Annotated in this window: 53 protein-coding genes and 1 tRNA gene (1 of these 54 only partly in view); 22 read left to right on the top strand and 32 right to left on the bottom strand. The window is 69.5% G+C overall.

The features are described from left to right. A protein-coding gene (locus ACE3N6_RS04025) for a DUF805 domain-containing protein (RefSeq protein WP_374243890.1) crosses the window boundary here: on the top strand, positions 1–48 show its 3' portion. The gene continues 333 nt to the left of window position 1, outside the view; 48 of the gene's 381 nt are visible here — the last part of the coding sequence; its start codon lies beyond the left edge, outside the window; the stop codon is at positions 46–48. A gap of 7 nt (positions 49–55) precedes the next feature. Here ACE3N6_RS04025 and guaD read toward each other — a convergent pair whose 3' ends face one another. Next, the gene (gene guaD / locus ACE3N6_RS04020; RefSeq protein WP_374243889.1) at positions 56–1435 is read right to left on the bottom strand and encodes a guanine deaminase; all 1380 of its coding nucleotides are present in this window, start codon (positions 1433–1435) and stop codon (positions 56–58) included. Between the two features lie 164 nt (positions 1436–1599). Here guaD and ACE3N6_RS04015 point away from each other — a divergent pair. Further along, a tRNA-Leu gene (locus ACE3N6_RS04015) sits at positions 1600–1684 on the top strand. 528 nt (positions 1685–2212) lie between these two features. After that, positions 2213–2581: a hypothetical protein gene (locus ACE3N6_RS04010; protein WP_374243888.1), complete on the top strand. Its 369-nt coding sequence runs from the start codon at positions 2213–2215 to the stop codon at positions 2579–2581. A 74-nt stretch (positions 2582–2655) separates the two neighbouring features. On the opposite strand, the gene ACE3N6_RS04005 is transcribed toward ACE3N6_RS04010, so the two are convergent. Further along, entirely contained in the window at positions 2656–3873 is a 1218-nt protein-coding gene (locus tag ACE3N6_RS04005; protein ID WP_374243887.1) for a SpoIIE family protein phosphatase, read from the bottom strand. 132 nt (positions 3874–4005) lie between these two features. Here ACE3N6_RS04005 and ACE3N6_RS04000 point away from each other — a divergent pair, with 132 nt between their 5' ends. Next, on the top strand, positions 4006–5037 hold the full coding sequence (locus tag ACE3N6_RS04000) for an adenosine deaminase (protein ID WP_374243886.1): 1032 nt from the start codon (positions 4006–4008) through the stop codon (positions 5035–5037). 6 nt (positions 5038–5043) lie between these two features. Here the strand turns inward: ACE3N6_RS04000 and ACE3N6_RS03995 are convergent, their stop codons facing one another. The 5 genes from ACE3N6_RS03995 to ACE3N6_RS03975 all read right to left on the bottom strand — a co-directional run bounded on the left by ACE3N6_RS03995 (position 5044) and on the right by ACE3N6_RS03975 (position 8819). Beyond that, on the bottom strand, positions 5044–5568 hold the full coding sequence (locus ACE3N6_RS03995) for a glutathione peroxidase (protein WP_374243933.1): 525 nt from the start codon (positions 5566–5568) through the stop codon (positions 5044–5046). Positions 5569–5720: 152 nt separating this feature from the next. Continuing rightward, positions 5721–6668: a lipoyl synthase gene (lipA, locus tag ACE3N6_RS03990; RefSeq protein WP_374243885.1), complete on the bottom strand. Its 948-nt coding sequence runs from the start codon at positions 6666–6668 to the stop codon at positions 5721–5723. A gap of 18 nt (positions 6669–6686) precedes the next feature. Next, complete coding sequence (gene lipB / locus ACE3N6_RS03985; RefSeq protein ID WP_374243884.1) at positions 6687–7304, bottom strand: lipoyl(octanoyl) transferase LipB; 618 nt, start codon at positions 7302–7304, stop codon at positions 6687–6689. Beyond that, complete coding sequence (locus tag ACE3N6_RS03980; RefSeq protein WP_153162826.1) at positions 7301–7570, bottom strand: YbeD family protein; 270 nt, start codon at positions 7568–7570, stop codon at positions 7301–7303. Before ACE3N6_RS03980 ends, lipB begins: the two co-directional genes overlap by 4 nt. Positions 7571–7694: 124 nt before the next feature. Next, positions 7695–8819: a D-alanyl-D-alanine carboxypeptidase family protein gene (locus tag ACE3N6_RS03975; RefSeq protein ID WP_374243883.1), complete on the bottom strand. Its 1125-nt coding sequence runs from the start codon at positions 8817–8819 to the stop codon at positions 7695–7697. A 116-nt stretch (positions 8820–8935) separates the two neighbouring features. Between ACE3N6_RS03975 and ACE3N6_RS03970 the strand changes: the two genes are divergently transcribed. The 5 genes from ACE3N6_RS03970 to ACE3N6_RS03950 all read left to right on the top strand — a co-directional run bounded on the left by ACE3N6_RS03970 (position 8936) and on the right by ACE3N6_RS03950 (position 15273). Beyond that, a complete protein-coding gene (locus ACE3N6_RS03970) occupies positions 8936–9250 on the top strand; it encodes a hypothetical protein (protein ID WP_374243882.1) in 315 nt (104 codons plus the stop codon). A 112-nt stretch (positions 9251–9362) separates the two neighbouring features. After that, positions 9363–10682: a TolC family protein gene (locus ACE3N6_RS03965; RefSeq protein WP_374243881.1), complete on the top strand. Its 1320-nt coding sequence runs from the start codon at positions 9363–9365 to the stop codon at positions 10680–10682. Next, on the top strand, positions 10679–11830 hold the full coding sequence (locus ACE3N6_RS03960; protein ID WP_374243880.1) for an efflux RND transporter periplasmic adaptor subunit: 1152 nt from the start codon (positions 10679–10681) through the stop codon (positions 11828–11830). Before ACE3N6_RS03965 ends, ACE3N6_RS03960 begins: the two co-directional genes overlap by 4 nt. Positions 11831–11833: 3 nt before the next feature. Continuing rightward, a complete protein-coding gene (locus ACE3N6_RS03955; RefSeq protein WP_374243879.1) occupies positions 11834–14950 on the top strand; it encodes an efflux RND transporter permease subunit in 3117 nt (1038 codons plus the stop codon). Continuing rightward, positions 14947–15273, top strand: a complete 327-nt coding sequence (locus tag ACE3N6_RS03950; RefSeq protein WP_374243878.1) for a P-II family nitrogen regulator — start codon at positions 14947–14949, stop codon at positions 15271–15273. Before ACE3N6_RS03955 ends, ACE3N6_RS03950 begins: the two co-directional genes overlap by 4 nt. Before the next feature lie 13 nt (positions 15274–15286). Here the strand turns inward: ACE3N6_RS03950 and ACE3N6_RS03945 are convergent, their stop codons facing one another. Both ACE3N6_RS03945 and ACE3N6_RS03940 read right to left on the bottom strand, forming a co-directional pair. Continuing rightward, positions 15287–17275 carry a TonB-dependent receptor plug domain-containing protein gene (locus tag ACE3N6_RS03945; RefSeq protein ID WP_374243877.1) on the bottom strand — a complete coding sequence of 663 codons (1989 nt, stop codon included), beginning with the start codon at positions 17273–17275 and terminating at the stop codon, positions 15287–15289. 194 nt (positions 17276–17469) lie between these two features. Next, on the bottom strand, positions 17470–18984 hold the full coding sequence (locus tag ACE3N6_RS03940) for a DegQ family serine endoprotease (protein WP_374243876.1): 1515 nt from the start codon (positions 18982–18984) through the stop codon (positions 17470–17472). A 227-nt stretch (positions 18985–19211) separates the two neighbouring features. Between ACE3N6_RS03940 and ACE3N6_RS03935 the strand changes: the two genes are divergently transcribed. Continuing rightward, positions 19212–20132: a hydrogen peroxide-inducible genes activator gene (locus ACE3N6_RS03935; protein WP_374243875.1), complete on the top strand. Its 921-nt coding sequence runs from the start codon at positions 19212–19214 to the stop codon at positions 20130–20132. Here the strand turns inward: ACE3N6_RS03935 and ACE3N6_RS03930 are convergent. Beyond that, entirely contained in the window at positions 20119–20748 is a 630-nt protein-coding gene (locus tag ACE3N6_RS03930) for a 5-formyltetrahydrofolate cyclo-ligase (protein ID WP_374243874.1), read from the bottom strand. The genes ACE3N6_RS03935 and ACE3N6_RS03930 overlap by 14 nt on opposite strands. 82 nt (positions 20749–20830) lie before the next feature. On the opposite strand from ACE3N6_RS03930, the gene ACE3N6_RS03925 reads away from it, so the two are divergent. The 4 genes from ACE3N6_RS03925 to ACE3N6_RS03910 all read left to right on the top strand — a co-directional run bounded on the left by ACE3N6_RS03925 (position 20831) and on the right by ACE3N6_RS03910 (position 27200). After that, positions 20831–22780: a transglycosylase SLT domain-containing protein gene (locus ACE3N6_RS03925; protein ID WP_374243873.1), complete on the top strand. Its 1950-nt coding sequence runs from the start codon at positions 20831–20833 to the stop codon at positions 22778–22780. Between the two features lie 78 nt (positions 22781–22858). Beyond that, positions 22859–23815 carry a complex I NDUFA9 subunit family protein gene (locus ACE3N6_RS03920; protein WP_374243872.1) on the top strand — a complete coding sequence of 319 codons (957 nt, stop codon included), beginning with the start codon at positions 22859–22861 and terminating at the stop codon, positions 23813–23815. A 33-nt stretch (positions 23816–23848) separates the two neighbouring features. Next, positions 23849–25105 carry a multifunctional CCA addition/repair protein gene (locus ACE3N6_RS03915; protein ID WP_374243871.1) on the top strand — a complete coding sequence of 419 codons (1257 nt, stop codon included), beginning with the start codon at positions 23849–23851 and terminating at the stop codon, positions 25103–25105. A gap of 46 nt (positions 25106–25151) precedes the next feature. Then, positions 25152–27200: a transglycosylase domain-containing protein gene (locus tag ACE3N6_RS03910; RefSeq protein ID WP_374243870.1), complete on the top strand. Its 2049-nt coding sequence runs from the start codon at positions 25152–25154 to the stop codon at positions 27198–27200. Here the strand turns inward: ACE3N6_RS03910 and ACE3N6_RS03905 are convergent. Both ACE3N6_RS03905 and ACE3N6_RS03900 read right to left on the bottom strand, forming a co-directional pair. Continuing rightward, on the bottom strand, positions 27165–27362 hold the full coding sequence (locus ACE3N6_RS03905; protein WP_374243869.1) for a DUF2905 domain-containing protein: 198 nt from the start codon (positions 27360–27362) through the stop codon (positions 27165–27167). The two genes, ACE3N6_RS03910 and ACE3N6_RS03905, sit on opposite strands and share 36 nt — an antisense overlap. Positions 27363–27465: 103 nt before the next feature. Next, the gene (locus ACE3N6_RS03900) at positions 27466–28272 is read right to left on the bottom strand and encodes a hypothetical protein (RefSeq protein WP_374243868.1); all 807 of its coding nucleotides are present in this window, start codon (positions 28270–28272) and stop codon (positions 27466–27468) included. 270 nt (positions 28273–28542) lie between these two features. On the opposite strand from ACE3N6_RS03900, the gene ACE3N6_RS03895 reads away from it, so the two are divergent. After that, the gene (locus ACE3N6_RS03895) at positions 28543–29346 is read left to right on the top strand and encodes an alpha/beta hydrolase (protein WP_374243867.1); all 804 of its coding nucleotides are present in this window, start codon (positions 28543–28545) and stop codon (positions 29344–29346) included. Between the two features lie 207 nt (positions 29347–29553). Continuing rightward, positions 29554–29772, top strand: coding sequence for a hypothetical protein (locus ACE3N6_RS03890; RefSeq protein WP_374243866.1), 219 nt, complete (start codon positions 29554–29556; stop codon positions 29770–29772). A gap of 78 nt (positions 29773–29850) precedes the next feature. Here ACE3N6_RS03890 and ACE3N6_RS03885 read toward each other — a convergent pair whose 3' ends face one another. After that, positions 29851–31008 carry a class I SAM-dependent methyltransferase gene (locus tag ACE3N6_RS03885; RefSeq protein ID WP_374243865.1) on the bottom strand — a complete coding sequence of 386 codons (1158 nt, stop codon included), beginning with the start codon at positions 31006–31008 and terminating at the stop codon, positions 29851–29853. 146 nt (positions 31009–31154) lie between these two features. Here ACE3N6_RS03885 and ACE3N6_RS03880 point away from each other — a divergent pair, with 146 nt between their 5' ends. From ACE3N6_RS03880 to ACE3N6_RS03870, 3 genes are all read left to right on the top strand, one after another. Further along, on the top strand, positions 31155–31904 hold the full coding sequence (locus tag ACE3N6_RS03880; RefSeq protein WP_374243864.1) for a pteridine reductase: 750 nt from the start codon (positions 31155–31157) through the stop codon (positions 31902–31904). Between the two features lie 69 nt (positions 31905–31973). After that, the gene (gene ttcA / locus ACE3N6_RS03875) at positions 31974–32909 is read left to right on the top strand and encodes a tRNA 2-thiocytidine(32) synthetase TtcA (RefSeq protein ID WP_374243863.1); all 936 of its coding nucleotides are present in this window, start codon (positions 31974–31976) and stop codon (positions 32907–32909) included. A 96-nt stretch (positions 32910–33005) separates the two neighbouring features. Further along, a complete protein-coding gene (locus tag ACE3N6_RS03870) occupies positions 33006–33869 on the top strand; it encodes an FHA domain-containing protein (RefSeq protein ID WP_374243862.1) in 864 nt (287 codons plus the stop codon). 75 nt (positions 33870–33944) lie between these two features. Here ACE3N6_RS03870 and ACE3N6_RS03865 read toward each other — a convergent pair whose 3' ends face one another. From ACE3N6_RS03865 to ACE3N6_RS03785, 17 genes are all read right to left on the bottom strand, one after another. Further along, the gene (locus ACE3N6_RS03865) at positions 33945–34241 is read right to left on the bottom strand and encodes a PsiF family protein (protein ID WP_374243860.1); all 297 of its coding nucleotides are present in this window, start codon (positions 34239–34241) and stop codon (positions 33945–33947) included. Positions 34242–34356: 115 nt separating this feature from the next. Then, complete coding sequence (gene hprK, locus ACE3N6_RS03860; protein ID WP_374243859.1) at positions 34357–35292, bottom strand: HPr(Ser) kinase/phosphatase; 936 nt, start codon at positions 35290–35292, stop codon at positions 34357–34359. Next, entirely contained in the window at positions 35261–35746 is a 486-nt protein-coding gene (gene ptsN / locus ACE3N6_RS03855) for a PTS IIA-like nitrogen regulatory protein PtsN (RefSeq protein ID WP_374243858.1), read from the bottom strand. Before ptsN ends, hprK begins: the two co-directional genes overlap by 32 nt. 154 nt (positions 35747–35900) lie before the next feature. After that, on the bottom strand, positions 35901–36224 hold the full coding sequence (gene hpf, locus ACE3N6_RS03850) for a ribosome hibernation-promoting factor, HPF/YfiA family (protein WP_374243857.1): 324 nt from the start codon (positions 36222–36224) through the stop codon (positions 35901–35903). Between the two features lie 16 nt (positions 36225–36240). Next, positions 36241–37701, bottom strand: a complete 1461-nt coding sequence (locus ACE3N6_RS03845) for an RNA polymerase factor sigma-54 (RefSeq protein ID WP_374243856.1) — start codon at positions 37699–37701, stop codon at positions 36241–36243. A 15-nt stretch (positions 37702–37716) separates the two neighbouring features. Beyond that, the gene (gene lptB / locus ACE3N6_RS03840) at positions 37717–38439 is read right to left on the bottom strand and encodes an LPS export ABC transporter ATP-binding protein (RefSeq protein WP_374243855.1); all 723 of its coding nucleotides are present in this window, start codon (positions 38437–38439) and stop codon (positions 37717–37719) included. Beyond that, positions 38426–38875, bottom strand: a complete 450-nt coding sequence (gene recX, locus ACE3N6_RS03835) for a recombination regulator RecX (RefSeq protein WP_374243854.1) — start codon at positions 38873–38875, stop codon at positions 38426–38428. The genes lptB and recX overlap by 14 nt, the downstream gene beginning before the upstream one ends. 27 nt (positions 38876–38902) lie before the next feature. Then, a complete protein-coding gene (recA, locus tag ACE3N6_RS03830) occupies positions 38903–39937 on the bottom strand; it encodes a recombinase RecA (protein ID WP_374243853.1) in 1035 nt (344 codons plus the stop codon). A 172-nt stretch (positions 39938–40109) separates the two neighbouring features. After that, positions 40110–40595 (bottom strand): CinA family protein, encoded by a 486-nt coding sequence (locus tag ACE3N6_RS03825; protein WP_374243852.1) that lies wholly within the window; start codon positions 40593–40595, stop codon positions 40110–40112. After that, positions 40595–41074 (bottom strand): phosphatidylglycerophosphatase A, encoded by a 480-nt coding sequence (locus tag ACE3N6_RS03820; protein WP_374243851.1) that lies wholly within the window; start codon positions 41072–41074, stop codon positions 40595–40597. Before ACE3N6_RS03820 ends, ACE3N6_RS03825 begins: the two co-directional genes overlap by 1 nt. Then, a complete protein-coding gene (gene thiL / locus ACE3N6_RS03815) occupies positions 41071–42039 on the bottom strand; it encodes a thiamine-phosphate kinase (protein WP_374243850.1) in 969 nt (322 codons plus the stop codon). Before thiL ends, ACE3N6_RS03820 begins: the two co-directional genes overlap by 4 nt. Positions 42040–42068: 29 nt before the next feature. Further along, the gene (gene nusB, locus ACE3N6_RS03810) at positions 42069–42545 is read right to left on the bottom strand and encodes a transcription antitermination factor NusB (protein WP_374243849.1); all 477 of its coding nucleotides are present in this window, start codon (positions 42543–42545) and stop codon (positions 42069–42071) included. Beyond that, positions 42542–43012 carry a 6,7-dimethyl-8-ribityllumazine synthase gene (ribH, locus tag ACE3N6_RS03805; RefSeq protein ID WP_374243848.1) on the bottom strand — a complete coding sequence of 157 codons (471 nt, stop codon included), beginning with the start codon at positions 43010–43012 and terminating at the stop codon, positions 42542–42544. The genes nusB and ribH overlap by 4 nt, the downstream gene beginning before the upstream one ends. 31 nt (positions 43013–43043) lie before the next feature. Beyond that, positions 43044–44144: a bifunctional 3,4-dihydroxy-2-butanone-4-phosphate synthase/GTP cyclohydrolase II gene (ribBA, locus tag ACE3N6_RS03800; protein WP_374243847.1), complete on the bottom strand. Its 1101-nt coding sequence runs from the start codon at positions 44142–44144 to the stop codon at positions 43044–43046. Beyond that, a complete protein-coding gene (locus ACE3N6_RS03795) occupies positions 44141–44752 on the bottom strand; it encodes a riboflavin synthase (protein ID WP_374243846.1) in 612 nt (203 codons plus the stop codon). Before ACE3N6_RS03795 ends, ribBA begins: the two co-directional genes overlap by 4 nt. A 147-nt stretch (positions 44753–44899) precedes the next feature. Then, positions 44900–45334, bottom strand: coding sequence for a cyclic nucleotide-binding/CBS domain-containing protein (locus tag ACE3N6_RS03790; RefSeq protein ID WP_374243845.1), 435 nt, complete (start codon positions 45332–45334; stop codon positions 44900–44902). A gap of 88 nt (positions 45335–45422) precedes the next feature. Further along, complete coding sequence (locus ACE3N6_RS03785) at positions 45423–45557, bottom strand: hypothetical protein (protein ID WP_374243844.1); 135 nt, start codon at positions 45555–45557, stop codon at positions 45423–45425. Positions 45558–45752: 195 nt separating this feature from the next. Between ACE3N6_RS03785 and ACE3N6_RS03780 the strand changes: the two genes are divergently transcribed. Further along, on the top strand, positions 45753–50492 hold the full coding sequence (locus tag ACE3N6_RS03780) for a PAS domain S-box protein (protein WP_374243842.1): 4740 nt from the start codon (positions 45753–45755) through the stop codon (positions 50490–50492). On the opposite strand, the gene ACE3N6_RS03775 is transcribed toward ACE3N6_RS03780, so the two are convergent. After that, entirely contained in the window at positions 50489–51505 is a 1017-nt protein-coding gene (locus ACE3N6_RS03775; RefSeq protein WP_374243841.1) for a zinc-binding alcohol dehydrogenase family protein, read from the bottom strand. The two genes, ACE3N6_RS03780 and ACE3N6_RS03775, sit on opposite strands and share 4 nt — an antisense overlap. Beyond that, positions 51502–52620, bottom strand: a complete 1119-nt coding sequence (locus ACE3N6_RS03770; RefSeq protein ID WP_374243840.1) for an alkene reductase — start codon at positions 52618–52620, stop codon at positions 51502–51504. Before ACE3N6_RS03770 ends, ACE3N6_RS03775 begins: the two co-directional genes overlap by 4 nt. 102 nt (positions 52621–52722) lie before the next feature. Here ACE3N6_RS03770 and ACE3N6_RS03765 point away from each other — a divergent pair, with 102 nt between their 5' ends. Continuing rightward, a complete protein-coding gene (locus tag ACE3N6_RS03765) occupies positions 52723–53619 on the top strand; it encodes a LysR family transcriptional regulator (RefSeq protein ID WP_374243839.1) in 897 nt (298 codons plus the stop codon). A 140-nt stretch (positions 53620–53759) separates the two neighbouring features. After that, on the top strand, positions 53760–54227 hold the full coding sequence (locus ACE3N6_RS03760; RefSeq protein WP_374243838.1) for a hypothetical protein: 468 nt from the start codon (positions 53760–53762) through the stop codon (positions 54225–54227). Positions 54228–54537 lie beyond the last annotated feature (310 nt).

Here is a 54537-nt window from a genome sequence, read left to right as displayed (position 1 = left end):
AACCGCTACGGCCCCGACCCCAGGGGCGCGCCGCCGCTGCCCGCCTGATCGCCGGTCAGCCCCGCTGCCAGGCCACCTCGCCCAGTACGTGGGTGGCCACCACGCAGCGCGGATCGGCCAGGATCGTCAGCGCGAACAGGCGTTCGGGCAGGGACGCGGTGCGTTCCATCCGCCACGCCAGCTCCGGCGAGGCGGCCCAGTCGAGGACCACGAAATCCGCCTCGCGGCCCGGCGCGAAGCTGCCGACGAAGTCGTCCAGGTAAAGCGCCCGGGCCCCGCCCAGGGTGGCAAGGTAAAAGCCCCGCAGCGCGCCCAGCGGCGTGCCGCAGGCCTGGCTCACGCAATAGGCGTCGCGCAGGGTGGGCAGCAGCCCAAAGCCGGTGCCGGCCCCGATGTCGGTGGCAAGGCCCACCCGCAGGCCGGCCGCCAGACTGGCCGCGTGATCGAAGAAGCCGCTGCCCAGGAACAGGTTGGAGCTGGGGCAGAAGGCCGCCGCGCTGCCGCTGGCCGCCATCGTCCGGCGCTCCCCGTCGCTGAGGTGGATGCAGTGGGCGTGGATCGCCCGCGGGCCCAGCAGCCCGAAGTGGGCATACACATCCAGATAGCCGGCCCGCTCCGGAAAGAGTGCCGCCACCCAGGCCAGCTCGGCGCGGTTCTCGGCCAGATGGCTTTGCAGGTGCAGATCCGGCCGGCTGGCGAACAACTCGCCGGTGAGGCGCAGCTGCGTCGGCGTCGAGGTGGGCGCAAAGCGCGGCGTGAGGCTGTAGCGCAGCCGCCCCCGACCGTGCCAGCGCGCGATCAGGTCGAGGCTGTCGCGGATACCCGATTCGGCGGTGTCGCGAAGCGTGTCCGGGCAGTGGCGGTCCATCAGCACCTTGCCGCACAGCATGCGCAGCCGGCGGGCCTCGGCCACCGCCAGAAAGGCATCCACCGAATGCGCATGCACCGTGCCGAACACCGACGCGGTGGTGGTGCCGTGGGCCAGCAGGCGCTCCACCGCAAAGGCCGCCGCCCGCTCCGCCTCGGACAGATCGGCCAGCCGCGCCTCGGCCGGAAAGGTGTAATCCTTTAGCCAGTCGAGCAGCTGGCGGCCGAAGGCGCCCATGATGCCCGCCTGGGCGTAGTGCAGGTGGGTGTCCACAAAGCCCGGCAGCACCAGCCGCCCGCGGTAATCGTGCAACGTGGCGGCCTTGCGCGCCGCCGGCGGCAGCGCCGCGCTCACCTCGGCCCAGGGCCCCGCCACCACCACCCGGCCGTCTGCCACCCACAGGGCGCCGTCGTCGAAATACCGCCACGCGGCCGGGTCGTCGTGGGGCCCCGGATCGGCAAGAAAGTGGAGCACCTGCCCGCGCACCAGCACATGGCGCTGCCCCGCCGGCGGGGGCGCCTCGTCGGCAGCGGCGGGGTCGGGGGGCGGCAGGGGCCGGTCGATCATCGCAGGGCGTCTCCGAAAAAGCGCGGGCGGGGCGTGCCGCCACGGTAACACAGGCCCGCCACGCGGCTCCACGGCCCGCCTCCCACCCAAACCCCTTGACGCCGGCGGAAGATAGGCTATACTCCACGCCCTTCTGCGCTCCTCTTCAAACAGGTTGCCGCAGTGCCTTGGTGGTGAAATTGGTAGACACGCTATCTTGAGGGGGTAGTGGCGCAAGCCGTGCGAGTTCGAGTCTCGCCCAAGGCACCATAAGCTGTTCCAAAGTAGTCCGAATCAGGCCGGCAAGCCCCGCGAAATCAGGGTTCCGGCCTTTTTTGCGTCCACCGCCGCCTGCTCCCCCGCAGGCGCTCGGCCTACGCCCTCGCAAACGGCCATCGCACCCGGCGACACCCACATCCCGCGCGGTGAAACACCCATTCGCCAGCGCGCAACATCCATGCTCCGCCGCGCAATTGACTTGCGCTCCCGAAGAAGTCACTCAACGCATGCGGAGATTCACTTTTCCGGCGTGTTAAGTGTGTTGATGCGACGAAAAACTCAATCAACACGCGCGTTGAGTGACTTTTCGCCGCTGGAGAGTCACTCCATCGGCGCGTTGATCGACTCTTCTGGCGACGCGCCCGAACGCACCGCCGCGCGGCTGTGCTTATCCCGACGTCGTTCTCAAGAGCTGCCTGCCGCAAGCTCATGTGCGTACTCTTGCGTCATTGCGCGGCCCAGGAGTAGCATTGGTCTATGTAACAGCCCTGTCATTCTGAACAACAGGAAGGAGAAACCATGGACAACGTCAACCCGAAGACCCGCGTGAGCGCAGCCCAGACGCTGAAGAACATCGAGGCCTACCACGCCTTCAGCGCCATGACCGACTACCGGGCCAACAACCCCGACAACAGCCGCGAATCCGTCGACGCCGCCTACGCCGAACTGCGCGCCGCCGAACACAACGCCATCGTCACCCAGGCCGCGGCCGCCGCCGGCGTCGACCTCCTCATCGCCGCCCGCCGCAAGCTCCACAACTCCATGCTCGGCGTCAAATTCGAAGCCCGCGCCCTCTACGGCCCCAACTCCGACCAGGTCGCCGCCCTGGGGCTGAAGAAGAAATTGGAACAATCCAAGAAGCGGAAGACGAAGAAAGCGGAGGAGTAAGAGAATCCAGACCGCCGGCCAGGCCGGCGGTTGGAGGGTGGGGGGCCGCCTTTGTCTTTGCGAGGCGCGTGTCGTCAGGTTGGGCAGTCGATCACCAGGATCGAGATGTCGTCGTGGGCCGGGGTGCCGGCGAGGTGGGCGGTGAGGCAGGCGCGCAGGCGGGCGATCAGGTCTTCGCTGCGCGGGCTGGCGAGGCAGTGGGCGAGGCGGGCTTCGCCGAAGGCTTCGCCGTCGGGGGCGGTGGCTTCGACGACGCCGTCGGAGAGCATCACCAGCCGGGCGGGAGCCTGCCACGCGAAGCGTTCGACGGCCTTGATGCCGTCGGCCTCGCGGGTGACGCCCAGGGGCAGGTTGCGGGATTCGAAGCGGCGCACGATGCGGCCGTCGTCGTCGAGCATCTGCACGCCGGGGATGCCGCCGATCCACACCTCGCCTTCCCGCGCGGCCTCGTCGAGGCAGACGAAGGCGGCCGCCACGAAGCGCCCGGCGGGCAGGGAGTTGGCGAGCACGAAGTTGATCGAGTCGACGATGCCGCGCAGGCGCTCGTTCTGCTCTACCAGGCGGTAGAACTCCTGTACCACCGGCAGCACGCTCACCGCGGCGGCCAGGCCGTGGCCGGTGGCGTCGGCCAGCAGGGCGTGGAGCCGGCCGTCCGGCGAGCGGGCGGCGAGGATCAGGTCGCCGGAGAAGTTGGTGGCGGGCATTACGGTGTAGCGGATGCCGGCCTGCCGGATGAGGTCGGTGCGGATCTGGTGGTCGAGGATGCGGCGGGCCATCTTCGCCTCGCGCTCGTGCTCGTCGTAGTGGTGCTGGAGCAGGCTGGCCTGCTCGGCCACCTTGATCTGGGTGAGCTTGTTCTCGGTGTTGTCGCGCAGGGTTTCGACCACCGCGATGAGCTTGCCGGCTTCGTCGAACACCGGGCCGGCGTCCACCACCAGATACAGCTGCCGGCCCCGGCGGGGCATGGTGCACCAGTTTTCGGCGTGCACGCCGTGGGCGGGGGTGTTGGGCTCGTCGTGGGTGGTGTAGAGCTTGTCGATCAGCGACCAGTCGTTGAGCGCCACCAGATCGGCCAGGCACGGCCGCGGGCTGTCGTAGAAGGCCCGCCAGTGGTTGCGGGTGCCGATCACCTCGCGCGCGGGGATGCCGGTGAGGCGTTCGCAGGCGTGGTTCCAGATGAGCACCCGCTGGTCGGCGTCGAGCACGAAGGTGGGCACCACCAGATGCTCCATCAGGGTGATGGCAAAATTGGTGGCCTGGCCTTGTTCCGTGGCGGTGGGCTGGGGCGACATGGCGGTTCTCCGGCGGATCGATCGGGCGGGCTGCGCTGCGCCAGTATTTACGGCGCAGCCGGGCCGATCTTTTGCCCCGAGGGCGGTCTGGCCCTAAGATCGCGGCATGCCAACCCGCCGGAGCGCGCCGCCATGTCTGCCGACCCCCTGAGCCTTGCCCTGGCCATGCCCAAGGCCGAGCTGCACCTGCACATCGAGGGCACGCTGGAGCCCGACCTCGCCTTTGCGCTGGCCCGCCGCAACGGGGTGACGCTGCCCTGGCCGGACGAGGCGGCGCTGGCCGCGGCCTACGATTTCGACAGCCTGCAGTCCTTCCTCGACCTCTACTACACCTGCGCGCAGGTGTTGCAGACCCGCGCCGATTTCCGCGATCTGATGCTGGCCTATCTGGCCCGCGCGGCGGCCGACGGGGTGATCCACGCCGAGGTGTTCTTCGACCCGCAAACCCACACCGCCCGCGGGGTGCCCTTCGGCACGCTGCTTGCCGGGCTGGAGGACGGGCTGGCCGAAGGCGCTGCGCGTTGGGGCGTGAGCGGCCGGCTGATCCTGTGCTTTCTGCGCCATCTGTCGGAGGACGAGGGGTTTGCCACCCTGGCCGAGGCCGAGCCCTACCTGGAGCGCATCCACGGTTTCGGGCTGGATTCGTCGGAGCGGGGGCATCCGCCGGCCAAGTTCGCGCGGCTCTTTGCGCGTTGCCGGGCGTTGGGCAAGCCGGTGGTGGCCCACGCCGGCGAGGAGGGGCCGCCGGCCTACATCGCCGAGGCGCTGGATGTGCTGGGCGCGTGCCGCATCGACCACGGCGTGCGGGCGGTGGAGGACGCCGCGCTGCTGGCCCGGCTGGCCCGCGAGGGCGTGCCGCTCACCGTGTGCCCGCTCTCCAATGTGCGCCTGCGGGTGTTTCCGGCGATGGTCGAGCACAGCCTGCCGCGCCTGCTGGCCGCCGGCGCGAAGGTGACGATCAATAGCGACGACCCGGCCTATTTCGGCGGTTACCTGGGCGCCAACATCCGCGCCGTGCAGGCGGCCTTCCAGCTGGACGCCGCCGCCTGGTATCGCCTGGCCCGCAACAGCTTCGAGGCGAGCCTGGCGACGGACGAAGAAAAAGCCGGGTGGATCGCCCGGCTCGATGCGCACTTCGCGGCGGCCGGCGTGGCGCCGGCCTGAGCGGCCTCAGCCCGCCAGCGCGGCTTCGATGGCGGCCACCAGCTTGTCGGCGTCGGGGGCGGTATCCGGCGCGAAGCGGCGCAGCACGGCGCCGTCGCGGCCGATCAGGAACTTCTCGAAGTTCCACACCACCTCGGGCGCGGCGGTGGGCTCGATCTTGTAGCCGCGCAGCATCTCTTCCATGCCGGCGCGGTCTTCGGTTTCGGGCTGGGCGGCGGTGAGGGTGGCGTACAGCGGGTGCTTGTCTGCCCCGGTGGCGACGAGCTTGCTGTACATCGGAAACTGCACGCCGAAGTTGGCGGTGCAGAAGCTGGCGATCTCGGCGTCGCTGCCCGGCTCCTGCCCGGCGAAGTCGTTGGCCGGAAAGCCCAGCACGGTGAAGCCTTTGTCCCGGAAGCGCTCATGCAGCGCCTCCAGCCCTTCGTACTGCTTGGTGAGCCCGCACTTGGAGGCCACGTTCACGATCAGCAGCACCTTGCCGGCGTGCTCGGCGAGGGTAGCGGGGGTGCCGTCGATCTTGGTGAGGGGGATGGCGTAGAGGGGGGGGGTCTTGGGGTGTCTCCTGGGGTTGGGGGTGTTGTCGTTGTGGCGTGGGACGGACCCCGGGCGGGTGCCGGGAGTTCCCGTCCAAATGAAAATGCCCCGCCGGAGCGGGGCATCGGACAGCTGGAAGCTGGAGCGGCTTACACCACCCCCGCCCCGTGGGCCTGCTGGTCGGCCCAGTAGCTGGAGCGGACCATCGGGCCGCAGGCGGCGTTCTTGAAGCCCATCTTGAGCGCTTCGGTCTCGAACATCTTGAAGGTGTCGGGATGGACGTAGCGCAGCACCGGCAGGTGGCCGCCGGAGGGCTGGAGGTACTGGCCGATGGTGAGCATCTCGACGTCGTGGGCGCGCATGTCGCGCATCACTTGGAGGATCTCGTCGTCGGTCTCGCCCAGGCCGACCATCAGGCCGGATTTGGTGGGCACCTCGGGGTGGCGGGCCTTGAACTGCTTGAGGAGTTCCAGCGAGTAGGCGTAATCCGCACCCGGGCGGGCCTGCTTGTAGAGGCGCGGCACGGTTTCGAGGTTGTGGTTCATCACGTCGGGCGGGGCTTCGTCGAAGATGCCCAGGGCGATCTCCATGCGGCCGCGGAAATCGGGCACCAGCACCTCGATGCGGGTCTTGGGGCTGGCGGCGCGGGTGGCCTTGATGCAGTCGACGAAGTGCTGGGCGCCGCCGTCGCGCAGGTCGTCCCGGTCGACGCTGGTGATGACCACGTAGTTGAGGCGCATCGCGGCGATGGTCTTGGCGAGGTCGGCCGGCTCATTGGCGTTGAGGGGCTCGGGGCGGCCGTGGCCCACGTCGCAGAAGGGGCAGCGGCGGGTGCAGATGTCGCCCATGATCATGAAGGTGGCCGTGCCCTTGCCGAAGCATTCGTGGATGTTGGGGCAGGAGGCTTCCTCGCACACGGTGTGGAGCTTGTGCTCGCGCAGGGTGTCCTTGATCTCGTTGAAGCGTTCGGCCTCGACGCCGGCGCCGAGCTTGATGCGAATCCACTCGGGCTTCTTGAGGCGTTCGGCGGGGACGATCTTGATCGGGATGCGGGCGGTCTTTTCGGCGCCGCGCTGCTTGCGGCTCTCGGATTCCATGGGGGCTGCGTCCTTTGGTCAGGCAGTGGGGGCGGTGTCGGGAAAGTGCCGCCGCAGATGGCCGAGCAGCCGCTCGGCTACGGTGTCGGGGGCTTCGGTGACGCCGAAGTCTTTGAGTTGGATGGTCTTGAGCCCACTATAGCCGCAGGGGTTGATCCAGGTAAATGGTGTCAAGTCCATATCGACGTTGAGGGACAGGCCGTGGTAGGAGCAGCCGTTCTTCACGCGCAGGCCCAGCGCGGCGATCTTGGCGCCGTCGATGTACACGCCCGGCGCGCCATCCTTGCGGCGGGCGTCGAGGCCGTAGTCGGCGATGCAGTCGATGATGGCCTGTTCGAGCAGGCTGACCATCTCGCGCACCTTGAGCTGGCGGCGATGCAGGTCGAGGAGCAGGTAGCCCACCACCTGGCCGGGGCCGTGGTAGGTGATCTGGCCGCCCCGGTCGATCTTGACCAGCGGGATCTCGGTGGCGTGGATCAGGTGCTCGGGCTTGCCGGCCTGACCGAGGGTGTACACCGGCGGGTGCTGCACCAGCCACAGCTCGTCGGGGGTGCTGTCGTCGCGGGTGGCGGTGAATTCCTGCATCGCCCGCCAGGTGGGCTCGTAGGGGGCGAGGCCGAGGTGGCGGACGATCACAGGACGACCTTCACCATCGGGTGGGACGACAGCTCGCGGTACAGGTTGTCGAGCTGCAGCTGCGAGGTGGCGTTGAGGGTGCAGGTGATGGCGAGGTAGTTGCCCTTGGACGAGGGGCGCATCTGCATCGAGCCGGGCTCGAAATCGGGGGCGTGGCGCAGCACCACTTCCAGCACCGTCTGGGCGAAGTGGTCGACCCGCGCGCCCATGATCTTGATCGGGAACTCGCAGGGGAATTCGAGCAGGGTCTGGCGTTCTTCAGTCATGGCCTGGGTGGGGAGGCGTGAGGGGCGTTGCGAAAGCATCCACGGACACCGGATGCTCTCAAGATGGGTGCGAGGGGCCGAAAGTTCAAGGCCGGGATGAATCCCGGCCCTGTTCAGCGCTGGCTCAGAGGTTCTTGAACCACAGGCGGATGGCGTCCCACATGCGGCCGAACCAGCCGGCCTGGGGCACCTCGTCGAGGGCGACGATGGGGTAGTCGCCCACCGGCTTGCCGTCGAGGGACAGCTGCAGGGTGCCGATGGCCTGGCCCTTGGCCAGCGGTGCCATCAGCGGCTGCTGGCTGATTACGTTGGCCTTGAGCTTGGCGGCGTCGCCCTTGGGCAGGGACAGCACGAAGTCGTTCAGGAAGCCGGCCTTGACGGTGTTCTCGCTGCCCTTCCAGACGCGGAACTCATTGACCGCCTGGTTGGCGCCGTACACCTTCACGGTGTCGTAGGCCAGGTAGCCCCAGTTGAGGAGCTTCTGGCTCTCCTGGGCGCGCACGCTGTCGCTGGCGGTGCCGACGACCACCGACAGCAGACGGCGGTCGTTGCGCTTGGCCGAGGCGATCAGGCAGTAGCCGGCGCTGTCGGTGTGGCCGGTCTTGACGCCGTCGACGGTGGGGTCGATGAACAGCAGGCGGTTGCGGTTGGGCTGCTTGATCTTGTTGTAGGCGTATTCCTTGATCGAGTAGATCGGGTAGAACTCAGGGAAGTCGCGGATGATCGCGGCGGCCAGGATCGACAGGTCGCGCACGGTGGTGAGGTGCGACGGGTGCGGCAGGCCGGTGGCGTTCTCGAAGTGGGTGTTCTTCATGCCCAGGCGCGCGGCTTCCTTGTTCATCAGCTGGGCGAAGGCTTCTTCGGAGCCGGCGATGGCTTCGGCCAGCGCCACGCAGGCGTCGTTGCCCGACTGGACGATCATGCCGTGGATCAGCTCATCCACCGTCACCGGCTTGAGGGGCTCGATGAACATCTTGGAGCCCGGCACCTTCCAGGCCTTCTGGGACACCGGGATGGCCTGGTCGAGGGCCAGGGTCTTGTTCTTGATGGCCGCAAAGGTGAGGTAGGCGGTCATCAGCTTGGTGAGGGACGCCGGCTCGATGCGCTGGTCGGGCTTCTCGGCGGTGAGGATCTGGCCGGAGCCCACGTCGAGCAGCAGCCACGCCTTGGCGGCCACCGGGGGCGGCGTCAGCTGGGCGAAGGCGAGGGTCGGCAGAACCAGCAGGAGCAGGATGAAGCGTTGCAGCATGGTGGGGGCAAAAAGCGAAAAAAGTGCGATTATAGACGTGCCCCCTGCGCTGCCCGTTCCGGAATTTTCGGTTCTGGCGGGAACTCCGGCCCGCGTGCGCGGTCATGAATGTTGCGATGCACACTCTCCGTCTGGTCCTCTTCCGTCTGCTCTCCCTTGCCCTGGCCGGCCTCGTGCTGGCGTGGGCGGGCGCGGCCGCGGCATCCGAAGCCTTCGATTCGGCCTACGAGCTGGTCGAGCAGGTCGGCGAGGAGCCCGAGCGGGCCTTCAACCTCGACACCGGCGTCGACGACCCGCAGGATTGCCCGGCCTTCGTGAGCGGCTTCGTGCTGGCCGCGCCGGCGCTCGACGAGTGCCGGCGCGAGGCGCCGCAGCCGCGCTTCCGTTCGCTCCTTCCCCACCCGAACGCGCCCCCGCCGCGACTGGGCTGATCCCCGTCCTGCCGTCTTGGCAGGGTGTCGTCGTCTCCGGGCGGCGCCCCCTGCGTGTCCCCGAATAGCAGTCTGCGCACCGTTGCGCACCGTTGCGCACCTGAGGATCAACATGTTCTCCAAATCCGTTCTGGCCCTCGCCCTGGTGGCGGCGGCCGTCCCGGCCCTGTCGGCGCCTTCCGGCCGGGGGCCGGCCGCTTCGCCTGCGCCCGTGCGGCCAGCTGCCGCCCCGACGGCTCCTGCCCAGCCCGCGGCGCCGGTGTATTCCCTGTCTGTCCTGCGCGATATGGCGCGGGCCGGTCACCCCTCCCTCGCCGCCGCTCAGGCCTTGGTGGAGGCGGGCAGCGCTCAGGTGACCGCCGCGGCGGCTTATCCGAACCCCGAGGTGGAATTCCTCGCCGGCCGCACCCAGGCCCGGGTGCCCGGGGTGACCGGCGGCGGCGCCCAGACCCTCAACGTGCAGCAGCGCATCGACAACCCCTGGCAGCGCGAGGCCCGCATCGCCGCGGCCGGCTACGGGTTGGAGGCCCGTCGGGCCGAGCGCAGCGGCTTCGAGAACGATCTGCTGGCCCGGCTCGACCAGCGCTTCTTCGACGTGCTCCGGCGCATCGCCGAATCCCGCGCCGCCCGCGAGGATCTCCAGCTCGCCGAGCAGATCCGCGCCAAGGTGGCGGTGCGGGTGAGTACCGGCGAGGCGCCACGCTATGAACTCATCAAGGCCGATACCGAGTTGCTCAACGCCCAGAAATCGGCCGAGAGTGCCGAGTTGCGCGTGGCCCAGTCCCGGGCGGCGTTGCGGGCGCTTGTCGGCCCGGCGCTGCCGGCGGATTTCCAGCTGGAAGGCTCGTTGTCGGGCACGCCCGCGGTGCCCGGCTTCGAGCAGCTGCGTGCCGAGGTGCTGGCCCGCAACCCCGAGCTGCTGCGCAACCAGGCCGAGGTGCGCCGCGCCGAGCGTCAGCTGGCGCTCGAACGCCTGCGTCGCCAGCCCGACGTGGCGGTGAAGATGGCACAGGATCGGGATCACGAGCTGCGCGACACCCGCATGGGCGTGGTGGTGACGGTGCCGATCTGGGATCGCCGTCAGGGCCCGGTGGCCGAGGCCGGGGCCCTGCTCGAGCGCAGCCGCAGCGAGCTGGCCGCCCAGGAGCTGGTGCTGATCCAGGCCCTCGAAGGCGCCTACCGCCAGTACGAGATCGCCCGCAATCAGGTGACCGCGCTCGAGACCGGCATCCTGCGCGAGGCCGAGGCGGCCCTGAAGGTGGCCGAGGCCGCCTACCGCTTCGGCGAGCGGGGCATCCTCGATTACCTGGACGCCCAGCGGGTCTTCCGCGCCGCCCGTAACGAACTCATCGCCGCGCGCCACGAGCTGCAGCTGGCCGTCATCGACATTGAGCGCCTGCGCGCCACCCATCTCAAGGAGTCCGGACAATGACCGCCCCTTCCCGCCTGTTATCCCTGATCGTCTGCGGCGTGCTGCTTGCCGGATGCGGCAAGTCGCGCACCGATGCGCCGACCGCCGCGCGGCCCGATCCCGCCCTGGTGGAACCCGGCGAAGAGCTGCAATCCGCCCTGAAGGTGGCCGCGGTCGGCCGTGCGCCGGTGGTGGACACCCTGCGCGTGGCCGGGCGCATCGCCTTCGACGAGCAGCGCATCGCGCGCATCGGCGCTACCGTGACCGGGCGCGTGGCCGACCTGAATGCCGAGCTGGGCGATGCGGTGAAGCCCGGCGCGGTGCTGGCGGTGATCCATAGCACCGAGCTGACCGCGGCCCAGCTCGCCTACCTCAAGGCCCAGACCACCGCCGAGCTGAACCGGCGGGCGGTGGAGCGGGCCCGGGTGCTGCTGGCCAACGACGTGATCGGCAGCGCCGAGCTGCAGCGCCGAGAGACGGAGCTGGCGCTGTCCGAAGCCGAGCGCAAGGCGGCGGCCGACCAGCTGCGGGTGCTGGGCCTCGCGGATCGCTCCATCGAGGCCCTGGGCCGCAAGGGCGCGATTTCCTCGACCACGCCGGTGGCGGCGACGATCTCCGGGGTGGTGGTGGAGCGCAAGGTGACGCCGGGGCAGGTGGTCCAGCCGTCCGACGCGTTGTTCACCGTGGCCGATCTGTCGCGGCTGTGGGCCGTGGCCCAGGTGCCGGAGGAGCAGTCCGGCCAGGCGCGGGTGGGGCAGCAGGTCACCATCGAGGTGCCGGCGCTCGACGGCGAGCAGGTGCGGGGCAAGGTGATCTACGTGGGCCAGACGGTGAACCCGCAGACCCGCACGGTGCTGGTGCGCATCGCCCTGGATAACGTCGACGGTCGCCTCAAGCCCGACATGCTGGCGACGATGCTGATCGAGGGCCGGCCGAAGGAGCAGCTGGTGGTGCCGGCCAGCGCCGTGGTGCGGGAGGACAACACCGACTACGTGTTCGTGGCCGTGCCCGGCGAGGAGGTGCGCTATCGCCTCGCCAAGGTGAACCTCGGGCCGGAGGGCAAGGGCCTGCGGCCGGTGGTCGGCGGGCTCGATGCGGGGGCGCGGGTCGTCGTCGATGGCGCCTTCCACCTCAACAACGAGCGGCGGCGCATGCTGCTGGGGGGCTGAGCCATGATCGAATCCATGATCCGCACGGCGCTCAAGCAGCGCATCGTGCTGCTGGTGGTTGCCCTCAGCCTGCTTGTGGCGGGCCTGTTTGCGGTGCGCAAGCTGTCGGTGGATGCTTTTCCCGACGTGACCAACGTGCAGGTGCAGGTGGCCACCGAGGCGCCGGGACGCTCGCCGGAGGAGGTGGAGCGCTTCGTGACCGTGCCGGTGGAGATCGCCATGACCGGCCTGCCCGGCCTGGTGGAGATGCGCTCGCTCAACCGTAACGGCATCTCCATCGTCACCCTGGTGTTCACCGACAAGACCGACGTCTACTTTGCCCGTCAGCTGGTGATGGAGCGCCTGATCGAGGTGATGGGGCGGATGCCGGCAGGGGTGGCGCCGGTGCTGGGCCCGGTGTCGACGGGCCTGGGCGAGGTGTTCCAGTACACCCTGGAGCACCCGTCCGACCGGGGCGCCGACGGCAAGCTGAAGATGCTCACCGAGGCCGAACTCACCGAGCGGCGCACGGTGCAGGACTGGGTGGTGCGGCCGCTGCTGCGCTCGGTGCCCGGGGTGGCCGAGATCAACACCATGGGCGGCCACGCCAAGCAGTATCAGGTGCGGGTGAATCCGGACCGGCTGCGCTACTACCAGCTCACCGCCCACGAGGTGTATCGGGCGCTGGCGGCCAACAACGCCAACTCGGGCGGCGGCGTGCTGCCGCGTTACGCCGAGCAGCTCATCATCCGAGGCCAGGGCCTGATCCGCACCGTGGACGACATCGGCCTCATCGTGGTCAAGGAGGTGGGCGGCACGCCGGTGTATGTGCGGGACGTGGCCGAGGTGGACGTGGGCGCCGAGGTGCGCCAGGGCGCCATCATCAAGAACGGCGAGACCGAGGCGGTGGCGGGCATCGTGCAGATGATCCGCGGCGGCAACGCCCGTGAGGTGGTGGATCGCCTCAAGCTGAAGGTGGCCGACATCAACCAGAAGCAGATGTTGCCCGGCGGCCTGCAGATCGTGCCCTTCTACGACCGCACCGATCTGGTCAATGCGGCAATGTTCACGGTGGGCAAGGTGCTGGCCGAGGGCATCGTGCTGGTGGTGGTGGTGCTGTTCATCTTCCTGGGCGACGTGCGCTCGTCGCTCATCGTGGTGGCCAACCTGGTGCTCACGCCGCTGCTCACCTTCATGGCGATGAACCACTACGGCATCTCCGCCAACCTCATGTCGCTGGGGGGCCTCGCCATCGCCATCGGCCTGATGGTGGACGGCGCGGTGGTGGTGGTGGAGAACGCCTACGTGCGCCTGGGCGAGCGGACGAAGACCGGCGAGTCGGCGGTGCGGATCATCTTCGACGCGGCCTCCGAGGTGGGCAAGCCGGTGCTGTTCGGGGTGGGCATCATCATCCTGGTGTTCATGCCGCTGCTGTCGCTGGAGGGCATGGAGGGCAAGATGTTCGCGCCGCTGGCGATGACCATCGGCATCGCCCTGAGCATCTCGCTGCTGCTGTCCTTCACCCTCACGCCGGTGCTGTGCTCCTACCTGCTCAAGGGCGGCGACGACCACGACACCAAGGTGGTGGCGGTGCTCAAGCGGCCCTACCTGCGCCTGCTGGAAAGCGCCCTGGCCAACCCCAAGGGCACCACGCTGGCGGCGGTGGCGGCGTTTGCGGCGAGCCTGGCGGTGATCCCCTTCCTGGGCAAGTCCTTCATCCCGACCATGCAGGAAGGCGCGCTCACCCCGGTGATCGTGCGGGCGCCCAACATCTCGCTGGACGAGTCGCTGAAGATGGAGTTCGAGGCCATGCGGCGCATCGTCGACGTGCCCGGCGTGGCGATGGCGGTGTCGCGGCTGGGCCGTGGCGAGTCGCCGTCCGACCCGGGCCAGCCTCACGAGTCCGACCCCATCGTGGCCCTGCTGCCCAAAGACCAGTGGCCGGAGGGCTGGACCCAGGACGACATCGCCAACGCCATGCGCGACAAGCTGCGCAGCCTGCCGGGCATCGAGCTGGCGATCTCCCAGCCGATCGCGGCGCGGGTGGACGAGATGGTGTCGGGCGTGCGCTCCCAGGTGGCGGTCAAGCTGTTCGGCGACGATCTGGACAAGCTGCGCAGCACCGGCGAGTCGATCTCCCGGGTGCTGGCGACGGTGCCCGGCGCGACCGACCTGCGCGTCGAGCGGGTGTCGGGCCAGAGCTACCTGAACATCGAGATCGACCGCGCGGCCATCGCCCGCCACGGCATCAACGTGGAGGACGTGAACGAGCTGATCGAGATGGCGGTAGGCGGCAAGGTGGCCACCGAGGTGTTCGAGGGCGAGCGGCGCTTCCAGCTGGCGCTGCGCTACCCGGCCATGTATCGCAACAACGCCGAGGCGATCGGCAACATCGTGCTGCGCTCGCCCAACGGGGCGGTGGTGCCGCTGCACGACGTGGCGAAGATCGAGGTGCAGGACGGCCCGGCGCAGATCTCCCGCGAGTCGGGCCGGCGCCGGCTGGTGATCGGTGCCAACGTGCAGGGCCGCGACCTGGGCAGCTTCGTGGCCGAGGCCCAGGCCCGTCTGGCCGCCGAGGTGGTGATGCCCGAGGGCTATGAGGTGCAGTGGGGCGGGCAGTTCGAGAACATGGAGCGGGCCATGAAGCGTCTGGCGGTGATCGTGCCCCTCACCATTCTGGCGATCTTCTTCCTGCTCTTCGTGCTGTTCAATTCGGCCCGCTACGCCTCGCTCATCATCACGGTGCTGCCGCTGGCGTCCATCGGCGGGCTGTTCGGGCTGCTGCTGGCGGGCGAATACCTGTCGGTGCCGGCGGCGGTGGGCTTCATCAACCTGTGGGGTATCGCGGTGCTCAACGGGGTGGTGCTGGTGTCCTGCGTGCGGCAGCTGCAGGCGGGCGGGATGAGCCAGGCCGAGGCGGTGCGGGAGGGTTGCCGTCAGCGCTTCCGGCCGGTGATGATGACCGCCAGCGTGGCGCTGCTGGCGCTGATCCCGATGCTGTTCTCCACCGGCCCGGGCTCGGAAGTGACCCGTCCGCTGGCGGTGGTGGTGATCGGCGGGCTGCTCAGTTCCACCGCCCTCACCTTGCTGGTGTTGCCGGTGTTGTATCGCTGGTTTGAGGAAAAGGAGATCGAGGCATGAAGGAAATCCGCGCTGTGATCCGCCCCCAGAGGCTCCCCCGCCTGCGCGAGGTGCTGCGGGCGGTGCCCGGTTTCCCGGGCATGACCATCAGCAAGGCGGTGGGCTGCGGCGCCACCGCGCGCCATGTGCCCAGCACCATCAAGGAGGAGCTGACCGACTTCACCGACAAGGTGCGCATCGAGATCGTCGCCCCGGACGAGATTGCCGACGAGTTGGTGGAGCGCATCGTGCAGGTGGCGAGCACCGGCCAGACCGGCGATGGGCTGGTGTGGGTGACCGACGTCGTCCGCGCGGTGTTCATCCGCAAGACGCTGGCCGGATGACCCGGCGCCGGGCTCAGAGTTCGATGGCGAAGGACAGCCAGCCCATCGTGCTCACCGGATTGACCGGCGAGCCCAGGTGGCCATTCAGGCATTGCTCCGAGCGGTCGGCGATCTCCTGATGCCGGCCGCCCAGGTTGACGCCGTTGAGCGCCACTTCGGTCCTGCGGCCGTCGAGGCGGAAGGCCCGGGCGATGCGCAGGTCGCCGGTGGTATAGGCTTTGGAGGTGTAGTCGCAGCCCGGCACGTAGCCGTAGCCGCCTGCCAGCCTGCCCATGCGCAGCAGGCTGGCGGTGCTGCTCCAGCCCTCGCCGTAATTTTGCAGCCAGGTGAGGCTGGCGGTGTAGGGCGCGGTGCGCTTGGCGATCTCGGGGTCGTCGGTGTGGCGGTCGATCAGGGTGTGGCTGAAGAGCAGTTCGGTGCCCGCCCGGGGGCGCGCGCGCAGCTGGTATTCCACCCCCCGCAGGACGACCGGCGAAGCCAGATTGACGAACTGGGTGCTCGGCAGCGGCAGCACCGCACCGCCGGTGGGCACGGTGCGGCGGATCACGAAATCGCTGATGCGCTCGTTGAAGAGGCGCACGTCGAGGGTGGCGTCGAGGGCCGGGAAGCGCCCGAGGTAGCCCAGTTCGAGGGTGTCCACGTGGGGCACCTTGAGGTCGGGGTTGGGCTGATAGGGCCAGGCCAGCAGCACGCCGCTGGCCGGGTCGCGGGCCCGCACGTCGCCGTGCAGGTCGAACAGGTTGCGCTGCTGCCAGGCCCGGGCGTAGCCGGCGCGGAAGGTGTCGCGGGCGCTGGCCTGCCAGTTGACGAAGGCCCGCGGGATGAACTGCGGCGCCACCGGGCCGTTCTTTTCGATCAGGCCGCCCAGATTGAGCTGCCACTCGGGCGTGAGGCGCCAGTCGAGATTCGAGAACGCCCGGTATAGCTCCAGCACGGGCGGCTTGCCGCCGGCGAACAGGAAGGACGAGGTCGCCTCGTCGCGGCGCGTCTCGAGGCCCCACACCAGCCGCGCGCCGGGGCCCAGGGCGAGGCGGTGCTGCAGCTCGAGGTTGGTGCGCACCGCCGCGCGGTCGCGGTCGAGGGGCACCGCCGGGTAGCCGAAGCCGGGCGCCGACGCCAGCCAGCGCTCGACGCCGTTCTCCTGGTTGCGATAGGCACTGAGCAGCCACTCCTCGTCCTCGCTGACGGTGCGCCGCCAGGTGAGGTGGAGCGTGCCGCTCTCGTTGTGCCCGCTGCGTTCGGCGTTGTTGCCGAAGAGGGAATCGGGATAGCCCAGGTCGCGGACCATGTGGTTGTAACCGGCCCGCACGTTGAGTTCGTCGCGGGCGTTGAGGCGGTAGTCGCTGCGCAGGCTGAAGGTCTGCGAGCGGTGGCTGTCGTGCAGGTTGGTGAAGCCGTTGTCCTGCCGGTCGGCCACCGACAGGCGCAGGCCCAGCCCTTCGGCGCCGCCGGTCCAGCTTGCCTGCATGTCGGCGATGCGGTGGGAGCCGAGGTTGAACTGCGCCGATCCGCCCCGATCCTGGTGGGTGTGGCGGGTGATGATGTTGATGACGCCCAGGAAGGCGTTAGCGCCGTAGGCGTTGGAGTTGGTGCCGCGCACCACCTCGATGCGCTCGATCTCCTGCACCGTCAGGGGCAGGGCCGACCAGTCGACGCCGCCGAAGGCGCTGGGCGCATACACCGAGCGGCCGTCGATCAGCACCTGGATCTCGGTGGGGTAGTCGCTGCCCAGGCCGTGGTAGGTGACCCACTGGGCGTGGCCGCGCTCCTGGCCGACCTGCATGCCCGGCACCAGCCGCAGCAGGCGGGCGACATCGCGGTAGCCGGTGGCGCGGATGAACTCCCGGTCGAGGATGGTGACTGCGCCCGGCGCCTCGTTGAGCGCCTGGGGGATTCGCGAGGTCGACAAGACCGTCGGCAGTTCCTCGAAGAACGGCGACTCCTGATGCGCCCGTTCGGGCAACTCGTCGGCGAGGCAATTTAGCGCGGACAGGGCCGCCATGAACGCGACGAGTGGAAACCGGCGTGACAGCGGCAAGGACATCGGGCGGTATTGAGCTTGAACCGGAAACGGACGATTTCCGCGCCCGGCATATCCACAGTGACCGGATTATAAACAGCCCTCCGGGGGAGGGCTGCTTAATCTTGTCACACGTTTGGGCGCCGCCCGCGCCCGACAGGCCTGCCCGTGGCCGTTCAGTCCATCCGCAGGGGCACGAAGATGCGGCTGTTGCCGCGCTGGACCAGCAGGGCAAAGCGGTTGCCGGCGGCCTCCAGCAGCTTGCGGAACTGGTCGATGCTGCCGATGGGCTGGTTGTTCACCCCGACGATCACGTCCCCGGGCTGCAGGCCGGCCTTGGCCGCCGGGCCGGCGACCGATTCCACCACCACGCCGCCCGGCACGCCCAGGCGCGAAGCCTCCTGGGCGGTGAGGCTGCGCCCGGTGACTCCGAGCTTGCCCGATGCCGAGGGGTTCTTCTTGTCTGGCGCGCCCATGGCCGCCACTTTCTCGCCGGCCTGCTCGCCGAGGGTGACGTTCACCTCTCGGGCCTTGCGGTCGCGCCACACCGACAGGCGGACCACCGTGCCGGGTTTCTGCTCGCCGATGATGCGCGGCAGGTCGGCGGAGTTGTCCACCTTCTGGCCATTGACCCCCTGCACCACGTCGCCCGGCTGCAGGCCGGCCTTCTCGGCCGGCGAACCGGGTTCGACGCTGGCAATCAGCGCGCCGCCGGGCTTGTCGAGGCCGAAGTTCTGGGCCAGATCGGCGTCCAGTCCCTGGATCGCCACGCCCAGCCGGCCGCGGGACACCTTGCCGTACTTCTGCAGCTGATCCTTCACCTTCATTGCCACGTCGATGGGGATCGCGAAGGAGATGCCCATGAAGCCGCCGGAGCGGGAATAAATCTGCGAGTTGATGCCGATCACCTCGCCCGCCAGGTTGAACAGCGGGCCGCCCGAGTTGCCCGGGTTGATCGCCACGTCGGTCTGCAGGAAGGGCACGTAGTTCTCGTCGGGCAGGCGCCGCGCCTTGGCGCTGATGATGCCGGCCGTCACGGTGTTCTCGAAGCCGAAGGGCGAGCCCATCGCCACCACCCACTCGCCCACCTTGGCGCGCTCGGCGTCGCCGGTGCGCACCGCCGGCAGGCCGGTGGCGTCGATCTTCAGCAGGGCCACGTCGGTGCGCTTGTCGGTACCCACCACCTTGGCCTTGAACTCGCGCTTGTCGGTGAGGCGCACGGTGACCTCGGTGGCGCCATCCACCACGTGGGCGTTGGTCAGCACAAAGCCGTCGGCGCTCACGATGAAGCCCGAGCCCACGCCCTGCTGGATCTGCTCCGGCGCCCGGCCGCCGCCGCCCCCGTTGCCCGGCATGCCCGGCACCGGCACGCCGAAGCGGCGCAGGAAATCGTAGAACGGGTCGCCGGCGAAGGGGTCGTCGCCGCTGGCGCCGCCGTTGCCGCGGGTCAGGCGCTGGGTGGTGCTGATGTTCACCACCGCCGGCCCCACCTGCTCCACCAGCCCCGAGAAATCCGGCAGGGCGTAGCGCCCGGCCGGCGACTGGGCCGGCTGGACGGCCGGTGCTGCAGCCGCGGCGGCGCCGTTGGCGGCGTGGGAGGGGGAGATTGCACCACCCTCCTGCAGGCAGCCGGCGAGCGCCAGCGCGATGGCGGAGGTGACGAGGGCGGAACGGACGACGGCAGGTTTCATGCAGGGCTCCTGTTTTCTCACGGGACGGTGGACGCCGCGCCGGGACGGGCTGTTCCCGCTGCAAACATACGCTTACAAACGGTCGGCGGAGGGCTGCGCCACGGCTACCTGAAATGGGGGCGGCGCGGGGCGATTGCAATCCCCCTCCACCCATTTTCGATTGCCCGCTGCCCATGGCCGACTTCCGATGTATAGTTAATCACTATCGTGATTGCCGGGAGTGCTTCATGACGCTGACCGATCTCCGCTACCTCGTCGCGCTGGCCCGCGAAAGGCATTTCGGCCACGCGGCCGAACGCTGCAACGTCAGCCAGCCCACGCTGTCGGTGGCCATCAAGAAGCTCGAGGACGAGCTGGCCGTCACGCTCTTCGAGCGCAGCGCCGCCGACGTGAAGATCACCGACATCGGCGCCCGGATCGTCGCCCAGGCCGAAAAGGTGCTGCTCGAAGCCGGCCAGATCAAGGAACTCGCCACCGCCGGCCGCGACCCGCTCTCCGGTCCCCTCAAGCTGGGCGTGATCTACACCATCGGGCCCTACCTGCTGCCGCACCTCATCCCCCGCGTGCACAGCGCAGCGCCGTCGATGCCGCTGCTGATCCAGGAAAACTACACCGCCAGGCTGGCCGAATCCCTCAAGCGCGGCGACCTCGACGTGATCGTCATCGCGCTGCCCTTCGAAGAGCCCGGCATCGTCACCCAGGCGGTGTACGACGAGCCCTTCCGGGTGCTGATGCCCACCGGCCACCCGTGGGAGAACGACAGTGCGATCCCCGCCAGGCGGCTGGCCGAAGAGCAGCTGCTGCTGCTGGGCGCCGGCAACTGCTTCCGCGATCAGGTGCTCGAGGTGTGCCCCCTGTGCCGTCCGGGCGAAGGCCTGCAGCGCACGCTGGAGGGCAGTTCGCTTGAAACCATCCGCCACATGGTGGCCACCGGCGCCGGCGTCACCGTGCTGCCCAGCGCCGCGGCGGCGCCCATTCCGGGCGGCAACCCGCTCCTCACCGTGCGGCCCTTCGAGGCGCCGGAACCCTTCCGCCGCATCGCGCTGGCGTGGCGCGTCACCTACCCGCGCAGCGGCGCCATCGACGTGATCCGCCAGGCGATCCTCGCCAGCCCCCTCGACGGCGTGCGGCCCATCAGCCCCCGCTGAACGCCGCGCCCGCCTTCCACCAGCCCGCCTCGGTGACCAGCCAGTCCATCGGCTGGTCGTGGGGCTGGGGCCAGCAGGTGTCGGCCCGGGCCAGCTCGAAGGCCACCCCGGCGGTGAGCGGTGCCGGCGCCAGGGCCGCCAGGGTGCGGTCGAAGTAGCCGCCGCCATAGCCCAGCCGGAACCCCGCCCCGTCGAACGCGTTGAGTGGCACCAGGATCAGGTCCGGCGCGATCTGCGCATCCCCGTCCGGCACCGGAATGCCGTGGTGGTCGGCGGTCATCGGCGCCCCCGGTTGCCAGCGCAGGAAGACCATCGGCCGGCCCGGCTCGCGCACCACCGGCAAGGCGGCCTGCCGCGCCGGATCGGCCGCCAGCCAGCGCGTCACCCACGGCACCAGATCCACCTCGCCCCGCCACGGCCAGCAAAAGCCCAGCCGGCAGGGCGCGAGGCGGGCCGTCAGCGCATCCAGGTGGGCCTCGATGCAGGCGCTGCGGGCGGCCCGCTCGGCGGCCGGCAGGGCCTCGCGGGCGGCGATCCGGGCATTCCGGAGGTTTTTGCGCAGCGCGGAAATTTCAGCTTCGGCGGGGCGCCCGGAAGGGGAGGAGGACGGGGTCACTGTGCTATTCTCCAGCGGCATTTTGGCGAGACGTAGAGCAATGAAGAATAGCGCGTGGGCCGTCCTGGCGGCAGTTTTGTGGATGGCCATGCCGGCCGGCGGCGATCCGGGCGACGAGCGCATCCTGCTGGCGCGGGACGCAGCCCGCAGCGGCGACCGCGGCCGCCTCAACCTGTACGCCCCGCCCACCGGCCACGTGCTCGATCCCTACCCCGAGTTCTGGGCCCTGTCCAACATGCTGGCCCGTCCCAGCGATGTGGACACCGGCCGCATCCGCGACTTCCTGCAGCGCTACCCGGGCAGCTGGCCGGCCGAAAAACTCCGCGCCGAGTGGCTGCGCCTGCTTGGCAAGCGGGGCGACTTCGGCCCCCTGCTGGCCGAGTTCGGCAACCTCGAACAGCCGGATCAGGATCTCAAGTGCTACCTCTACCAGGCCCGCCTTGGCAGCGGCGACCCGGCGCTGCTCCCGGAGGTGCGCCCGATGTGGTTCTCGCTGGTGGATACGCCCGACAGCTGCGTCCCCATCCTCCAGGCCCTGGCCCGGGAGGCGCTGGTCAGCCCCGACGAGATCTGGAGCCGCGTGCGTCGCCTGATGGAAGCCAAACGCACCACCGGGGCCAAGGCGGCGGCCAGCTGGCTACCCTTCGACCAGCAGCCCGGCGCCATCGACCTGGAGCGCGCCGGCGCCAACCCCTCCACCTGGCTCGACCGCCTGCCGGTCAACTTTGCCGCCAGCCGCCCCGGCCGCGAGCTGGCGCTGATCGCCCTGGCCCGCCTCGCCCGCGACGACCCCCAGGGCGCCTACACCCGCTACCTGGGCATCAACGAGCGCTTCTCCGCCGCCGAGCGCGGCTACGCCCTTGGCCAGATCGCCTGGCAGGCCGCCGCCAAGCTGATGCCCGACGCCAACGCCTGGTTCAAGGCCGCGGGCGACACCCCGATGTCCGAAGAGCAGGCCGCCTGGCGGGTGCGCGCGGCCCTGCGCGCCGGCGACTGGAAGGCCGTCCGCTCCGCCGTCGAGGCCATGCCCGCCGACCAGCGCGCCCAGCCCGACTGGACCTACTGGCTCGGCCGCGCCCACCAGGCCCAGGGCAACCGCGAAGCCGCCCGCAAGGAGTTCGAGCGCATCGCGGGCCACCCCAACTTCTACAGCATCCTCGCCGACGAAGAGCTTGGCCGCAGCTTCACCCTGCCCAAGAAGGCCCGCGCGCCCAGCGGCGACGAACTGGAGCAGACCCGCCAGACCCCCGGCATCCAGCGCGCCATCGCCCTGTTCCGCCTCGACCTGCGCACCGAAGGCACGCGCGAATGGAACTGGACCCTGCGCAACCGGGACGACCGCTTCCTCCTCTCCGCCGCCCAGCTCGCCCAGCAGCTCGGCATCTACGATCGCGCCATCAACGCCGCCGACAAGACCCGCAACGAGCACGACTACAGCCTGCGCTACCTCGCGCCCTACCGGGAGCGGGTCGAGCCCAACGCGCGCAGCCGCGATCTCGACCCCGGCTGGGTGTACGGCCTGATGCGCCAGGAGAGCCGCTTCGTCACCGCCGCCCGCTCCGGCGTCGGCGCCCAGGGGCTGATGCAGATCATGCCCGCCACCGGCAAGTGGGTCGCCGGCAAGCTTGGCATGAGCGGCTACAACGTGGGCTGGCTGCAGGACCCGGACACCAACGTGATGCTCGGCACCACCTACATGCGGATGGTGCTCGAAGGGCTCGACAACCACCCGGTGCTGGCCTCGGCCGCCTACAACGCCGGCCCCGGCCGCGCCAAGCGGTGGAAGGACGCGAAGCCCCTCGAGGGCGCGATCTACGCCGAATCGATCCCCTTCAACGAAACCCGCGACTACGTGAAGAAGGTGATGGCCAACTCGGTCATCTACGCCGCCCTGTTCGAAGGCCGGGCGCCTTCGCTCAAGGCCCGCCTCGGCACCGTCGCGGCCAGCGACGGCAGCACCCGCGGGCTAGGCAGCGCGGCGCCGGGCGCCGGTCTCGACGAGCCCACGCCGGGCGCCGGCAGCAACGAATAGGGCGCCGGGCAGGGAATTCGCTGCCGGCTGCGCAATCAAACCGACGCGTTCCCCCACCCCTTCACCCGGAGACCGGCCATGTCCCTTCCCCGTAAAGTCCTGCTCGTCGGCGGCAGCGGTTTTGTCGGCACCGCGATCGCCGAACGGCTCACCCGCGACGGCGTCGGCCTCGTCGTGCCCACCCGCCGGCTCGCCAACGCCCGTCACCTGCGCGTGCTGCCCGGCGCCGAGGTGGTCGAGGCCGACGTGTTCGACCCCACCGTGCTCGCCCGCCTGATGGACGGCGTCGACGCGGTGGTGAGCCTCGTCGGCGTGCTCCATTCCCGCCCCGGCTCGCCGTGGGGCCCGGCCTTCGCCCGCGCCCACGTGGAGCTGCCCACCAAGCTGGTGGCCGCGGCCCGGGCGGCCGGCGTGGCGCGCATCGTGCACGTCAGCGCCCTGGGCGCCGATCCGGCCGGGCCGTCGGAATACCAGCGCTCCAAGGCTGCCGGCGAAGCCGCGATCCGTGCCGGCAGCCCCGATGTGGCGTGGACCATCCTGCGCCCGTCGGTCATCTTCGGGCCCGGCGACAGCTTTCTCAACCTCTTCGCCGGCCTCGTGCGGCGCTTCCCGCTGATGCCCCTGGGCGGCGCCGGCACCCGCTTCCAGCCGGTTTATGTGGGCGACGTGGCCGAGGCGGTGGCCGAAAGCCTCGCCCGCGCCGATGCCGTCGGCCAGACCTACGACCTCGCCGGCCCGCAGGTCTACACCCTGCGCCAGCTGGTCGAATACGTGGGGCGGCTCACCGGCTGCCCGCGCCCGGTGATCCCCCTGCCCGAAGCCCTCGCCATGCTCCAGGCCGCCGCCCTCGAATGCCTGCCCGGCCCCCTGATGAGCCGCGACAACGTGCGCTCGATGCGCGTCGACAACATCGCCGGCGGCCCGCCCCAGCCCTGGGGCCGCACCCCCACCGCGCTGGAGGCAGTCGCCCCCTGCTACCTGGGCAAGGTCAACAAGCGCGGTCGGCTGGATGCGGCCCAGCTACGACGCGACTAGGCCCGCTCCCAACCCGTACCCCCGCTCCGATCCATGGAAATCTACTGCGTAGGCGGCGCCATCCGCGACGAACTGCTTGGTCTGCCGGTCCAGGACCGGGATTGGGTGGTCGTCGGCGCCACCCCCGAGGCCCTCCTTGCCCAAGGCTACAAGCCGGTCGGCAAGGATTTCCCGGTCTTCCTCCATCCCCGCACCCACGAGGAATACGCCCTCGCGCGGACCGAACGCAAGACCGCGCCGGGTTACGCCGGCTTCGTCTTCCACACCGACCCGTCGGTGACACTCGAAGAAGACCTCGCCCGCCGCGACCTCACCATCAACGCCATCGCCCGCGGCGCCGACGGCGTGCTGGTCGACCCCTTCCACGGGCGGCGCGATCTGGCCGACGGCGTCTTTCGCCACGTGAGCCCCGCCTTCGCCGAAGACCCGGTGCGCATCCTGCGGCTGGCCCGCTTCGCCGCGCGTTTCGCCGATTTCCGGGTGGCGCCCGAAACTCTCGCGCTGATGCGCGGCATGGTGGCCGCCGGCGAAGTGGACGCCCTGGTGCCCGAGCGGGTGTGGCAGGAGATCGCCCGCGGCCTGATGGAAGCCCGGCCCTCGCGGATGATCGCGGTGCTGCGCGACTGCGGCGCCCTGGCCCGGCTGCTGCCCGAGGTGGATCGGATGTTCGGCGTGCCCCAGCCGGCCCAGCACCACCCCGAGGTGGATTGCGGCGCGCACCTGCTGCTGGTGCTCGACGAAGCCGCCGCTACCGGCCAGCCTCTGGCGGTGCGCTTCGCCTGCCTGCTCCACGATCTGGGCAAGGGCCTCACCCGGCCCGATCTGCTGCCCCACCACTACGGGCACGAGGCGGCGAGCGAGCGGCTCGCCCGGGACGTCTGCGAGCGCCTCAAGTGCCCCGCCGAGTGCCGCGATCTGGCGCTGATGACCGCCCGCGAGCACGGCATCGTGCACCAGGCCCTGGTGCTGCGCGCCGCCACCGCGGTGAAGCTCGTCGAGCGCTGCGACGGCCTGCGCCGGCCGGAGCGCTTTGCCGCGCTGCTCGACGCCTGCGCCTGCGACCACCGCGGCCGCGCCGGGCTCGCCGGGCGGCCGTACCCCCAGCGGGAGCGCCTGCTGGCGGTGCTCGCCGCGGTGCGCGGGGTGGATGCCGGCGCCATCGCCCGCAGCCTCGCCGACAAGTCACGCATCCCCGCCGAGGTTCATGCGGCGCGGGTGGCGGCGGTGCGGGCGCTGGGCTTGGGCGATGACACGAATGTTGACAGATTGTCGCCGGAGGGTCGGCAGTAATCCCGCGGCTACCCCGGCGACGGGGGGCATACAATGCCGCCCAGACATGTTCTCGAACCCTGATTTCCCCGCGTTGCCCGCCCGTTTGCGGCGCCTCGCGCTGGCGCTGCTGATCGTCGGCCCGCTTGCCGCCGCCCACGCCACCCAGCCGATCCCGGCCTTTGCCGAAGTGAAGGCCGGCACCGCCCCTTCGGTGGCGGTGCTCCTGGCCCGCGACGGCACGCCGCTGGCCGAGCGCCGGGTGAACCCGCGGGTGCGCCGGCTGGAGTGGGTGGGCCTGCCCCACCTGTCGCCAGCCCTCAAGGAGGCCCTGCTGGCCGCCGAGGACAAGCGCTTCTTCGAACACTCCGGGGTGGACTGGCGCGCCTTCGCCGGCTCCCTCTGGCACAACCTGTGGTACGACCGCAAGCGCGGCGCCTCCACCCTGTCGATGCAGCTCGCCGGCCTCCTCGACCCCGAGCTGGCCCTCGGGCGCGACGGCACGCCGCGGCGCTCCATCGGCCAGAAGTGGGATCAGGCCCTCGCCGCCCAGGCCCTCGAAGCCCGCTGGACCAAAGAGCAGATCCTCGAGGCCTATCTCAACCTGGCCCCCTTCCGGGGCGACCTGCAGGGCGTGCATGCGGCCTCCCGCGCCTTCTTCGGCAAGACCCCGGCGGAGCTTGGCCGGCCCGAGGCGCTGGTGCTGGCGGTGCTGCTGCGCGGCCCCAACGCCAAGGCCGACGTGGTGGCGCGCCGGGCCTGCGTGCTCGCCGAGCGCATCGGCAGCCCGTCGGCCTGCGGCCCGGCCCAGCGCCTGGCGGACGCCACCCTCGACCGCCAGCACCTCGGGCCGCGCTGGGAGCTGGCGCCACACCTTGGCCGCCAGCTCCTCCAGCAGCCCGGCGAGCGCCTCGTCACCACCCTCGACGCCGACGTCCAGCGCCTGACCCTGGCCGCCGTGCGCCGGCTTGGGCCGGGCGATGCGGCGGCGGTGGTCCTCGACAACGCCAGCGCCGACGTGCTCGCCTACGTGGGCGCGCCCGACGCCGCCCAGGCCGATCAGGCCGCGATCCTGCGCAGCAGCGGCACCCTGCTGCTGCCCTTCGCCTACGGCATCGCCGTGGAGCGGCGGCAGATCACCGCCGCCACCTTGCTGGACGACGCCCTCTCCAACCACGCCCCCACCGCGCCCGACGAGCGCATCTGGGTGAGCGCCCGCCGGGCGCTGGTCGAGAACCTTGCCGAACCGGCGGCCAGCGTGCTGCGGCTGGCGGGCGACCAGCTACCCGAGCGCCTCCGTCTGGCCGATCTGGAGGTGGGGCGCAGCGGCCAGGCGGATCTTGGCCTCATTGCCCTCGCCGGGCTCTACCGCAGCCTGGGCAGCGGCGGGCAGTGGCAGGCGCCGCGCAGCGTTCCGGGGGGCGAGCGCCCCGCCCGGCGGCTGCTCAAGCCCGAGGCCGGCTTCATCGTCGGCGACATCCTCACCGAGGCCGACACCGAGGGCGTCCCGCAGCCCTTCGTGATCCGCCAGTTCGTGCCGGACGGGCGCGAGACGCTGGTGGCCGGCTTCTCCGACCGCTACACGGTGGTGCTGTGGTCGGCGGGCGCGCGCGGGGTGCCGGCGCAGGCCAACGCCGCCTGGCACGAGATCCTGCGCGGCCTTCACCGCAGTCAGCCGGCAAGCCGCCCGGCGCCGCCGCCCGGCGTGGTGTCGAGCCTGGTGGTTTTCGAGCCGCCGGTGGAGAGCCCGCGCAAGGAGTGGTTCATCCGCGGCACCGAGGTGGAGCGGGTGGCGCTGCCCCGCAGCCTGCCGCGCATCGCCTACCCCGCGGCGGGCATGCTGGTGGATGCGATGGCGCTGGCCGGCGATCCGGCCTACCGCATCCACTTCGAGGGCATCCGCCTGCCGCCCGGCGCCTGGTGGCGGCTCAACGGCGACAAGGTGGGGAACGGCAACGGCACGCGCGGGGTGGGCTGGCGGCCGGTTGCCGGCCGTCACGTGCTCGATCTGATGGCGGCCGACGGGCAGGTGCTCGACAGCGTCACCTTTGCGGTGCGCGCGCCCCTCGACAGCGAACTGTCAAAGCCAGCGGAACAGCAGCCAGACCGCCAGTGACATCAGCAGGGTGCTGGTGAACGGGATGTGGATGTGACGGCCGAAGACGTCGAAATGCAGATCGCCGGGCAGGTGGCCGATGCGCCAGCGCCGCAGCGGCAGCGCGGAGCCCAGCCCCGACACCACCGCCAGCACCACGATTGCCAGCAACCACTTGAGCATGGGCCCTCACCTGCCGTCCAGGAATGGATGCGTCGTGCCCGGCCCAGGCTGGCCGTCGACGCGGGAGCCCGGACCTTACCGCGTTTCCGTGGCGCCGTGTTGCTCAGCGCCGGCGGCGACGGCGGTTGAGGACCGCCCCTCCGATGGCGAGGCTCGCCAGCCCCAGGGCGGCCGGCTCGGCGACCAGGGTGGGGGGCGCGCCGGCCGCGGAGGCCGACACCGAGCCAGGGTCCACCGCCGACCAGCGCAGGGTGCCGCCGGCGTAGAGCGCCTCGCCCAGCCCATCGCCGTAGAAGCTGACGGTGCTGAAGGTGCGGCTGTCGTCGATGGCGGCGACGAAGTTGGTGAACACGCTGTCGATGTGCCCGTCGCCGTCGTAATCCCGGTTGCCGGGGTTGGCGTCGGCGCTCGTCGCGTTGGCCACGAGGCGCGTGGCGCCGCCGTCGAAGGCGATGAAGAGGTTGGACCCGGTGGGCGCGCCGGTGTCCGGGTGGGGCACGCCGGTGCAGCAGGTGGCCCAGTCGGCGATCTGGAGACCGAAGGCGTTGATCGGCGTGGAGAAGGTGAAGGTGAGCCCCGAGCCGGCGGCCGGTGTCGTGGGCGCGATAGAGATGGTCGCGCCGCCGATGGCGTAGGGCCGGCCGGCCGCGCGGTAGCCGTTGTAGTCGTCGTACACGAAACGGTCGGCGTTGTCGGTGGCCCGGATCGTCAGCCCGGGCAGCGACCACGCCGCGGCGTTGGACGCCAGCCCGGAGAGGGCCAGGGTGTGGAGCGTGCCGCCGGCGTTGGCGATGGTCTCGTCGAAGGCGGCCTCGCCGCTGGCCACGTCGTTGTTGTAGATCACGGGCGCGGCGGCGGCGCCCAGGGCGATCAGGGCGCCAGCCGCACCGGTAAGCAACTTCAAGCGCATTTCTTTCTCCGTGAAATATTTCACGAATTTAAAGCAAAATCTGCGCCCAAAATGGTTTGTGTTTTTAAAACAATGTTTTGCGCCGATTCTGCAGCAGCCGTGCCGGGAAGTGTAAAGTCTCCCGACAGGTGCGCCGGGGCGGCTGGGCGTGTCTTTTGCTTTTCTCAGCCCTCCGGGTGGGGTAAGTTCTCCGCCTGACACTTCCTCTGCCACGCCCATGACCCTCTTTCCCGCCTGCCGCCCCCTTCGCCTGTCTGCCGGGTTTCGTCCATGAACCGCTCCCGATTCGGCGATCTGGAGGTGCTGTGCCACACCCCGTCGGGGCCGGCCCGCGAGACGCCCATCCTCTTCGTCCATGGCGCCTACACGGCCGCCTGGTGCTGGGAGGAGCGCTTCCTGCCGTGGTTTGCCGCGCAGGGCTACGCCGCTTACGCGGTCTCCCTGTCCGGGCACGGGCGCAGCCGCGGTCGCGCGTATCTGGACAGCTTCTCGATCTCCGACTACGTGGATGACGTGGCCGAAGTGGCCGGCAAGCTGCCCGCCACGCCGGTGCTGGTGGGGCACTCGATGGGCGGGATGGTGGTCCAGAAGTATCTGGAGCGTCACAGCGCGCCGGCGGTGGTGCTGATGTCGTCGGTGCCGCCCCAGGGCCTGCTGGGTTCGGCCTTCGGGCTGGCCTTCTCGCGGCCGCACCTGCTGGGCGACCTCAACCGCATCATGGGCGGCGGCCAGCCGCAGATGGAAACCCTGCGCCACGCGCTGTTCCACGAGGCCATCGAGCTGGAGCGGCTGCAGCGCTACTACCACCTGTGTCAGCCCGAATCCCACCGCGCGATCTGGGACATGTCGCTGTTCGATCTGCCGTCCCTGTCGCGCATCCAGCGCCCGCCGATGCTGGTGCTGGGGGCCGAGCACGACGTGCTGATTCCGCCCGACCAGGTGCGCCTCACCGCCCGTCGCTACGAGGTCGAGCCGCTGATCCTGCCGGGGCTCGGTCACGGCATGATGCTGGAGAGCGACTGGCAGGTGGCGGCCGATCCCATCCTGGCCTGGCTGAAGGAACTCGATCTGTAACGGGTCGTCCCAATCGCCCGGGGCCGTGAACTCCGTCATTGCGGATGCCCATTTTGTGTTCCATCCTGAAACCGTGCGACTGGCGGCTGCGCTGGGGTGTCCGACGGGGCGTCCGACCTGGCCTGCCGGGTTTCCTTCAACCTTTGGAGGCCACAGCCGTTAAGGAAAACAAGGGGGAACGCATGTCACCCCGGAACGGAGGCCGAAATGGTGATCTTCATGGATATGGAAAGCGGTGAACGGGGCTATCTGGAGCCCGAGGCGTCGGCGGGCCCGGCCTACGACGACGAAGTGCTGAATGCCAATCTGCTGCCGCCCGAACTGGCCCTGGGCCTGCAGGAGATTCCGGCAGCCGAGCACGGACAACATGCTGTGCCCACCGATGTGGATGCCTTCCTGAGCGCGGTGTATCGCTTCCAGGAGTAGTCGGCCCCCGGGTCATCATCGGTCAAGACCGCCCGCCAGGGTTCTGCCCCGGCGGGCGGTCTTGTTTTGTGCCGGCGCTTACAGGCTGTGCAGGCGGTCGCCGCGCCGGAAGCCGATCAGCGGCTGGCCGATGTTGCGCGACAGGGCGATCACCTTGAACAGCTCGCCCATCTCGTGGGGGCCGGTGAGGCGCTGCACCGCCTTGGAGGCGCGGATGTAGTCGGCGCCATCCTCCGGCGCCCGGCGCGCCAGACAGTCGAGCACGCCGCAGTTGAACAGGAAGTTGGCCTGATCGGTGTAGCCCATCACGTCGAGCCCGCCCTCGAAGCCGGCCTCGGCGATGGCGGTGAAATCCACGAAGGCGGTGATGTCGTTGAGCCCCGGCCACAGGAAGGGGTCGCCGTGGGCGTGGTGGCGGAAGTAGCACAGCAGGGTGCCGGTGCTGCGGCTGGGCAGGTAGTACTCGGCGCGGGGGTAGCCGTAGTCGATCAGGATCATCGCGCCCTGTTCGAGGCGGGCCGCCCACTCGGCCACCCAGGCGCGACCGGCCAGGTTGAGTTCGCTCACGTATTCGCCGTCGCCGGGCAGGGGCAGGGCCAGCGCCGCCGCTGCCTCGGCCACCCGTCCGGCCACCGGGCGGTCGGCCCACACGAAGCGGCCGTCCCGGTGGCTCACCCCACGCTCGAAGATGCCTTCCGGGCGCCACGCCACCAGATGCACCGGCATCACGTCGAGCACCTCGTTGGCCACCAGGGCGCCGGAGAAACGTTCGGGCAGGTTGTCCAGCCAGTGCACCCGCCCGGCGAGGTGGGGCGCCTTGGCGGCCAGGGTGTCGAACTGGCGCTCGCGCAACTCGCCGGAGACTTCGAGGATGTCGTAGCGCTCCGGCAGCGCCCCCAGGTGCTCGAGTTCCAGCAGCAGATCGGCCGCCAGCAGCCCGGTGCCGGCGCCGGCTTCGATGATGTGGGGCGCCGACAGGCTCATCACCTGCTGCACCTGGCTGGCCAGCGCCTGACCGAAGAGGGGGGTCAGCTCCGGTGCGGTGATGAAGTCGCCGCCCGGCCCGAACTTGCGGGCGCCGCCGCTGTAGTAGCCCAGCCCGGGCGCGTAGAGGGCCTCGGCCATGTAGCTGGAGAAGGGGATCCAGCCGCCCTGGGTATCGATCAGGGTCTGCAGGCGGGCGACAAGGGCGGCGCTTTGTTCGAGGGCTTCGGCAGACGGCTGGGGCAGGTTCATGGCGGCGCTGGCGTGTAAAATCCGGCATCTTACCCTGTCGCGCTACCGTGCCGCGGCGCAAGGGTGCCGCACGTCGCAACACATGACCATGAAGGGTGGTGTCGCCGTATGATAGCGGTCCCGTTGAATCCCGTTACAGAGCAGTCATGAATCAACCGGCAGCTGCGCCTGTCGTCCTCGTGACCGGCGCAGGCCGGCGAGTCGGCGCCGAAATCGCCCGCCATCTGCACGCCGCCGGTGCCCGGCTCGCGCTGCATTGTCGGCATTCCCGCAGCGATGCGGATGCCCTCGCGGCCACCTTCGACGCGGCCCGGCCGGGTTCGGCGCTGGTGGTGCAGGCCGACTTGCTGGAGGTCGCGGCGCTGGCAGGGGTGGTCGAAGCGACGGTTGCCCATTTTGGGCGTCTGGACGCGCTTGTCAATAATGCATCGAGTTTCTTCCCCACCGCGATGGGCGAGATCGACGAGGCCGCGTGGCTGGATCTGATCGGCTCGAACCTCAAGGCGCCGTTGTTCCTGGCCCAGGCGGCCAATCCGTGGCTGCAGGCGTCCGGTGGGGCGATCGTGAACATCGTCGACATCCACGCCGAGCGCCCGCTCAAGGGCTACCCGCTCTACTGCGCCGCGAAGGCGGGGCTGCTGGGGCTGACCCGCGCCCTGGCCCTCGAGCTGGCGCCGCGGGTGAGGGTGAATGGCGTGGCGCCCGGGGCCATCGAATGGCCCGAAGACGGGCAGTTTCCCCCGGCCGAGCGGGAGGCGGTGGTGGCCCACACCTTGCTTCAGCGGGTTGGCGCACCGTCCGACATTGCCCGGACGGTGCATTTTTTGCTGTTCGATGCGCCCTATGTCACAGGTCAGATCATTCCGGTGGATGGGGGACGTAGTGCGCATTTATAACGTATTTAACATTTATCTCGGTCGGATCGACTTTTCCGCCGACTTATAATCATTCACGATTTGAAACCAATGGAACAAGCAGTGGCAGTCCCCGCGCCGGTGGCAGACGACTCTCCCGAGACGGAATCCCGTTTCTCCAATTCCTTCCTGCGCCTCAAGAAGTTCTTGATGCGTCGGACGGGTGAAGCGATCGTCGACTACGGCATGATCGAGGACGGAGACGTGGTGATGGTGTGCGTGTCGGGCGGGAAGGATTCCTTCACCCTCCTCTCGTTACTGCTCGAGTTGCGCGAGCGGGCGCCCATCGATTTCCGGGTCGTGGCGATGAACCTGGACCAGAAACAGCCGGGCTTCCCCGACCACGTGCTGCCGGCCTACTTCGAATCCATCGGCGTCGAATACAAGATCGTCACCGAGAACACCTACAAGATCGTCAAGGACAAGATCCCGGAGGGCAAGACCACCTGCTCCCTGTGCTCCCGCCTGCGTCGCGGCATCATCTACCGGACGGCCAAAGAGGTGGGGGCCACCAAGATCGCCCTGGGCCATCACCGGGACGACATGATCGAAACCCTGTTCCTCAACATGTTCTTCGGCGGCAAGATGAAATCCATGCCGCCCAAGCTGGTGAGCGACGATCGGCAGAATGTGGTGATCCGGCCGCTGGCCTACTGCTCCGAGAAGGACATCGAGCGCTTCGCCCGCGGCATGGAGTACCCGATCATCCCGTGCAATCTGTGCGGCAGCCAGGAAAACGCCCAGCGCAAGCAGATCAAGGCGATGCTGCGCGACTGGGACAGCCGCTTTCCCGGCCGCATCGTGTCCATTGCCACGGCCATGAAAAACGTTGTTCCGTCTCATCTGGCAGACGGCAAGCTGTTCGACTTCCTCAACGTCTCGCGGGGAACGGAAGTCGAGCAGGGCGACATCGTGTTCGATGCGCCCGAGTTGCCGACCGTGGCGGAAGATGCCCAAGCGATCCCCATCGGGATCTGGAGAAGTTAGAGCTTATGGATCGCCCACCCAGCCTCCGGCAGACTTTGGCGGGATTTGCCGCGACTTGCTTTACCCCGTGTCCCGGGGCTGTCGGAGCACGTCGCGATGAATGAGCGTGCCTCGACCCGGTGCCTGCTGTACGCGGATGTGGCCGGGCGCGTCCGGCTGGCCGTCAAGCTGGGGGAGGCGGAGGCCGGCTACGCCGTCGAGCGCTGCCTGAACCGCATGTCCCGCTGCGCCGAGGCCTATTCCGCCGATGCGCTGGATCTGCGTCCGGAAGTGATCGTTGCCCATTTCGGGGACGCGGACTCCGCCTTGCTGGCTGCCCGCGAGATGCGCGAACGGGTTCGGGCGCTCCCGCCGATGAGCGGCATCAAGCTGGTGTTGCGGGCGGGCGTGGTGCTTGCGTCCGAAGGGGGCGGGGAGGAGGGCGCTGCCGAGAAGATGGCCGCCAGCCTGGTGGAAGGCTGCAATCCCGACACCATCACCGTTTCCGAGCGCCTCTCCGAGCTGCTCTCGCCGTCCATGCGGCGCCTGCTGGGCAAGCTCGACGATACCGCGAGCAGCGCGCCCTTTCCGGCGCTGGAACTGGGCAACGCGCCGCCGCCCAGCCCCGCAGAGCTGCGCCAGGAGGCCATGCAGACGGTCCGCCAGCTGCGGGTGAGCTACCGGGGCCAGAAGTGGGTGATCGACGCCGCGCATCCCACCCTGCTGTTCGGGCGTGAGACGGGCAACGACATCGTGGTGTCGGACCCCCGGGTGTCTCGCCAGCACGCCCGCATCGAGCTGCGCAACGGCCTGTTCTATCTGGCCGACTCCAGCACCAACGGCACCTACCTGCTCGAAGAGGGTAGCGCCGAGCACTGTGTGAAGCGGGACGAGTGCGTGCTCTCCGAGAAGGGGCACATCGGCTGCGGGTTTTCGGTGGGCGACAACATGCTCGACGCCGTGGCCTTCGCCATCGACTGAGGCGGCGACGCCGGTCTGCAAAAAAACCGAGGGCCCTTCGCGGGCCCTCGGTGTTTCATGAGCGCGCGGAGGCGATCAGCCCTTGAGGCAGGTGCTCATGAACTTCTTGCGCTCGTCGCCCTTGAGGGCCTTCTCGCCGGCCTCCTTGTTACAGGCCTTCATCTTCTCCTGCTGCGGGGTGCCCTTGGCTTCGGCGGCGGGCTTGGCGGAGAGGCATTCCTTCATGAAGGCCTTGCGCTCGTCGCCCTTCTTGTCGGTGGCGGAAGCGTTGCACTCCTTCATCTTGTTCTGCTGGGTGGTGGCTGCAAAGGCGGCAGGTGCCAGGCTGGCGGCAAACATCGAAACAGCGACACTCAGGATCAGTTTTTTCATCTGGCCACTCCTCGTGTGGGCGGGTTGTCGGAACTGCAACACCATCATAAACGGTGTCCGGGAGAATCCGTTGACGGCCTGCCGGGCCCGTTCGGGCGGATCGTGTGTCTTTTGGTCAAAAGCCGCTGTCTTCCATCGCCCGGCGCTGGCGATCGACGAACTCCTGGGTGGAGTCGATGCCCCGCAGCAGCAGGATCGTCGAGCGCACGGCGGCTTCGAGGAGCACCGCGAGGTTGCGGCCCGCCGCCACCGGCAGCACCACCCGGCGGATGGGGACGCCGAGGATGTCCTGCTGCTCCCCTTCGAGGGACAGCCGCAGGGGGTCCTGGTCGCCGGGCTGGCGGCGCTGGAGGTGAACCACCAGCTTGAGCTTCATCTTCCGGCGGCAGGCGGTCTCGCCGAAGATGGTGCGGATGTTGAGGATGCCCAGGCCGCGAACCTCGATCACATCCTGGAGCAGGGCCGGGCAGCGGCCTTCCAGGACGGTGGGGGCGATGCGGGAGAACTCGACGATGTCGTCGGCCACCAGGCCGTGGCCCCGGGAGATGAGTTCGAGGGCGAGTTCGGACTTGCCGGCGCCGGAGTCTCCGGTGATGAACACGCCCAGCCCGAGCACATCCATCATCACGCCGTGCAGGGCGACGCGCTCGGCGAGCTTGCGCGACAGGTAGCTGCGCAGCAGGTCGATGACATTGGCGGCCGGCAGCGGGCTGGCGAAGAGGGCAACGTCCTCGTTGGCGCAGACGGTGCGGATCAGGCTGGGGATGTCTTCGTCGTCGGCGACGATGATGGCGGGCGGGCCGTAAGAGAGGATCTCGCGGACGTGGTGGATCACTTTCTCGCGGGTCTGGCGACGGGCCCAGGCGAGTTCCGACGAGCCGAGGATCTGCAGGCGGTCGGGGTGAATCAGGTTGAGGTGCCCGACCATGTCGGCGGGCCAGATGCGGTCTTCCGAGACCGAGATGCGGGTGTCGAGGCTGCCACAGATGTGGCGCAGCCTCAGGCGGTCGAGGTTGTCGTCAAACAGCCGGGCTACGGTTGTCTGGCGCATCGCTGCCCCACTGGGCGAACAGGGTGTGGGCGACCAGCGCGTCGGGCGCCGCGAGGAGCTGCTCGCGGAAGGCGCGGTCGCTGAACATCTGGGCAAGCTCGGAGAGGAGCTGCAGGTGGTGCTCGTTGGCCTGTTCGGGCACCAGCAGTACGAACAGCATCGAAACCGGGCGGCCGTCGGGCGCGTCGAAGGGGACCGGATCGGCGAGCCGGATGAAGGCGCCGAGCGCGTCCTTGAGGCCCTTGATGCGTCCGTGGGGAATCGCGATGCCCTGCCCGAGACCGGTCGAACCAAGCTTTTCACGGGCAAACAGGCTGTCGAAGACGGTGCTTCGGCCGATGCCGTGATTGTTCTCGAACAGCAGGCCGGCTTGCTCGAAAGCACGCTTCTTGCTGCTCGCCTCGAGGCCGACGACCACATTGGCCGGAGGCAGTAGTTTGGCGATGAGGTTCATGGGCGGGATGCGCCTGTCCGCGGCTGGGTCGGCACAGGTTCCGGGTGCGGGACTGGAAAATCCGGGGGCGGATGCCGCCGGGGCCGTTGTGTCAGTTGGGGCGCATTATAGCCACAACGGTCCCGGGGAGAAGGGGATTACTTCAGGCCGAAGATCAGGATTCGGCGAGGTGTTGCTTCAGGGAGTCATGGCCGTGGTTGGAGGCCTTGTCCTTGTACTTCAGAACCTGACGGTCGAGCTTGTCGGTCAGGGCGTCGATGGCGGCATACATGTCGGCATCCTCGCTCTCGACGTGGATGTCCTTGCCACGCACGTGAACGGTGACTTCAGCCTTCTGACGCAGCTTTTCCACCGAGAGGATCACGCCGACGCTGGTGACGTTGTCGAAATGACGGATCACGCGATCAAGCTTGGCGGTGACGTATTCGCGGATGGCCGGCGTAACTTCGACGTGATGCCCCGTGATGTTGAGGTTCATGGTTCTTACCTTTCTGTCAGATGGTTTTGCGCAGACTGACCGGCGGGATATCGAGGGACTCGCGGTACTTTGCGATGGTCCGGCGTGCCACGACGATACCCTGCTGGCCCAACAACTCGGCAATCTTGGCGTCGGACAAGGGTTTCTTCTTGTCTTCCGCGGCCACCAGCTGGCGAATCAGCGCCCGAATCGCCGTCGAGGAGGCCGCCCCACCGGTGTCGGTGGCGACGTGACTGCCGAAAAAATGTTTGAACTCGAAAATGCCCCGCGGTGTGGCCATGTACTTCTGGGTGGTCACCCGTGAGACGGTGGACTCGTGCAATTCCAACTGCTCGGCGATTTCACGCAGTGTCAGAGGGCGCATCGCCACATCGCCATAATCGAAGAACTGACGCTGCCGGTCAACGATCGCTTGCGATACCCGCTGGATGGTGTCGAAGCGCTGTTGAACGTTCTTGATGAGCCAGCGGGCCTCCTGCAGGTGATTGGACAGGGAGCCGCTGGCGCCGCGGTTGTCCCGCAGGATCTGGGCATAAAGCTGGTTGATGCGCAGCTTGGGCATGGCATCGGGGTTGAGGCTCACGACCCAGCTGTTGCGCACCTTGCGGACGATGACGTCGGGCACCACGTAGCGGATGTCCGACTGGGCGAAGCGGGCGCCGGGCCGGGGGTTGAGGTCGAGGATCAGGGCGTGGGCTTCGCGCAGCTCGTCGTCGGTGCAGCGCAGGGCGCGCTTGAGCTTGAGGAAATCCCGGGCGGCGAGCAGTTCGAGGTGCTCGGCGACGATGGCCAGGGCCAGCTCGCGCTCGCGGCTGGGCGCCAGGGTGCGCAGTTGCAGCCCGAGGCATTCGCCGATGTCGGCCGCGCCGATGCCGCAGGGGTCGAGGCTCTGGATGTGGCGCAGGGCGATCTTGAGGTCGTCTACGTCCACTTCGAGTTCGGGCGGCAGCAGGGGCAGCAGGTCTTCGAGGGCCTGGCTGAGGTAGCCGTCGTCGTCGAGGGCCTCGATCATGAAGCGGGTGAGGGCGCGGTCCCGGTCGGACAGGGGCGTGAGGGCGATCTGGGCGTCCAGGTGGTCGCGCAGGGTGGTGGCGGTGGCCTGGAGATCCTGGAAGTCGGTGTCGTCGTCGTCGTCCCGCTGGCCGCTGCCGGAGCCCTGCCAGTCGCCGCCGTCGCCGCTGAAGTCGAACTCCCGGTCGGGGTCGCGCTCGCGCTGGTCGGACTCGCGGGCTTGCTCCTGCTCCTGCTCGTGAGCGGCCTCGCTGCCGGCGGGGGCAGCCGGCCCGGGGGCTTCGACGCGGCTGGAGCCGAGGTTGGCTTCGGGTTCGTCCCGCTCGATCATCGGGTTCTCGAGGAGGATCTTTTCGATCTCCTGGTTGAGTTCGAGGGTCGACAGCTGCAGCAGCTTGATGGACTGCTGGAGCTGCGGGGTCAGCGCGAGGTGCTGGGAGAGTTTGAGCTGGAGGCTGGGCTTCATGACCGCAATGGTGCCTTAAAGCCGGAAGTGCTCGCCGAGGTATACCTGACGGACTTGTTCATTCCGGACGATGTCTTCCGGGCGGCCGCTGGCCAGCACTTCGCCGGCATTGATGATGAAGGCGCGGTCGCAGATGCCGAGGGTCTCGCGGACGTTGTGGTCGGTGATGAGCACGCCGATTCCCTTTTCCTTGAGGAAGCGGATGATCTTCTGGATGTCGATCACGGCGATCGGGTCGACGCCGGCGAAGGGTTCGTCGAGGAGGATCAGGCGCGGGTCGGAGGCGAGGGCGCGGGCGATCTCGCAGCGCCGCCGTTCGCCGCCGGACAGGGAGATGGCGGTGTTGTCGCGCAGGTGTTCGATGCCCAGCTCGCCGAGGAGTTGTTCGAGGCGTGCGGCCATTTCGGCCTTGCTGAGCTTCTGCAGTTCGAGCACCGCCTGGATGTTTTCGGCCACCGTGAGCTTGCGGAAGACGCTCATCTCCTGGGGCAGGTAGGACAGGCCGAGGCGGGCGCGCTGGTGGATCGGGCGATGGGTCAGGACCTGGTCGTCGAGGGTGATCTCGCCGCCGTCGGCCACCACGAGGCCGACGATCATGTAGAAGCAAGTGGTCTTGCCGGCGCCGTTGGGGCCGAGCAGCCCGACGACTTCGCCGCTGCCGACGTCGAAGGAGACGTCGTGGACGACGGTGCGGGCCTTGTACTTCTTGCGCAGGTTGCTGACTTTAAGCAGGCTCATCGCCGGGGTGTTCTTTCAGGACTCTACGAATGATTTCGGTCGAGAAGCCACGACCTTGAAGAAAACGCGCCTGGCGCGCCCATTCTCGCGCGTCTGCCGGCCCGGTGGCGAACTTTCGGCGGTGGATGTCGCAGGCGCGCTGGAGTTCGCTTTCGGTGCAGCTGTCGGCAAGGGCGAGGTCGATCTGTTCGGCGCCCACGCCGCGGCGGGCCAGCTCGCTCTTGAGCCGGGTTGTGCCGAAGCGGGTGGCCTTGGCCCGCACGTAGGCGTCGGCGAAGCGGGCGTCGGAGAGGAGGCCGAGTTCGACCAGACGGTCGAGTTCGGCACTCACCTCGTCCTCGCTGCCGAGCTTGCCCAGCTTGCGGGCCAGTTCGGCGCGGGAGTGTTCCCGCTGCGCCAGGCAGCGCAGGGCCCGCTCGTGCAGACTGGTGGCCATGGGCTGGGCGTTTTCCTGTCAGTGCGCTCAGGCGGCTGCGGCCGGGGCAGCGGGCGGGATCGCGGCCATCTCGGGCAGCCCGACGGCGACGCGGATCTTGTTCTCGATCTCGCGGGCGATGTGCGGGTTGGCCTTGAGGTACTCGCGGGCGTTGTCCTTGCCCTGGCCGATCTTGTCGCCGCCGTAGGCGTACCAGGCGCCGGATTTGTCGACGAACTTGTGCTGGACGCCCAGGTCGATGATCTCGCCCTCGCGGGAGGTGCCTTCGCCGTAGAGGATGTCGAACAGGGTCTCGCGGAACGGGGGCGCGACCTTGTTCTTGACGACCTTGACCTTGGTTTCGGAGCCGATCACCTCGTCGTTCTTCTTGATGGTGCCGATGCGCCGGATGTCCATCCGCACCGAGGCGTAGAACTTGAGGGCGTTGCCGCCGGTGGTGGTCTCGGGGCTGCCGAACATCACGCCGATCTTCATGCGGATCTGGTTGATGAAGATGACCAGGGTGTTGGTGCGCTTGATGTTGGCGGTGAGCTTGCGCAGGGCCTGGCTCATGAGGCGGGCCTGCAGGCCGGGGAGTTGGTCGCCCATCTCGCCTTCGATTTCGGCCTTCGGGGTGAGGGCGGCGACGGAGTCGATGACGACCACGTCGACGCCGCCGGAGCGTACCAGCATGTCGGCGATCTCGAGGGCCTGTTCGCCGGTGTCGGGCTGGGAGATCAGGAGGTCGCCGATGTTGACCCCGAGCTTCTGGGCGTAGGTGACGTCGAGGGCGTGTTCGGCGTCGATGAAGGCGGCGGTGCCGCCGAGCTTCTGCATCTCGGCAACGACCTGGAGGGTGAGGGTGGTCTTGCCGGAGGATTCGGGACCGTAGATTTCCACCACCCGGCCGCGGGGCAGGCCGCCGATGCCGAGGGCGATGTCCAGGCCCAGGGAGCCGGTGGAGACGGTCTGGATGTCGCTTTCGACTTCACCGTCGCCCAGCCGCATGATCGAGCCTTTGCCGAACTGCTTTTCGATCTGGGAAAGCGCGGCGGCGAGGGCCTTGGCCTTGTTGTCATCCATCTGTCTTGATCCTTGTGAAAAGGGTTTTGGAGATTATGGCACAGAGTTTGCGTGCGGGTGATTGCGCGTCGTCACGAGACGCGTCGGCGCGAAAATGAACGCGCGGTCTGTTATTTTATACAGTTAAATGCGCACGTCTACCGGTTTCGCCCCGGCGCGGCGATGGCGGGGGTCAGACGTAGCGGCGGAGGAGTTCGCTGAGGGCAAAAACGACGGCCTGGCGGCGTATGGTTTCGCGGTCGCCGTCGAAGTGGCGGGTGGTCGTCTGGGGGGATTCGCCGGTCCGGCCCCAGCCGAAGCACACGGTGCCGACCGGCTTGTCGGCCGATCCGCCGCCGGGGCCGGCGATGCCGGAGATGGAGAGGGCGAGGTCGGCTTCGGCCCGCTCGAGGGCGCCGCGCACCATGGCGGCGGTGGTGGGCTCGCTGACGGCGCCGTGGCGGGCGAGGGTCATCGGGGAGACGCCGAGCAGGGCGCACTTGGCGTCGTTGGAGTAGGTGATGAAGCCGCAGTCGAACCAGCCGGAACTGCCGGCGGTGGCGGTGACGACTTCGGCGACCCAGCCTCCGGTGCAGGATTCGGCGGTGGCGAGGCGCCAGCGGCGGGCGGCGAGGTGCTCGCCGACGAGGCGGGACAGGGTTTCGAGTTGGGCGTCCATCAGGTCAGGAGTCTCACGAGCAGGGCCAGCGCGAACAGGGTGTAGCCGGCGGCGATGAGGTCGTCGAGCATCACCCCGAAGCCGCCGCGGGTGCGGTCGTCCACCCAGCGGATGGGCTGCGGCTTGACGATGTCGAAGAAGCGGAACAGCACGAAGGCGGTGAGCTGCCAGCCAAAGGTGGCGGGGGTGAGCCACAGGACCAGCCAGATGGCGACGATCTCGTCCCACACGATGCTGCCGTGGTCGGCGACGCCGAGGGCGCGGCCGGTGCGTTCGCAGGCGAGGATGCCGAACAGGAAGCAGGCGACCAGCAGCCCGGCGAAGAGCCCGTCGGAGAGCGGGGCGCGCAGGAAGGGGAAGAGCAGCCAGCCGGCCAGGGTGCCGGCGGTGCCGGGGCCCTTGGGCCACAGCCCGGCGCCGAAGCCGAGGGAGACGAAGTGGGCCGGATCGGACAGCAGGAAGCGCGCGGTGGGCTTCATGGGGGGCTGCCGAAGTGGTCGTAGCCGCGGGCGCTGAGCTTGCGCAGGGCGCCGCCGGCGTCGCGCAGGCGCAGGCCGTCGGCGGCCGGCACGACGGTGCCGATGCGGTGCAGGGGCAGGTCGAGCCGGGCGGAAAGATCGGCCAGGGCGGCGCGTTCGGTGCGCGGGGCGGCGAACAGCAGTTCGTAGTCGTCGCCCCCGCCGGTGCACGCGGCAAAGGCCAGGGCGGGGTCGCCGCAGGCGGCGACGAGGGGGGCGAGGGGCAGGTTGGCTTCGTCGATCACCGCGCCGACGGCGGGGCGGGCGGGGCTGTGGCCGAGGTCGCCGCGCAGGCCGTCGGAGACGTCGAGCATGGCGCTGGCGATGCCGCGCAGGGCGAGGCCGAGGGCGACCCGCGGCTGGGGCCGGTGCAGGGCGGCGAGGCAGTCGTCCCGGTAGGTGTCGGCGAGGTGGGTGTCGCCGCGCAGGTGGGCGAGGCCGAGGGCGGCGCGCCCGGGGGCACCGGAGACCCACAGGTCGTCGTCGGGCCGGGCGCCGCCGCGGGTGATAGCGGCGCCGGTGGGCACCTCACCGAAGATCGTGGGGCACAGGTTGAGGGGGCCGCGGGTGGTGTCGCCGCCGATGGCGTCGATGTCGAAGGCTTCGCAGCAGGCGAAGAAGCCTTGGGCGAAGGCGGCGATCCAGGCTTCGTCGGGGCGGGGAAGGCTGGCGGCGAGGACGACCCAGCGGGGCTGGGCGCCCATGGCGGCGAGATCGGAGACGTTGACCGCGAGGGTCTTCCAGCCGAGATCGGTGGGGTCGGTGTCGGGGAAGAAGTGGGTGCCGGCCACCAGCATGTCGGTGGAGATGGCCAGCTGCATGCCGGGGGCCGGGCGGATCAGCGCCGCGTCGTCGCCCACCGCCAGATCGGTGTGGCGGGCGGGACGGGTGAAGTGCCGGCGGATCAGGGCGAACTCGGACGGCATCGCGCGGGATGGCTCCGGCAGGTGGCGGATCAGGCCGGCTTGTTGCCGCGGGCGGCCTGGCGCTCGCGGGCGTTGGCTTCGACTTCGTCGGCGCGCAGGCGGGCGGCGAGCTTGTCGAGCACGCCGTTCACGAACTTGTGGCCGTCGGTGCCGCCGAAGCCCTTGGCCAGCTCGATGGCCTCGTTGATGATGACCCGGTAGGGGGTCTCGGGGCGGTGGGCGAGTTCGAAGGTAGACATCAGCAGGATGCCGCGTTCGATCGGCGACAGCTCGTTGAGGGGACGCTCGATGTAGGGGGCGAAGCCGACCTGGAGTTCGGGCGCGTTGCTGAGGGTGCCGCGCAGCAGGCCGACGAAGAGCTCCCGGTCGCACTTGTCGAAACCGGCGACTTCGGCCATCTGGGCTTCGATGGACGTGACGGGCGACTGGTTGAGCAGCCACTGGTAGACGCCCTGGAGGGCGAACTCGCGGGCGCGACGGCGGGGGGATTTGTTGGCGCCGCTCATGCCAGGGCCTTCAGGAGTCGGGCCATCTCGACGGCGGCCTGGGCGCAGTCGGCGCCCTTGACCTGCATGCGGGCGAGGGCCTGGTCGTCGTCTTCGGTGGTGAGGATGCCGTTGGCGATGGGCACGCCGGTGTCGAGGGCGACGCGGGTGATGCCGGCGCCCTGTTCGTTGGAGACAAGCTCGAAGTGGTAGGTCTCGCCGCGGATCACCGCGCCGAGGGCGACGAGGGCGTCGAAGCGGCCGCTCCGGGCCATGACCTGGAGGGTGAGCGGCGCTTCGAGGGCGCCGGGCACGGTGGCGACGGCGATGTCGTCGGCCGCGACGCCGAGGCGTTGCAGTTCGGCGGTGCAGGCGGAGAGCAGGCCTTCGCACACGTCGAGGTTGAAGCGGCACATGACGACGCCCACCTTGAGGCCGCGGCCGTCGAGGTTGGGTTCGATTTCGGGGATGTTGTCGTAGCGGGGCATGGTGTGACCTGGAAAGGAGTGGAGGGCCGGGTCAGGCGTCGGGGGCCGCGTGGCCGACGACGGTGAGGCCGAAGCCGGTCATGCTGGGGATCTTGCGGGGGCTGGCCATCAGGCGCATCTTGCCGACCCGCAGTTCGCGCAGGATCTGGGCGCCGACGCCGAACAGGCGCGGGTCCCACTTCTGGGCGGGGCGCGGTGCGGCGGCGTCGGTGGCGAGCTGGGCGAGGAGTTCCTGCCCGCTCTGGGGGCGGTAGAGCAGGACGATCACGCCGTTGCCGTGCTGGGCGATGCGCTGCAGCGCGGTGTCGATGGGGAAGGTGTGGCGGCCGCTGGTGGGGTCGAGGAAGTCGAGCACCGAGACGGGTTCGTGGACGCGCACCAGGGTTTCGACGTCGGGCGAGATGGCGCCGTAGGACATGGCGAGGTGCACGTCGCCGGAGGTGCGGTCTTCGAAGGCCGACAGGCGGAAGTCGCCGTGGGCGGTGCTGACGGTCTTCTCGCTGACCTTTTCGACGAGCTTCTCGGTGCGGGCGCGGTATTCGATGAGGTCGCGGATCGCGCCGATCTTGAGGCCGTGGAGCTGGGCGAACTCGATCAGCTGGGGCATGCGCGACATGGTGCCGTCGTCGTTCATGATCTCGCAGATCACCGACGCGGGCTCGAGCCCGGCGATGCCGGCGAGGTCGCAGCCGGCTTCGGTGTGGCCGGCGCGGATCAGCACGCCGCCGGGTTTGGCCATGATCGGGAAGATGTGGCCGGGCTGGACGATGTCGGCCGGGCGGGCATGGCGGGCTACGGCGGCCTGCACGGTGCGCGCGCGGTCGGCGGCGGAGATGCCGGTGGTCACGCCCTCGGCGGCTTCGATGGACACTGTGAAGGCGGTGGAGAACTGGCTGCGGTTGTCGCGGGCCATCTGGTTGATGCCCAGCTGGCGGCAGCGTTCTTCGGTGAGGGTGAGGCAGATCAGGCCGCGGGCGTGCTTGGCCATGAAGTTGATGGCCTCGGGCGTGATGTGTTCGGCGGCGATGACGATGTCGCCTTCGTTCTCGCGGTCTTCTTCGTCGACGAGGATGACCATGCGGCCGGCCTTGATGTCGGCGATGATTTCGTTGATGGGGGCCAGCGCGCTCATGCGGGGCTTCCTTCCTGCTCGGTGCGCCAGGCCTGCATGCGCTCGACGTAGCGGGCGATGAGGTCGATCTCGAGGTTCACCCGGCTGCCGGCGGCGAGGCGCTTGAGCGTGGTGACCTGCACGGTGTGGGGGATGAGGTTGATCGAGAAGTCGCAGCCCTTCACCCAGTTGACGGTGAGGCTCACGCCGTCGACGGTGATCGAGCCCTTGCGGGCGATGTAGCCGGCGAGGCTGGCCGGGGCGCGGACGATGAGTTCGTGGCTCTCGCCCACGGGGGCGAACTTCTGCACTTCGCCGATGCCATCGACGTGGCCGGTGACCAGGTGGCCGCCGAGACGGTCGGCCAGGCGCAGGGCCTTTTCGAGGTTGACCTCGCCCGGGGCGTCGAGGCCGACGGTGCAGTTGAGGGTTTCGCGGGAGACGTCGAAGCAGACGGTCTTGCCGTCGCGGGCGACGACGGTGAGACACACGCCGCTGTTGGCGATGCTGTCGCCCAGCTGGACGTCGTCGAGATCGAGGGTGCCGACATCGACTGTCAGGCGCACGCCGTCTTCGAGGGGCGCGACGCTCAGGATGCGGCCCGTGGCGGCAACGATTCCGGAGAACATGGGATTGGGTTGATCTGAGGGGGAAACCGGGATTTTAGCGCGATTCGTGCTTTTTTCCGCGCCGGCTTGCGGGGCGGGGGCATCGGGGCGGCCACGCGGGCCGCCCCCCCGGCCCCCCCCCGGGGGGCGGCCGCCGGCCGGGCCGGGTCAGAGGATCTCGGCGATGTGGTCGCGCTCCACCAGCTCCTGCTCGAACTGGTGGATCTCCAGCCCGAGGGCGTTGCGGGCCGACACCATGCCCACCGGCTTGCCGTCGTCCACCACCGGCACGTGGCGGAAGCCGCCCTCGAACATCATGTGCAGGGCGTGGGCGAGGGGCTTGTCGGGGGTGGCGGTCTGGAGCTGGGCGGTCATCACCGCGGAGAGGGGCGTGCTGTCCGGGTCGAGCCCGCGGGCCACGACGCGGTTGAGCATGTCGCGCTCGGTGAACAGGCCGCTGAGGCGCCCGCCGCCGTCGACCACGACGATGGCGCCGACCTTGGCGTTGGCCATGGCGATGGCGGCGGCGCGGACGGTGGTGTCGGCCAGGGCGGATACGAGGGTCTGGCCTTCGACGACCTGACGCAGGGTTCTGTGGGGCATGGCGTGTCTCCTGATTGAATTTGGAATGGTGGCGATCGCGACGGAGGCGCCCTGGGCGGGCGCGCTTGTTGTGGGGGCGGTGCCGGGGTCAGGCGGTGGGTTTGGGGTTCGCCGGCTTGCTCATGTCGGGCTTGCCGTTCTTGGCGCCGTTTTCGCCGCAGGCCTGGGCGCCGGCGGCAAAGCCCAGGGCGAGGGCCAGAAGGAGGGCAATCTTGCGGATCATCGTGTCATCTCCGGCAGGGTGGGTGAATTCATGATGGAACGTCGGGCGGGCTTTCGCAAGGTTCGCACGTGCTCTCCGGCGGGTGGGCCGGGATGTGTGGATTTACGTTCGCCCGGCGACAAAACGCAGTCAGGCGGCCCCGCTTCGGCTTAAGATTGGCCGCTTGCGCGCGATGGCTCCTGGTCCGGTGAACAGATGACCGACGAAACGAAAAAAAGCTCCCCAGCGTTCGATCTGCTGCACCCCGCTTCCGGGGCTGCGACCCCGGGCGATCCGGCTTCTCCCGAGCGCGCCGGGCCCGATGCCGAGGCCTTTCAGGCGATCCTGACCCTGGTGTCCAAGGCAAGCGGTGTCGACATGCGCTGCTACAAGGAGCGCACCCTGTGGCGCCAGACCATGCGCCGCTGCCGGGCCCACGGCTTCGCCGGGCTCGACGCCTATCTGGCCCACCTGAACGTGAGCCCCGAGGAGCTGGGCCGGCTCCAGCAGAGCTTCATGATCTCGGTGTCGTCGTTCTTCCGCGATCCGGAGGTCTTCGACGAGCTGGCCCGGGCGCTGCAGGCGGTGGTGGCCGGCAAGGCGGCGGGCGAGTCGGTGCGGGTGTGGGTGCCGGCCTGCGCCACCGGCGAGGAGGTGTACTCCATCGCCATCGTGCTGGCGGAGGCGCTCGGGGAGCGTCTGGGCAAGCTCGACGCCCGGGTCTTCGCCACCGACATCGACGAGGAGGCCCTCGACCTGGCCCGCGCCGGGCGTTATTCGGCGGCGGAGGTGAGCGGCCTGTCGCCCGAGCGCCTCTCGCGCTGGTTCCGGTCCGAGGGCGAGGGCTGGCGGGTCTCCAAGGCCCTGCGGGAGATGTGCGTCTTCTCGATGCACGACCTGATCGGCCATCCGCCGCTGGTGCGGATGGATCTGGTGAGCTGCCGCAACATCCTGATCTACTTCAAGCCGGGCCGGCAGGCCGAGCTGCTGCGCAGCTTCCACTTCGCGCTCCGCCCGGGCGGGCTGCTGCTGCTGGGCAAGTCCGAGTCGGCGGGTTTCGACGGCGACGGCTTCGAGGCGGTGGATACCGCCGGCAAGCTCTACCGCAGCTGCGCGCTGCCGGTGGCGCGGCCGCAGGTCTCGCGCCCGGTGGCCATGACCCGGCCGCCGCTGCCGCGCCAGGCCAGTTCGGCACGGCGCGATTCCCTGGTGGATGTGAGCCGCCGGATGCTGCTGGATATTTACGGCCCGCCGGCGGTGCTGATCGACGCGAGCTTCGAGCCGCTGCATTTCTTCGGGGCGTCGCGGCGCTACTTCGCGCTGCCGGCGGGCAGCGCCGACTTCTCGGTGTTCGGCCTGTGCCTGCCCGAGCTGCGCAGCGAGCTGCGGGCCCTGTGCTTCCGGATGCGCCAGGAGCAGCTGGCCGAGCTGCAGGGCTTGGGCACCCTGGTGCGTTTCGGCGAGGAGACCCTGAAGGTGCGGCCGGTGGTGCGGCGCGTCGAGAGTGGCGGCAGCGACCCACAATGGGCACTGCTGATCGGCTTCGAGGAGACCCGCGCGACGGTGACGCTGCGCCCCGGGGGCGCCACCGCGCAGCTGCCCCCCGGCGAGGCCGCCGACGAGATCGCCCGGCTGCGCCACGAGCTGGCCGATACCCGCGACCACCTGCAGGCGGTCATCGAGCAGCTCGAGGCCTCGAACGAGGAACTCCAGTGCGTCAATGAAGAATTGCAGTCGGCCGGCGAGGAGCTGCAGGCGTCCAACGAGGAACTCCAGGCCACCAACGAGGAGCTGACCAGCCTCAACGACGAGCTGCAGCTCAAGTCGGTCGAGTACGCCCGGCTCAACGCCACCCTGGGCAACATCCAGAACTCCATCCGCACCAGCCTGGTGGTGGTGGACCGGGACGGCCGGGTGACCCGCTTCAACCCGCTGGCCTCGCGCATCTTCGGCCTGCTCCCCAACGACATCGGCCAGTTCCTCTACGGCGTGCCGTGCTACCTGGAGTTGCCGCGCCTGCGGGAGTGGGTCGAGGGCGTGGTGGCGCGCAACGAGTCCACCGTCGAGCATGTCCATCAGCGCGGTTTCCACTACCTGATGCAGATCGACGCCTACCGCGACGAAAACGGTCGCACGGCCGGCGCGGTGCTCACCTTCACCGACATCTCCGACCTGCACCGGGCCGAGGAGGCCCAGGCGCGCAGCGAGGCGCGCTTCCGTCAGGTGTGGAATTCCAGCGTGGACGGGCTGGCGGTGGTGTCGCCGGAGGGGCGGATGGTGCTGGTCAATCCGGCCCTGGAGCGGATGTTCGACTATGGCCCCGGGGAGCTTACCGGGGCCCAGGTGGAGCTGCTGGTGCCCGACCAGCTACGCGCCAGCCACGTGCTCCAGCGCGAGACGTACGGCGCCCAGCCGGGGCTGGCCCAGGCGCTGGTGGCCCGGCGCAGCCTGATCGGGCGGCGCAAGGACGGCTCGGAGCTGGCGATCGAGATCGGGCTGTCGAGCCTGTCGATGGACGGGGTGGAGCATGTCCTCGCCACCGTCTCGGACGTCACCGAGCGGAGCCTCTCCGAGGCCCTGCTGCGGGCCAGCGAGCGGCGCCTGCGGCTGGCCCTCGACGCGGCCCGGGCCGGCACCTGGGAGTGGTTCATCGACAGCAACAACCACTTCTGGTCCGACGAGCTGTGGTCGCTCTACGGCCTGCCCACCGACGGGGTCATCCCGTCCTCCGAGACCTGGTGGCAGACCATCGACCCGGACGACCTGGACCGGGTGGTGGCCGTCGTCACCGAGGCCCGCCGGACCGCCACCCCCTTCGAGACCGAATGGCGGGTGATGCTGCCGCCGGCCGCGCCGCCGCGCTGGCTGCTGTGCCGTGGCCAGCCGGTGTTCGACGACATGGGCCGGCTGCTCAGCTACATCGGCATCGTGCTGGACGTGACCGAGCGCCGCCTGGGCGAGGAGCGCCGCCGCCAGAGCGAGGAGATGCTCGCCACCATCCTCGACAACGTGGGCGCCTACATCTACATCAAGGACGTGGCCTACCGCTACACCTACGCCAACCGCGAGGTCTGCGCCCTGTTCGGGGTCGAGCGCGAGGCGGTGGTCGGCAAGGCCGACGACGTCTTTTTCGACGCCCCCACCGCCGCCCGCCTGCGGGAAAACGACCGCCGGGTGATCGCCGGCGGCGAGCGGATCGAGCTGGAGGAGACCAACCGCGACTTCAACACCGGCCAGTACCGCAGCTTCCTGTCGGTCAAGCTGCCCCTGCGCCGGGAGGACGGCACCATCTACGCCCTGTGCGGCATCTCCACCGACATCACCGAGCGCAAGCTCGCCGAGGAGCAGCTGCGCATGCTGTCCACGGCCGTCGAGCAGTACCCCGGCAGCATCGTGCTCACCGATCTGGACGCGCGCATCCTGTACGTCAATGCCGCCTTCGAGCAGGTCTCCGGCTACACCCTCGACGAGGTGCGCGGCAAGAACCCCCGCATCATGCAGTCCGGCCAGACCCCGCCGGAGGTCTTCCGCCAGATGTGGCAGGCCCTCACCCGCGGCGATGCCTGGCGGGGCGAACTCATCAACCGCCGCCGCAACGGCGAGGTGTACGTGGAGTGGGCGGTGATCTCGCCGGTGCGCCGGATCGACGGCAGCGTCTCGCACTACCTGTGCATCAACCGCGACATCACCGACGAGAAGCGCAACGAGCACGAGCTGGAGCGCTACCGCCTGCACCTGGAGAGCCTGGTGGACGAGCGCACCCGCGAGCTGGCCCTGGCCAAGGATGCCGCCGAGAGCGCCAGCCGGGCCAAGAGCGCCTTCCTGGCCAACATGAGCCACGAGATCCGCACCCCGCTCAACGCCGTGCTGGGCATGGCCCACATCATGCGGCGCGAGGGGGTGAGCGCCCAGCAGGCCGACCAGCTCGACAAGATCGACAGCGCCGCCCAGCACCTGCTGGGGGTCATCAACGACATCCTCGACCTCTCCAAGATCGAGGCCGAGAAGTTCCTGCTGGAGGACAGCGAGTTCGCCCTCGACGGCATCGTCTCCGGCGTGGCCTCGATGCTCAACGAGCGGGTCGGCGCCAAGGGCCTGCGGATGGAACTGAACATCGAGAGCCTGCCCAGCCTGGTGCGGGGCGACGCCACCCGCTTTACCCAGGCGCTGCTCAACCTGGCCAGCAACGCCGTCAAGTTCACCGAGCGAGGCACGGTGTGCCTCAGCGCCCGGGTGCTGGAGCGGCGCGACGGGCGCATCAAGCTGCGGGTCGAGGTGCGCGACAGCGGCATCGGCGTGCCGCCCGAGGTGCTGCCCAAGCTGTTCGGCGCCTTCGAGCAGGGCGACGCCTCCAACACCCGCAAGTACGGCGGCACCGGCCTGGGGCTGGCGATCACCCGGCGGCTGGCCGAACTGATGGGCGGCGAGGCCGGCGCCGAGAGCACCCAGGGGGTGGGCAGCACCTTCTGGTTCACCGCCTGGGTGGGGGTCGGCCGGCCGGTCCACGCCCTGGGCGGGCTGTCCGCCGAGGCCGCCCAGGCCGATCTGGTGCTGCGCCGCGATTTCGCCGGCGCCCACGTGCTGCTGGTGGAGGACGAGCCGGTCAACCAGGAGGTGGCGCGCCTGTTCCTCCTGGACGTGGGGCTGGATGTGGCGATCGCCGGCAACGGCGCGGTGGCGGTGGACATGCTCCGCGAGGCGCCCTTCGACCTCATCCTGATGGACATGCAGATGCCCGAGATGGACGGGCTGGAGGCCACCCGGCGCATCCGCACCATCCCCGGCCGGGAATCCGTGCCCATCGTGGCGATGACCGCCAACGCCTTCGCCGAAGACCGCGCCCAGTGCATGGCCGCCGGGATGGACGACTTCCTCTCCAAGCCGGTGGAGCCGGATCGGCTGTTCTCCACCATTCTGCGCTGGCTGCGGCGCGGGGCCGGCAAGCCGGCGGCTTAGGCGAAGCCCGCCAGCACGATCTTGCCCACCGCCTTGCCGCTCTCCAGCAGGGCGTGGGCGGTGCGCAGGTTGGCCGCGCAGATGGGGCCGAGCTTCGTCTGCGCGGTGCTGCGGATGGCGCCCTGGTCCACCAGCCCGGCGAGGGCGTCGAGCAGGCGGTGCTGGGCCGCCATGTCGTCGGTCTGGAACAGCGAGCGGGTGAACATCAGCTCCCAGTGCAGGCTCAGGCTCTTGCGCTTCATCAGGCGCACGTCGAAGGGCTCCGGGTCGTCGATCAGGGCCAGCTTGCCCTGGGGCGCCAGGGCCTCCACCAGTTGCGCGAAGTGCCGGTCGGTGTGGGTGAGGCTGACGGCGTAATCCACCGGCGGCACGCCGAGGGCCGCGATCTGCGGCGCAAAGGGCTGGCGGTGGTCGATCACGCGGTGGGCGCCCAGTTCCAGTGCCCAGGCCCGGCTCTCCGGGCGCGACGCGGTGCCCACCACGGTGAGCCCGGTGCGCTGGCGGGCCAGCTGGATCAGGATCGAGCCCACCCCGCCGGCGGCCCCCACGATCAGCAGCGTGCCCGGGCGGCCCTCGCCGGCCAGCGGCACCTGCAGGCGGTCGAACAGCAGCTCCCAGGCGGTGATGCCGGTGAGGGGCAGCGCCGCGGCGTCGGCCGGGGCGAGGCTGGCCGGCTTGCGGCCCACCAGGCGCTCATCCACCAATTGGAACTCTGCGTTGCTGCCCGGGCGGTCGATGGCGCCGGCGTACCACACCGCGTCGCCGGGGCGGAACAGGGTCGCCTCCGGCCCCGTCTCGCGCACGATGCCCACCGCGTCGTAGCCCAGCACCTTGTATTCGCCGGCGGGCGGCGCGGCGCTCCGCCGCACCTTGGTATCCACCGGATTCACCGCAATCGCCTGCACCTCCACCAGCAGGTCGCGGCCGCTGGGCACGGGGCGGGGGAGTTCGACGTCGATCAGGGCGTCGGCGCGGTCGATGGCGCCGGGCTGCAGGTAGGCGACGGCTTTCATGCGGGCTGCTCCCCGGTGGCGGCGTGGGTGGGGTAATCGGTGTAGCCGTGGGCGTTGCCCTGGGGGTCGCCGCCGAAGAAGGTGCGCCCGTCCGGCGGGTTGAGGGGCCAGCCGTGCAGCAGCCGGGCCGGCAGGTCGGGGTTGGCGATGAAGGCCTGGCCGAAGGCCACCAGATCGGCCTCGCCGGCCGCCAGCACGGCGTCGGCCCGCTCCCGGGTGTAGCCGCCGGCCACGATGATCGGGCCGGGGAAGGCGGCGCGCAGCTGCTGGCGCACCGCGGTGGCCTCCGGGCTGTCGTCGCCGGGCTCGTTGGTGTGCAGGTAGGCCACGCCGCGCGCGGCCAGCCGGGCGGCGGCCTCGACGGCGGTGGGGATGCTGTCCGGGCAGTCCATGCCGTTCGCCCGGTTGCGCGGCGACAGGCGCACCCCGGTGCGGGCCGCGCCGATGGCGCCGATCACCGCGTCGGTCACCTCCAGCAGAAAGCGCAGGCGGTTCTCGCGGCTGCCGCCGTAGGCGTCGCTGCGCCGGTTGGACGTGCTGCGCAGGAACTGGTCGATCAGGTAGCCGTTGGCACCATGGACTTCCACCCCGTCAAACCCGGCCTCGATGGCGTTGATGGCCGCCTGACGGAAATCCGCCACGATGCCGGCGATCTCGGCGGTCTCCAGCGCGCGCGGCGTCGGGCAGGGCACCATGCCGCCCTGGCCGTCGGGCCCGATCTGCCACACCTGCCCCGGGAAGGCCACCGCCGACGGCGCCACCGGCAGGGCGCCGGCGTGGAAATCGGGGTGCGACATGCGGCCGCAGTGCCAGATCTGCAGGAAGATGCGCCCGCCCGCGCGGTGCACCGCGTCGGTGACCCGCCGCCAGCCGGCGATCTGCGCCGCGCTGTGGATGCCCGGAGTGAGGGCGTAGCCCTTGGCGTCCGGCGAGATGTCGGTGGCCTCGGCCACGATCAGCCCCGCGCTTGCCCGCTGGGCGTAGTAGGTGGCGTTCAGCGCGGTGGGCACGTTGCCCGGCTGGCCCGCCCGGGCGCGGGTGAGGGGCGGCATCGCGATGCGGTTGGGAAGGGTCAGCCCGCCGATGCGGGTTGGCTGGAAGAGCAGAGCGGTCATGGCGGCAAAGTCCAGGCAGTGAAGATGCCAGCCAGTCTAGGGTGCCCGCTACGGTTTGATAATTGGTCTATGCTTTGACGCAATATCAAACAGGGTTTGAAGATGATCCATCTCCCCGACGTGCAACTCTTCATCCGCGTGGCCGAACTCGGCAACATCAGCGCCGCCGGCCGCGCCCTGGGCATGAGCCCCGCCGCCGCCAGCGCCGCCATCAAGCGCCTGGAGCAGCGGGTGGACAGCCAGCTCATCGAGCGCTCAACCCGCTCGCTGCGCCTCACCCAGGCCGGCGAAACCTTTCTGGGCCACTGCCAGCAATCCCAGCTGGCGCTCGAAGAGGGCCTCGCCGCGCTGCGCCAGGGCCGCGAGCAGCTCTCCGGCGACATCCACCTGGGCGCACCGTCCGACCTGGGCCGCGACCGGCTCGACACCCTGCTCGAACCCTTCCGCCAGCGCCACCCCCAGGTGCGGCTGGTGATGCACCTGTCGGACGGGCTCATCGACCTCTACCGCAACCCCATCGATCTGGTGCTGCGCTACGGCCTCAGCGAGGATTCCGGCCTCGTGGGCCGCAAGCTGTGCGACAACGGCCGGGTGCTGGTCGCGTCGCCCAATTACCTTGCCCGCCACGGCCAGCCGGAGAGCTTCGAAGCACTCGCCCGGCGCAACTGCATCTGCTTCTACCGTAACGGCGAACTGTTCAACCGCTGGCGCCTGTTCCATCAAGGCCAGCATCGGGAGATTGCGGTGACCGGCGACCGCGCCGCCGACGACGGCGCCCTCGTCCGCCAGTGGGCCGTGGCCGGCCACGGCATCGCCTACAAATCCCGCCTCGACGTGCAGGCCGACCTCGACGCCGGCCGCCTCATCGATCTCTTCCCCGACGCCACCTACGACGCCACCCCCCTCTACGTGGCCTACCCCAGCCGCCGCTACCAGCCCGCTCGGATCAAGGCGCTGCTGGCGTGGCTGGAGGAGGGGTTTGGGGGTGGGGCGGGCTGAGGCGCTGTGCCCCGGCGATCTGCATTGCATTTTGCGCGAATGACTTGCGGGTAATTGCTATATCATTCGATCCGCGTCGGCGGGCCCCCGGCTGGGGCGCGCCGGCGCGCTCAATTCATACTGTTACCGGAGAGTGCACCATGACCCAGAACCTCGTTTCCCTCGATATTTCCGCTGCCGATGTTGCCGAGTTCGATGCCGCGCTGGCAGTGATCGAAAAGTTCGTCAAGCCGCTGCTGTCGCTCACGGCGGACGAGGTGAAAGGTTTGTCGAAGATGGGGGACAAGTCGGAGCAGTTCTGTCGCCAGGCGGCGATGCTGCTGGGGCAGAACCGCGATGTGCTGCCGGCCACCTTTGCGCTGGACGAGATGGTGTCCGATCTGGCGGCTTTCGACATGCTGCGGCCGCGTGCGGTGCGCCTGCACGATGCGGTCGCCAAACTGGACGACACGCTGATGGCGCTGGGTAGCGATGTGATGGTGGCGGCCTCGAAGGGCTACGGGCTGATGCAGATGTTCGGCAAGGACGAGAGCCTGACGATGCTGCAGGACGCGATGCTGGTGCGGCGGCCGGGCAATCGTAAGCCCAAGGCAGCGCCGGCGGCCTGAAGGCGCTGCCGGCGGGGGTGACGGGCGGGGGCTTCCCCGCCCGTTTTGTTTGGTGGCGCCGACTCGGGATCAATCGAAATTCGCTTCGAACACAAAATGACTGACACTCCAGGGTTGGGAGCGTGGCCGCCCCGGTTAGGACCTTTTTGTTCCCGGTTGGGGCCTTTTTGCTCCCGACCGGGATCTTTTTGCTCCCGGTTCGGACGATTAAGCTCCCGGTTCGGACGATTGAGGTCCCGGGTCGGGCGAAATTGCTCCCGGGTCGGACCCAAAAGCGCCCGGGCGGGGGCAAATTCGTCCGACCCCGGAG

This window comes from Zoogloea sp., from assembly GCF_041904905.1.
Classification (GTDB): domain Bacteria; phylum Pseudomonadota; class Gammaproteobacteria; order Burkholderiales; family Rhodocyclaceae; genus Zoogloea.
This window is presented reverse-complemented; position numbering and strand designations above follow the sequence as displayed.

Coding starts and splice junctions, on each gene's coding strand:
- ACE3N6_RS03940 (WP_374243876.1), bottom strand. CDS start 18,984: ATGAAACCTGCCGTCGTCCGTTCCGCCCTCGTCACCTCCGCCATCGCG.
- ACE3N6_RS03945 (WP_374243877.1), bottom strand. CDS start 17,275: ATGGCGGCCCTGTCCGCGCTAAATTGCCTCGCCGACGAGTTGCCCGAA.
- ACE3N6_RS03910 (WP_374243870.1), top strand. CDS start 25,152: ATGTTCTCGAACCCTGATTTCCCCGCGTTGCCCGCCCGTTTGCGGCGC.
- ACE3N6_RS03915 (WP_374243871.1), top strand. CDS start 23,849: ATGGAAATCTACTGCGTAGGCGGCGCCATCCGCGACGAACTGCTTGGT.
- ACE3N6_RS03785 (WP_374243844.1), bottom strand. CDS start 45,557: ATGATCCGCAAGATTGCCCTCCTTCTGGCCCTCGCCCTGGGCTTTGCC.
- ttcA (WP_374243863.1), top strand. CDS start 31,974: ATGGAACAAGCAGTGGCAGTCCCCGCGCCGGTGGCAGACGACTCTCCC.
- ACE3N6_RS03790 (WP_374243845.1), bottom strand. CDS start 45,334: ATGCCCCACAGAACCCTGCGTCAGGTCGTCGAAGGCCAGACCCTCGTA.
- ACE3N6_RS03795 (WP_374243846.1), bottom strand. CDS start 44,752: ATGTTCTCCGGAATCGTTGCCGCCACGGGCCGCATCCTGAGCGTCGCG.
- ACE3N6_RS03780 (WP_374243842.1), top strand. CDS start 45,753: ATGACCGACGAAACGAAAAAAAGCTCCCCAGCGTTCGATCTGCTGCAC.
- ACE3N6_RS04005 (WP_374243887.1), bottom strand. CDS start 3,873: ATGTCGCCCCAGCCCACCGCCACGGAACAAGGCCAGGCCACCAATTTT.
- ACE3N6_RS03905 (WP_374243869.1), bottom strand. CDS start 27,362: ATGCTCAAGTGGTTGCTGGCAATCGTGGTGCTGGCGGTGGTGTCGGGG.
- ACE3N6_RS03845 (WP_374243856.1), bottom strand. CDS start 37,701: ATGAAGCCCAGCCTCCAGCTCAAACTCTCCCAGCACCTCGCGCTGACC.
- ACE3N6_RS03970 (WP_374243882.1), top strand. CDS start 8,936: ATGCACACTCTCCGTCTGGTCCTCTTCCGTCTGCTCTCCCTTGCCCTG.
- ACE3N6_RS03765 (WP_374243839.1), top strand. CDS start 52,723: ATGATCCATCTCCCCGACGTGCAACTCTTCATCCGCGTGGCCGAACTC.
- ACE3N6_RS03890 (WP_374243866.1), top strand. CDS start 29,554: ATGGTGATCTTCATGGATATGGAAAGCGGTGAACGGGGCTATCTGGAG.
- ACE3N6_RS03975 (WP_374243883.1), bottom strand. CDS start 8,819: ATGCTGCAACGCTTCATCCTGCTCCTGCTGGTTCTGCCGACCCTCGCC.
- ACE3N6_RS03865 (WP_374243860.1), bottom strand. CDS start 34,241: ATGAAAAAACTGATCCTGAGTGTCGCTGTTTCGATGTTTGCCGCCAGC.
- ACE3N6_RS03965 (WP_374243881.1), top strand. CDS start 9,363: ATGTTCTCCAAATCCGTTCTGGCCCTCGCCCTGGTGGCGGCGGCCGTC.
- lipA (WP_374243885.1), bottom strand. CDS start 6,668: ATGGAATCCGAGAGCCGCAAGCAGCGCGGCGCCGAAAAGACCGCCCGC.
- ACE3N6_RS03880 (WP_374243864.1), top strand. CDS start 31,155: ATGAATCAACCGGCAGCTGCGCCTGTCGTCCTCGTGACCGGCGCAGGC.
- ACE3N6_RS03885 (WP_374243865.1), bottom strand. CDS start 31,008: ATGAACCTGCCCCAGCCGTCTGCCGAAGCCCTCGAACAAAGCGCCGCC.
- ACE3N6_RS03955 (WP_374243879.1), top strand. CDS start 11,834: ATGATCGAATCCATGATCCGCACGGCGCTCAAGCAGCGCATCGTGCTG.
- ribH (WP_374243848.1), bottom strand. CDS start 43,012: ATGCCCCGCTACGACAACATCCCCGAAATCGAACCCAACCTCGACGGC.
- ACE3N6_RS03960 (WP_374243880.1), top strand. CDS start 10,679: ATGACCGCCCCTTCCCGCCTGTTATCCCTGATCGTCTGCGGCGTGCTG.
- hprK (WP_374243859.1), bottom strand. CDS start 35,292: ATGCGCCAGACAACCGTAGCCCGGCTGTTTGACGACAACCTCGACCGC.
- ACE3N6_RS03980 (WP_153162826.1), bottom strand. CDS start 7,570: ATGACTGAAGAACGCCAGACCCTGCTCGAATTCCCCTGCGAGTTCCCG.
- ACE3N6_RS03895 (WP_374243867.1), top strand. CDS start 28,543: ATGAACCGCTCCCGATTCGGCGATCTGGAGGTGCTGTGCCACACCCCG.
- ACE3N6_RS03900 (WP_374243868.1), bottom strand. CDS start 28,272: ATGCGCTTGAAGTTGCTTACCGGTGCGGCTGGCGCCCTGATCGCCCTG.
- ACE3N6_RS03760 (WP_374243838.1), top strand. CDS start 53,760: ATGACCCAGAACCTCGTTTCCCTCGATATTTCCGCTGCCGATGTTGCC.
- ACE3N6_RS03820 (WP_374243851.1), bottom strand. CDS start 41,074: ATGAAGCCCACCGCGCGCTTCCTGCTGTCCGATCCGGCCCACTTCGTC.
- ACE3N6_RS03825 (WP_374243852.1), bottom strand. CDS start 40,595: ATGGACGCCCAACTCGAAACCCTGTCCCGCCTCGTCGGCGAGCACCTC.
- ACE3N6_RS03770 (WP_374243840.1), bottom strand. CDS start 52,620: ATGACCGCTCTGCTCTTCCAGCCAACCCGCATCGGCGGGCTGACCCTT.
- ACE3N6_RS03950 (WP_374243878.1), top strand. CDS start 14,947: ATGAAGGAAATCCGCGCTGTGATCCGCCCCCAGAGGCTCCCCCGCCTG.
- ACE3N6_RS04010 (WP_374243888.1), top strand. CDS start 2,213: ATGGACAACGTCAACCCGAAGACCCGCGTGAGCGCAGCCCAGACGCTG.
- ACE3N6_RS04000 (WP_374243886.1), top strand. CDS start 4,006: ATGTCTGCCGACCCCCTGAGCCTTGCCCTGGCCATGCCCAAGGCCGAG.
- nusB (WP_374243849.1), bottom strand. CDS start 42,545: ATGAGCGGCGCCAACAAATCCCCCCGCCGTCGCGCCCGCGAGTTCGCC.
- recX (WP_374243854.1), bottom strand. CDS start 38,875: ATGGCCACCAGTCTGCACGAGCGGGCCCTGCGCTGCCTGGCGCAGCGG.
- ACE3N6_RS03775 (WP_374243841.1), bottom strand. CDS start 51,505: ATGAAAGCCGTCGCCTACCTGCAGCCCGGCGCCATCGACCGCGCCGAC.
- hpf (WP_374243857.1), bottom strand. CDS start 36,224: ATGAACCTCAACATCACGGGGCATCACGTCGAAGTTACGCCGGCCATC.
- recA (WP_374243853.1), bottom strand. CDS start 39,937: ATGGATGACAACAAGGCCAAGGCCCTCGCCGCCGCGCTTTCCCAGATC.
- ACE3N6_RS03870 (WP_374243862.1), top strand. CDS start 33,006: ATGAATGAGCGTGCCTCGACCCGGTGCCTGCTGTACGCGGATGTGGCC.
- ptsN (WP_374243858.1), bottom strand. CDS start 35,746: ATGAACCTCATCGCCAAACTACTGCCTCCGGCCAATGTGGTCGTCGGC.
- thiL (WP_374243850.1), bottom strand. CDS start 42,039: ATGCCGTCCGAGTTCGCCCTGATCCGCCGGCACTTCACCCGTCCCGCC.
- guaD (WP_374243889.1), bottom strand. CDS start 1,435: ATGATCGACCGGCCCCTGCCGCCCCCCGACCCCGCCGCTGCCGACGAG.
- lptB (WP_374243855.1), bottom strand. CDS start 38,439: ATGAGCCTGCTTAAAGTCAGCAACCTGCGCAAGAAGTACAAGGCCCGC.
- ACE3N6_RS03935 (WP_374243875.1), top strand. CDS start 19,212: ATGACGCTGACCGATCTCCGCTACCTCGTCGCGCTGGCCCGCGAAAGG.
- ACE3N6_RS03920 (WP_374243872.1), top strand. CDS start 22,859: ATGTCCCTTCCCCGTAAAGTCCTGCTCGTCGGCGGCAGCGGTTTTGTC.
- ACE3N6_RS03925 (WP_374243873.1), top strand. CDS start 20,831: ATGGCCATGCCGGCCGGCGGCGATCCGGGCGACGAGCGCATCCTGCTG.
- ribBA (WP_374243847.1), bottom strand. CDS start 44,144: ATGAGCGCGCTGGCCCCCATCAACGAAATCATCGCCGACATCAAGGCC.